This is a genomic window from Vibrio sp. Vb339 (assembly GCF_902751245.1).
Lineage (GTDB): Bacteria > Pseudomonadota > Gammaproteobacteria > Enterobacterales > Vibrionaceae > Vibrio > Vibrio coralliirubri.
This window is the reverse complement of sequence record NZ_CADDIS010000001.1, coordinates 57,672-115,342: the sequence shown is the minus strand read 5'-3', so window position 1 is coordinate 115,342 and position 57,671 is coordinate 57,672. Positions and strand designations below refer to the sequence as shown.

Annotated in this window: 50 protein-coding genes and 1 pseudogene (2 of these 51 cut by a window edge); 27 read left to right on the top strand and 24 right to left on the bottom strand. The window is 45.3% G+C overall.

The genetic code is table 11. The features are described 5' to 3' along the window. Together HRQ85_RS00555 and HRQ85_RS00550 are read left to right on the top strand one after the other, a co-directional pair. A protein-coding gene (locus HRQ85_RS00555; protein WP_172378369.1) for an AAA family ATPase crosses the window boundary here: on the top strand, window positions 1-533 show its 3' end. It extends 844 nt beyond the left edge of the window; 533 of the gene's 1,377 nt are visible here — the last part of the coding sequence; its start codon lies beyond the left edge, outside the window; its stop codon occupies window positions 531-533. Between the two features lie 3 nt (window positions 534-536). After that, window positions 537-1,253 (top strand): hypothetical protein, encoded by a 717-nt coding sequence (locus HRQ85_RS00550; protein WP_172378368.1) that lies wholly within the window; start codon window positions 537-539, stop codon window positions 1,251-1,253. 398 nt (window positions 1,254-1,651) lie between these two features. Here the strand turns inward: HRQ85_RS00550 and mpaA are convergent, their stop codons facing one another. Then, window positions 1,652-2,359 carry a murein tripeptide amidase MpaA gene (gene mpaA / locus HRQ85_RS00545; RefSeq protein ID WP_172378367.1) on the bottom strand — a complete coding sequence of 236 codons (708 nt, stop codon included), beginning with the start codon at window positions 2,357-2,359 and terminating at the stop codon, window positions 1,652-1,654. 173 nt (window positions 2,360-2,532) lie between these two features. Between mpaA and HRQ85_RS00540 the strand changes: the two genes are divergently transcribed. From HRQ85_RS00540 to HRQ85_RS00505, 8 genes are all read left to right on the top strand, one after another. Further along, complete coding sequence (locus HRQ85_RS00540) at window positions 2,533-4,158, top strand: ABC transporter substrate-binding protein (protein WP_172378366.1); 1,626 nt, start codon at window positions 2,533-2,535, stop codon at window positions 4,156-4,158. Window positions 4,159-4,330: 172 nt separating this feature from the next. Beyond that, complete coding sequence (locus HRQ85_RS00535; RefSeq protein WP_046224776.1) at window positions 4,331-5,215, top strand: LysR substrate-binding domain-containing protein; 885 nt, start codon at window positions 4,331-4,333, stop codon at window positions 5,213-5,215. A 102-nt stretch (window positions 5,216-5,317) separates the two neighbouring features. After that, on the top strand, window positions 5,318-6,202 hold the full coding sequence (locus HRQ85_RS00530; protein ID WP_017074494.1) for a carbohydrate ABC transporter permease: 885 nt from the start codon (window positions 5,318-5,320) through the stop codon (window positions 6,200-6,202). Between the two features lie 23 nt (window positions 6,203-6,225). Then, entirely contained in the window at window positions 6,226-7,173 is a 948-nt protein-coding gene (locus HRQ85_RS00525; RefSeq protein ID WP_065605896.1) for a carbohydrate ABC transporter permease, read from the top strand. A 6-nt stretch (window positions 7,174-7,179) separates the two neighbouring features. Next, window positions 7,180-8,460, top strand: a complete 1,281-nt coding sequence (locus HRQ85_RS00520; RefSeq protein WP_172378365.1) for an extracellular solute-binding protein — start codon at window positions 7,180-7,182, stop codon at window positions 8,458-8,460. 103 nt (window positions 8,461-8,563) lie between these two features. Continuing rightward, window positions 8,564-10,033: a CehA/McbA family metallohydrolase gene (locus HRQ85_RS00515; RefSeq protein WP_172378364.1), complete on the top strand. Its 1,470-nt coding sequence runs from the start codon at window positions 8,564-8,566 to the stop codon at window positions 10,031-10,033. Then, on the top strand, window positions 10,023-10,757 hold the full coding sequence (locus HRQ85_RS00510; RefSeq protein WP_172379324.1) for an HAD family hydrolase: 735 nt from the start codon (window positions 10,023-10,025) through the stop codon (window positions 10,755-10,757). The genes HRQ85_RS00515 and HRQ85_RS00510 overlap by 11 nt, the downstream gene beginning before the upstream one ends. A gap of 56 nt (window positions 10,758-10,813) precedes the next feature. Beyond that, window positions 10,814-11,944 (top strand): ABC transporter ATP-binding protein, encoded by a 1,131-nt coding sequence (locus tag HRQ85_RS00505; RefSeq protein WP_172378363.1) that lies wholly within the window; start codon window positions 10,814-10,816, stop codon window positions 11,942-11,944. A 145-nt stretch (window positions 11,945-12,089) separates the two neighbouring features. Here the strand turns inward: HRQ85_RS00505 and HRQ85_RS00500 are convergent, their stop codons facing one another. Further along, window positions 12,090-12,830: an amino acid ABC transporter permease gene (locus HRQ85_RS00500; RefSeq protein WP_048611958.1), complete on the bottom strand. Its 741-nt coding sequence runs from the start codon at window positions 12,828-12,830 to the stop codon at window positions 12,090-12,092. A 124-nt stretch (window positions 12,831-12,954) separates the two neighbouring features. On the opposite strand from HRQ85_RS00500, the gene HRQ85_RS00495 reads away from it, so the two are divergent. Then, entirely contained in the window at window positions 12,955-13,731 is a 777-nt protein-coding gene (locus tag HRQ85_RS00495; RefSeq protein WP_086775207.1) for a transporter substrate-binding domain-containing protein, read from the top strand. 479 nt (window positions 13,732-14,210) lie between these two features. On the opposite strand, the gene HRQ85_RS00490 is transcribed toward HRQ85_RS00495, so the two are convergent. The 4 genes from HRQ85_RS00490 to HRQ85_RS00475 form a co-directional block, all read right to left on the bottom strand. Further along, on the bottom strand, window positions 14,211-15,623 hold the full coding sequence (locus HRQ85_RS00490) for a fructose-specific PTS transporter subunit EIIC (RefSeq protein WP_172378362.1): 1,413 nt from the start codon (window positions 15,621-15,623) through the stop codon (window positions 14,211-14,213). A gap of 13 nt (window positions 15,624-15,636) precedes the next feature. Beyond that, window positions 15,637-16,077, bottom strand: a complete 441-nt coding sequence (locus tag HRQ85_RS00485; protein ID WP_172378361.1) for a PTS sugar transporter subunit IIA — start codon at window positions 16,075-16,077, stop codon at window positions 15,637-15,639. Window positions 16,078-16,335: 258 nt separating this feature from the next. Continuing rightward, on the bottom strand, window positions 16,336-17,553 hold the full coding sequence (manA, locus tag HRQ85_RS00480) for a mannose-6-phosphate isomerase, class I (RefSeq protein WP_172378360.1): 1,218 nt from the start codon (window positions 17,551-17,553) through the stop codon (window positions 16,336-16,338). Window positions 17,554-17,663: 110 nt separating this feature from the next. Next, the gene (locus tag HRQ85_RS00475) at window positions 17,664-19,568 is read right to left on the bottom strand and encodes a PTS fructose transporter subunit IIABC (RefSeq protein WP_172378359.1); all 1,905 of its coding nucleotides are present in this window, start codon (window positions 19,566-19,568) and stop codon (window positions 17,664-17,666) included. A gap of 378 nt (window positions 19,569-19,946) precedes the next feature. Between HRQ85_RS00475 and HRQ85_RS00470 the strand changes: the two genes are divergently transcribed. Together HRQ85_RS00470 and HRQ85_RS00465 are read left to right on the top strand one after the other, a co-directional pair. Further along, complete coding sequence (locus HRQ85_RS00470) at window positions 19,947-20,786, top strand: helix-turn-helix transcriptional regulator (RefSeq protein ID WP_050647271.1); 840 nt, start codon at window positions 19,947-19,949, stop codon at window positions 20,784-20,786. Window positions 20,787-21,350: 564 nt separating this feature from the next. Beyond that, window positions 21,351-23,129: a sodium:solute symporter family transporter gene (locus tag HRQ85_RS00465; protein ID WP_050653235.1), complete on the top strand. Its 1,779-nt coding sequence runs from the start codon at window positions 21,351-21,353 to the stop codon at window positions 23,127-23,129. Window positions 23,130-23,255: 126 nt separating this feature from the next. On the opposite strand, the gene HRQ85_RS00460 is transcribed toward HRQ85_RS00465, so the two are convergent. Beyond that, a complete protein-coding gene (locus tag HRQ85_RS00460; protein ID WP_017061657.1) occupies window positions 23,256-24,029 on the bottom strand; it encodes a PTS sugar transporter subunit IIA in 774 nt (257 codons plus the stop codon). A 7-nt stretch (window positions 24,030-24,036) separates the two neighbouring features. Then, window positions 24,037-24,339 carry a PTS fructose transporter subunit IIB gene (locus tag HRQ85_RS00455; RefSeq protein ID WP_172378358.1) on the bottom strand — a complete coding sequence of 101 codons (303 nt, stop codon included), beginning with the start codon at window positions 24,337-24,339 and terminating at the stop codon, window positions 24,037-24,039. Window positions 24,340-24,653: 314 nt separating this feature from the next. On the opposite strand from HRQ85_RS00455, the gene HRQ85_RS00450 reads away from it, so the two are divergent. Further along, entirely contained in the window at window positions 24,654-26,519 is a 1,866-nt protein-coding gene (locus tag HRQ85_RS00450) for a fructose-specific PTS transporter subunit EIIC (protein WP_172378357.1), read from the top strand. A gap of 124 nt (window positions 26,520-26,643) precedes the next feature. Here HRQ85_RS00450 and HRQ85_RS00445 read toward each other — a convergent pair whose 3' ends face one another. Continuing rightward, complete coding sequence (locus HRQ85_RS00445; protein WP_017087226.1) at window positions 26,644-27,228, bottom strand: TetR/AcrR family transcriptional regulator; 585 nt, start codon at window positions 27,226-27,228, stop codon at window positions 26,644-26,646. Between the two features lie 139 nt (window positions 27,229-27,367). After that, window positions 27,368-27,541, bottom strand: a complete 174-nt coding sequence (locus HRQ85_RS00440; protein WP_017061661.1) for a hypothetical protein — start codon at window positions 27,539-27,541, stop codon at window positions 27,368-27,370. Window positions 27,542-28,025: 484 nt separating this feature from the next. Here HRQ85_RS00440 and HRQ85_RS00435 point away from each other — a divergent pair, with 484 nt between their 5' ends. Continuing rightward, entirely contained in the window at window positions 28,026-30,005 is a 1,980-nt protein-coding gene (locus tag HRQ85_RS00435) for a methyl-accepting chemotaxis protein (RefSeq protein WP_172378356.1), read from the top strand. A gap of 100 nt (window positions 30,006-30,105) precedes the next feature. On the opposite strand, the gene HRQ85_RS00430 is transcribed toward HRQ85_RS00435, so the two are convergent. The 7 genes from HRQ85_RS00430 to HRQ85_RS00400 all read right to left on the bottom strand — a co-directional run bounded on the left by HRQ85_RS00430 (window position 30,106) and on the right by HRQ85_RS00400 (window position 38,500). Then, on the bottom strand, window positions 30,106-30,849 hold the full coding sequence (locus HRQ85_RS00430) for a GntR family transcriptional regulator (RefSeq protein ID WP_048611702.1): 744 nt from the start codon (window positions 30,847-30,849) through the stop codon (window positions 30,106-30,108). 121 nt (window positions 30,850-30,970) lie between these two features. Further along, window positions 30,971-32,257: an L-lactate MFS transporter gene (locus tag HRQ85_RS00425; RefSeq protein ID WP_253918821.1), complete on the bottom strand. Its 1,287-nt coding sequence runs from the start codon at window positions 32,255-32,257 to the stop codon at window positions 30,971-30,973. A gap of 94 nt (window positions 32,258-32,351) precedes the next feature. After that, window positions 32,352-33,305 (bottom strand): PfkB family carbohydrate kinase, encoded by a 954-nt coding sequence (locus HRQ85_RS00420; RefSeq protein WP_172378355.1) that lies wholly within the window; start codon window positions 33,303-33,305, stop codon window positions 32,352-32,354. After that, the gene (locus HRQ85_RS00415) at window positions 33,295-34,317 is read right to left on the bottom strand and encodes an ADP-ribosylglycohydrolase family protein (RefSeq protein WP_172378354.1); all 1,023 of its coding nucleotides are present in this window, start codon (window positions 34,315-34,317) and stop codon (window positions 33,295-33,297) included. The genes HRQ85_RS00420 and HRQ85_RS00415 overlap by 11 nt, the downstream gene beginning before the upstream one ends. 74 nt (window positions 34,318-34,391) lie before the next feature. Next, entirely contained in the window at window positions 34,392-35,690 is a 1,299-nt protein-coding gene (locus HRQ85_RS00410; RefSeq protein WP_048611695.1) for a nucleoside permease, read from the bottom strand. A gap of 341 nt (window positions 35,691-36,031) precedes the next feature. Then, window positions 36,032-37,195, bottom strand: coding sequence for an amino acid permease (locus tag HRQ85_RS00405; RefSeq protein ID WP_172379322.1), 1,164 nt, complete (start codon window positions 37,193-37,195; stop codon window positions 36,032-36,034). A 366-nt stretch (window positions 37,196-37,561) separates the two neighbouring features. Further along, window positions 37,562-38,500 (bottom strand): LysR substrate-binding domain-containing protein, encoded by a 939-nt coding sequence (locus tag HRQ85_RS00400; RefSeq protein ID WP_172378353.1) that lies wholly within the window; start codon window positions 38,498-38,500, stop codon window positions 37,562-37,564. A 153-nt stretch (window positions 38,501-38,653) separates the two neighbouring features. On the opposite strand from HRQ85_RS00400, the gene HRQ85_RS00395 reads away from it, so the two are divergent. The 6 genes from HRQ85_RS00395 to HRQ85_RS00370 all read left to right on the top strand — a co-directional run bounded on the left by HRQ85_RS00395 (window position 38,654) and on the right by HRQ85_RS00370 (window position 45,322). Further along, entirely contained in the window at window positions 38,654-40,090 is a 1,437-nt protein-coding gene (locus HRQ85_RS00395) for a Mur ligase family protein (RefSeq protein ID WP_172378352.1), read from the top strand. Window positions 40,091-40,227: 137 nt separating this feature from the next. Then, window positions 40,228-41,373 (top strand): D-alanyl-D-alanine carboxypeptidase family protein, encoded by a 1,146-nt coding sequence (locus HRQ85_RS00390; protein WP_172379321.1) that lies wholly within the window; start codon window positions 40,228-40,230, stop codon window positions 41,371-41,373. Further along, complete coding sequence (locus HRQ85_RS00385) at window positions 41,370-42,590, top strand: MFS transporter (protein WP_172378351.1); 1,221 nt, start codon at window positions 41,370-41,372, stop codon at window positions 42,588-42,590. Before HRQ85_RS00390 ends, HRQ85_RS00385 begins: the two co-directional genes overlap by 4 nt. Window positions 42,591-42,737: 147 nt before the next feature. Further along, window positions 42,738-43,973 (top strand): MerR family transcriptional regulator, encoded by a 1,236-nt coding sequence (locus tag HRQ85_RS00380; protein WP_172378350.1) that lies wholly within the window; start codon window positions 42,738-42,740, stop codon window positions 43,971-43,973. Beyond that, window positions 43,974-44,537 carry a GNAT family N-acetyltransferase gene (locus HRQ85_RS00375; RefSeq protein ID WP_172378349.1) on the top strand — a complete coding sequence of 188 codons (564 nt, stop codon included), beginning with the start codon at window positions 43,974-43,976 and terminating at the stop codon, window positions 44,535-44,537. It begins immediately after the preceding gene. Window positions 44,538-44,773: 236 nt separating this feature from the next. Continuing rightward, a complete protein-coding gene (locus HRQ85_RS00370) occupies window positions 44,774-45,322 on the top strand; it encodes a carboxymuconolactone decarboxylase family protein (protein WP_017061666.1) in 549 nt (182 codons plus the stop codon). 114 nt (window positions 45,323-45,436) lie between these two features. Here HRQ85_RS00370 and HRQ85_RS00365 read toward each other — a convergent pair whose 3' ends face one another. Then, window positions 45,437-46,864 (bottom strand): aminotransferase-like domain-containing protein, encoded by a 1,428-nt coding sequence (locus HRQ85_RS00365; RefSeq protein WP_172378348.1) that lies wholly within the window; start codon window positions 46,862-46,864, stop codon window positions 45,437-45,439. A gap of 124 nt (window positions 46,865-46,988) precedes the next feature. Between HRQ85_RS00365 and HRQ85_RS00360 the strand changes: the two genes are divergently transcribed. Then, the gene (locus HRQ85_RS00360; RefSeq protein WP_172378347.1) at window positions 46,989-47,888 is read left to right on the top strand and encodes a DMT family transporter; all 900 of its coding nucleotides are present in this window, start codon (window positions 46,989-46,991) and stop codon (window positions 47,886-47,888) included. Between the two features lie 104 nt (window positions 47,889-47,992). Here the strand turns inward: HRQ85_RS00360 and HRQ85_RS00355 are convergent, their stop codons facing one another. After that, window positions 47,993-48,418 carry a DUF3010 family protein gene (locus tag HRQ85_RS00355; protein WP_017069797.1) on the bottom strand — a complete coding sequence of 142 codons (426 nt, stop codon included), beginning with the start codon at window positions 48,416-48,418 and terminating at the stop codon, window positions 47,993-47,995. 259 nt (window positions 48,419-48,677) lie between these two features. On the opposite strand from HRQ85_RS00355, the gene HRQ85_RS00350 reads away from it, so the two are divergent. Then, on the top strand, window positions 48,678-50,315 hold the full coding sequence (locus HRQ85_RS00350; RefSeq protein WP_172378346.1) for a methyl-accepting chemotaxis protein: 1,638 nt from the start codon (window positions 48,678-48,680) through the stop codon (window positions 50,313-50,315). A 154-nt stretch (window positions 50,316-50,469) separates the two neighbouring features. Here the strand turns inward: HRQ85_RS00350 and HRQ85_RS00345 are convergent, their stop codons facing one another. After that, window positions 50,470-50,817, bottom strand: coding sequence for a DUF3316 domain-containing protein (locus tag HRQ85_RS00345; RefSeq protein WP_017076504.1), 348 nt, complete (start codon window positions 50,815-50,817; stop codon window positions 50,470-50,472). A gap of 262 nt (window positions 50,818-51,079) precedes the next feature. On the opposite strand from HRQ85_RS00345, the gene HRQ85_RS00340 reads away from it, so the two are divergent. Together HRQ85_RS00340 and HRQ85_RS00335 are read left to right on the top strand one after the other, a co-directional pair. Next, entirely contained in the window at window positions 51,080-51,949 is an 870-nt protein-coding gene (locus HRQ85_RS00340; RefSeq protein WP_017108426.1) for a LysR family transcriptional regulator, read from the top strand. A 4-nt stretch (window positions 51,950-51,953) separates the two neighbouring features. Further along, on the top strand, window positions 51,954-52,643 hold the full coding sequence (locus tag HRQ85_RS00335; RefSeq protein ID WP_172378344.1) for an endonuclease III domain-containing protein: 690 nt from the start codon (window positions 51,954-51,956) through the stop codon (window positions 52,641-52,643). Window positions 52,644-52,648: 5 nt separating this feature from the next. Here HRQ85_RS00335 and HRQ85_RS26450 read toward each other — a convergent pair. Both HRQ85_RS26450 and HRQ85_RS00325 read right to left on the bottom strand, forming a co-directional pair. Further along, window positions 52,649-52,867 (bottom strand): annotated as a pseudogene (locus HRQ85_RS26450) (hypothetical protein). Between the two features lie 230 nt (window positions 52,868-53,097). After that, on the bottom strand, window positions 53,098-54,759 hold the full coding sequence (locus HRQ85_RS00325; protein ID WP_081228950.1) for a methyl-accepting chemotaxis protein: 1,662 nt from the start codon (window positions 54,757-54,759) through the stop codon (window positions 53,098-53,100). Window positions 54,760-55,034: 275 nt separating this feature from the next. Here HRQ85_RS00325 and HRQ85_RS00320 point away from each other — a divergent pair, with 275 nt between their 5' ends. Both HRQ85_RS00320 and HRQ85_RS00315 read left to right on the top strand, forming a co-directional pair. Beyond that, the gene (locus tag HRQ85_RS00320; protein WP_017111519.1) at window positions 55,035-55,547 is read left to right on the top strand and encodes an RNA methyltransferase; all 513 of its coding nucleotides are present in this window, start codon (window positions 55,035-55,037) and stop codon (window positions 55,545-55,547) included. Window positions 55,548-55,634: 87 nt separating this feature from the next. Then, a complete protein-coding gene (locus HRQ85_RS00315; protein ID WP_172378343.1) occupies window positions 55,635-56,474 on the top strand; it encodes an SGNH/GDSL hydrolase family protein in 840 nt (279 codons plus the stop codon). 80 nt (window positions 56,475-56,554) lie between these two features. Here the strand turns inward: HRQ85_RS00315 and HRQ85_RS00310 are convergent, their stop codons facing one another. After that, the gene (locus HRQ85_RS00310; protein ID WP_172378341.1) at window positions 56,555-57,319 is read right to left on the bottom strand and encodes a DeoR/GlpR family DNA-binding transcription regulator; all 765 of its coding nucleotides are present in this window, start codon (window positions 57,317-57,319) and stop codon (window positions 56,555-56,557) included. Between the two features lie 14 nt (window positions 57,320-57,333). Beyond that, window positions 57,334-57,671, bottom strand: the 3' end of a protein-coding gene (locus HRQ85_RS00305; RefSeq protein WP_086714313.1) for a sugar kinase. Its footprint extends 550 nt past the window's final position; the window shows 338 of its 888 coding nt (coding positions 551-888); its start codon lies off the right edge, out of view; it ends in the stop codon at window positions 57,334-57,336.

Here is a 57,671-nt window from a genome sequence, read left to right as displayed (position 1 = left end):
GTTTAAAAAAAGGTGCAATGAAAGATATCGAAGAAGCTCTATCTTTATTTGGTTGGTACGATTCATTTACTATTCCTGAAAATTTATCTGATGTAGAAGATAAAATATATATTAAAGATAAGTTCATACGATCAAAATTTGATCAGCGCAGTGCTAATGAAGGTTTCCTCTTTATATTATTTTATATGGCATTAATTGTTTCGGAAAATACTCCCAAAATATTTGCAATAGATAATGTAGATACTTCATTGAACCCCAAGTTATGTAGAAAGCTAATTGAAGTAATGAGCAAGCTTGCAGTTAAGTATGATAAGCAAATGTTTTTAACAACTCATAACCCTGCGATACTAGATGGCATTGATTTAAAAGATTCTAAAAATAAACTTTTTGTTGTTTCACGAGATTATGATGGTCAAACAATTTCAAAACCCATTAGTAAAGATAAAGTTTTTAACGAAGCTGATGGAAAGAGATTAAAATTCTCAGAGGCATTCCTGAGAGGATATATTGGTGGTTTACCTAAGGGATTTTAAGCAATGATGTTAGGTATAGCCGCAGAAGGTAAAACAGATCAACATACAATTGAAAACATTCTTGTTGGGTACTTCAATAGTAAGGGCTACAAGCTAAGTACTGATGAAGTATATCAAGCTCAGCCATCAGGTGATGCAACAGATCTTGATAATGTTAATGGTTATGGCAGCTGGACAAATCTTTTAGATTATTTGCAAAACGAAAAAATTAAAGAAGATGTTGCTGCGTATGATTTTTTGATATTACAAGTTGATACGGATGTATGCGATGAAAAAACTTTTAATGTGCCTATTACTGAAGGTGGCGTAGATAAACCGGTTTCTGATTTAGTAGACGATGTAATTGAACGCTTAATTTTGGAGATGAACTCTTCATCCCCTGATTTTTACGAGAATAATAAAGATAAATTGATCTTTGCAATTAGTGTTCACTCTATAGAGTGCTGGATTTACAAACATTTTGAATCAAACACCAAGAAATCAGGAGTTGCAAAAACAAAGAGTTGCGAAGCAGCTTTAAGAACGGTAATTAACCAAAATCATAGAAAAATGGTTAGATATTTAAGTAAGACCAAGAATAATTATTTAGAATTAACCAAAGACTTTAGAAAACATAGAAGTTTGGAAGGTGTCCTTAGAAAGGATATTAGCTTTAAAATATTTTATGAAAATCTTGATGTTATACCAATCCCACAAGTGGAAGAAGACAATGATTGGTAGAAATATTTGATATAACGGTCTATTTTTATAAAGCCTCACCATAATTGATGGGGCTTTATTGATTCTAGGAGTAAATTTACATTCTCAGGTCAATCATTAAAAGCCAGAATTGTTCATAATAGTCATTATATTGAATTTCGGTTAGACTAGAAGGAAGTGATCTTTTTTCTGTTATCCCGTTTGTGAATGTACGAGCTTTATGGAAAACAGGCCCAAATCAATATACTCTTATAATATTTGAGTTTTGGGGTGAGCCCCCTTGGCTCATTTTAAATGAGGCTAATACGACTCTTAACGAAAGTCTATCGAGAGAGGTGGAGTTTTACCCCTCTATTTGTATACCGACGTATACACCGTCTTTAGATACGCTGGCCGTTTATGTCCAAAAATGAGTTGCACTAACCTCCCTTACACCCCAACACAGCCACGAACGCATCCAAATATTGCTCGATAGTCAAATCAGCAGAAACTGGCGGTAGTTCTACGGTAATGCATGGCAGGTTTCTTTCTTGGCACCAAGTGCCGAATGAGCCTGGGGTTTCGTAATCCACGTCTTCGACGAGCGGTAGGTTGAACTGCTTACCTAGCCAAATGGCGAGTTCTGATTGATCGGGATCGTCGACCATGGCGAGTGGCTCGTGGAAAGAGATGACGAATTTAGGTTGGCGTTGTTCAATGAGGTTGATGAGCGATTGCACTTCAGGTTCGAGGGGATCGGCTTGGCCGGTTTTCACTTTTACATCTCTGACTGGAGTGTGAGAACTCCAGCGATAGACGGTGCCGTTTTCTGTCCAATTTTGAGTTGGGAAGGCGCGGTTCAGATCGACTTGGTTGGCGTTGGCGCGAGTGCCTAATTGATTGCCATCTGGGTTCATCGACAGAATCACATCGTGTCGTAAATTGGCGGCTGGCAAGCTTCTCAGGGCGCAAGACAATCCCGCGATTGAAGCAGTTTCATCACCGTGTGTGCCTGCTAAAATCAGCCCACGAGATTCGCTTTCTATTTGCGCGGGGAAATAGAGCAAAGGCGCACCCAACACTGATTTTCCATATGACAGCGGCTTTATTGAAAACGCAGCTCTTTCCGTTCTTGGAATTAAACTCACCTTAATCTCCTGATTGATCAAGTACTATCAAGTATTCACTATTGGCTATATTACTCATTAACTAAGTCCATTAGATGAACCCCTTTAAATAAACCATAGCGTCAAAACTCGTCAACCGTCGCATTGTTAATTTTATTACTTGCTTCAAAGATAGGCTAGGAGAGCAAACAAACATGGATTTTAAAAAACATTCAATGGCTTTACTCATTTCATCTTTCTTGACCCCTTTTATATCAGTGACTGCCGTTGCTGAAACCTTACCTGCTGGTGTTTCGCTGGCAAAAGACCAGCATTTAGTTCGTGCTAACGATGCAGAAGCGGCGACGCTTGATCCTGCGAAAGCAGAAGGCCTGCCGGAAATGCACATTCTACGTGACCTCTTTGAGGGTTTAGTGATTCAAGATCGCGATGGCAATATCACCCCAGGAGTTGCGGAGTCCTGGGAAACCGAAGACAACCAAACGTTTGTATTCCACCTGCGTAAAGACGCGAAATGGTCGAATGGCGATCCGGTGACGGCCGATGACTTCGTGTATGCGTTAAGACGTGCGGTTGACCCGAAACTCGCTTCGCCAAACGTGTGGTATCTCAAGCTCACCAAGATCAACAACATTGCTGATGTAGCAGAAGGTAAGAAGCCCGTTGAAGAGCTCGGTATTTCGGCTGTCGATAAACACACGGTGAAGTTCGAGCTTGATAGCAAAGTGCCATACTTTGTTGCGATGACGGGCCACACATCCATGATGCCCGTTCATAAGGCAACGCTAGAAAACAGCGATAAGCCGTGGAGTGACCCTAAGCAGTTTGTTGGCAATGGTGCGTTTGTTTTAGGCGAGTGGGTGGTGAACGAACGCATTGAACTGAAGAAGAATCCTAACTATTGGGACAGTTCAGATACCAATCTAACCCAAGTGACTTATATTCCGTTCGAAAACCAAAACGCTTCGATTAACCGTTATGCGGTGGGCGAGGTCGATATTACGTCTGATGTGCCGACACACATGGCGCAGCAGCTTAAAACTAAATACCAAGATGCGTTTACCGCGGTGCCTTTGCTGTGTACTTATTACTACGCGTTTAATACCACGCGACCTCCATTCGATGACGCGCGAGTACGTAAAGCGGTGTCTTATTCGATGATGCGTGATGTCATCACTAATGGTGTCACTCAGGTGGGTAACCTACCGGCTTATACCTTTGCTCATGAGTACACGGCTGGTTTTGATGCGACACAACCTGAATACAGTACTTGGACTCAAAAGGAGCGTGACCAAAAAGCAAAAGAGTTACTAAAAGAAGCGGGCTACGATGCAGCTAACCCATTGGATTTCAAACTGCTCTACAACACCAGTGAGTCGAACAAGTCGATTGCAGTGGCTATCGCTTCCATGCTCAAAGGTAACTTAGGCGCGCAAGTTGAGCTGGAAAACCAAGAGTGGAAGTCTTACTTGGTGTCACGTCGCCAAGGTGATTTTGATGTGATGCGCGCTTCTTGGTGTGGTGACTACAATGAAGCGTCGACCTTCTTGAGCTTATTGCGCTCTGAGTCTTCAGGTAACTTTGCGCGTTACAACAACGATAAATACGACTCTGCAATGGACAGCGCACTGTCAGCAACCAACGAGCAAGATCGCCAAGGCTTCTATGATCAAGCGGAGCAGTTACTGGCTGAAGATATGCCTATCGCACCCATCTATTACTACATGCAGGCTCGCCTAGTTCGACCAAGTGTTGGCGGCTTTGCGAAGAACAACGTGGAAGGGCGCATCTATTCTAAAGACCTCTACATCAAAGAATAGATAGGCTGGATGCGAGTTCTAGCATCTCGCATAATAATATGAAATAGAAGAAAAGGGACGTTGATCATAAATATCTGATCAACGTCCCTTCGTCATTAATCTGTAACGGTAACCGCAAAAAACTGAAACCTGATTGAAGTATTTTTCACTTTTATTTCAATCAGGTGAAGCTATGTTACCCCCTCTACGCGCCCTTGTTGCGTTCGAAGCTGTTGCTCGTCTTGGTTCCATTGGCGCGGCTGCCCGAGAGCTTTGTGTCACGCAAGCGGCGGTTAGCCAACAGCTCAAAAGTTTAGAAACCTTCCTCGATACCACCTTGTTTGAACGCAGCTCTAAAGGCGTAAAGCTGACGTCAGCGGCTCAGCATTATCAACCGATTGTGGCAGGTTCACTTGCTCACCTTAAATTGCAGACTCAGATCTTGTTCGGGGAAAAAGAAACCGACGTGCTCAGCTTGCGCGTAAACCACACCTTTTGTCATAACTGGCTGCTACCTCGCCTGCCATCCTTCTATAAAAAATACCCTTTTATCAGGCTTGATATTCAGCTGGTGGACTGGCCGTCAACCAACCCTTGCCAGAATGTCGATATCGAATTGACTAACGGCAAGGTTGAAAGCGAAGACACCCATTGTGAGCGACTGTTTCAAGAACACTGGCAGTTGGTGTGCAGCCCTCAATTCAAATCTGAGCATCAAGAATTACTCAGTAAGCATGACTTTGCTGCTCTGCCGACGGTTCAGGTGAAAGGCTACCGAGAGAACTGGCTGCAATGGCTTGGCCACAACCAATTCGAGATGACATTACCTAAGGTTCTGCTCGAAGTGAGTAACTCTCTACATGCCTTAGAAGCAGTTAAACATGGTATTGGAATGTTGCTGGTGCGTTCGCTCGCGGTGTCTGAACTACTCAAGAAAGAAGACCTGGTATTGGCAAGCGAATCCTCGATGCCAGCTGAATCTGCTCATTATCTGATTACTAAACACAGTCGCAGCGCGAAGGTGAATTTCTTCTGTGATTGGCTTTATCACCAGATGGAAGACGGTGAACTGGAGTAAAGATTTTCTTATGGATAGCCATAAAAAAAATGAAGGGCACTCTTACTAACCTGTCATAAAAAACACTTAGTTTAACCGCATACAAATAAGGACGAGGTCACCATGAGTGCTTTCTCACAACCAATGAAAAACCGCTTAAAGGTACTGTTATTTACCGCACCGCTGTTGGTGCCACTGTTTACTTTTTGGCTCGTACCATTTGGTTATTCAATTTATATCAGCTTCACCGATTGGGATTACATCTCGCCAGATTATTCGTTCATCGGTTTAGAAAATTACGAGTACATGGTTGAGGACTACGAGTTCATTCAAGCGGTGCTCAACACGTTTTGGTTTTCGGTCGGTGTGGTGATTCCAACCATCATTCTTGGGCTTGTGTTTGCGATGTTGCTGCACAAAAACTTCAAGGGCAGCCAGTTCTATCGTGCGGTGATCTTCTCTCCTTGGATTACGCCAACGGTCGCGGTGTCGATTGTTTGGTCTTGGGTGTTCGAGACGAAGTCGGGCTTGGCAAATCACTTATTAGAGTCGGCTGGGTTTAGCGCTATTCCATGGTTAGAGAATGGAAACACAGCCTTGATTGCGGTGATTATCGTGACGGTTTGGCAGGCGATTGGCTGGACGATGCTGTTTTATATCAGCGCGCTCAACAAGATTCCTGAGTCTCTGTACGAAGCGTCTTTGATTGATGGTTGCAGCAGCTTAACGCGTTTTTTGAAGATAACGCTGCCACTAATTTCACCAACCACGTTCTTCTTAGTGGTGGTCAACATTATTACGGCAATGCAGGCGTTCGATCAGTTCCAGATCTTAACGCAGGGCGGCCCGGGCGGAGAGACTCGTACCTTGTTGTACTTGTTCTACCAACAAGCATTTGAGCGTTACGAAATGGGACCGGCAGCCGCGACATCGTTAGTGATATTCCTGATTACTGGATTGTTGGCACTTATTAATACCTACATCGGCAAGCGCTGGGTGTACTACTAGTCGATTTTTGAAAGGACAGAATTATGACCACGCAAGTATTGGATGCCAATCAAGTCTTAACTCAAAGAGCGGCTGAATCTAAAGTCACGGCCCAAACGAAAGCGACCAAATCAGAGGTTGTGTCAAAGAAAAGCTCAGTGGATCGCCGTTCGTTTATCGCACTGGCTAAGCACCTTTTCTTAGCGACCTGCGGAACCATTATGGTGTTCCCGTTCTTATGGATGCTGTCAGGTTCGCTGAAAACCAATGATGAGATTTTTGCTAGCCCGCTGAACTTGATTCCAGAGCAGTTCCGTTGGGAAACCTTTGTCGAAACCTTTCACAGCGCGCCGTTTGGCTTGTACATCTTCAACAGTTTTAGTGTTGCCTTGTTTACTACGCTGTTGGTGATTGTGAATTCGGCAATGTTTGCATACGCATTAACGCAGCTGAAGTTTCGTTCGAAAACCGTGCTCTATTTCATCGTGATGGGCTGTTACATGCTGCCGGGCGCAGTGACGTACATTCCGTCTTACATCACCTTGGCAAGGCTGGGTTTGTTGGATTCACACATGGGCTTAGTGGCGTCGAACGCGGCGTCGGTTTTCGGTGTGTTCTATCTACGCCAAGTGTTTATCAAGGTGCATCCGTCGCTGATTGAAGCGGCACGAATTGATGGTGCAGGTGAACTCAAAATCTTATGGGCAATCATCTTACCGCAATGCCGAGCAGCAGTCGCAACACTGTTCCTCATCACTTTTATTACCAATTACAACAGCTACATGTGGCCAAGCTTGGTTATTACCACTCAGGAACTTAACCTGATTGCGACCGGGATTCGTCACTACTTTATTGCCGAAGGTAACTATGGATTGAACTGGTCGCAAATCATGGCGGCGAGCACCATTGCAGTATTGCCTTTGTTAATTCTATTCGTCATTTGTCAAAAGACGATTCTTTCAGGTATCGCCGATAACGGCGTAAAAGAGTAAACGGAAATGAAATTAAAAACTCTCGCACTAGTGTGTGCTGGCGCAGCAAGCGCGTCTATGTTCTCTAGCAGTGTTCTTGCCGCAACCGAAGTTAACTTCTGGTATTCCGGTGGTACTAAGCCACAGCAAATGATGACTAAGCTCATCGAAGAGTTCAACGCGAGTCAAGATGAGTACGTGGTGAAGCCAGCTTTGCAAGGCAACTACACGGAAACCTACCAGAAGCTGCAAGTCGGTCTAGCGTCTAGAACTGCGCCTGAACTTGTGCTGCTAGATTCGGGTCGTGCGGAAGCGATGCACGGACGTGGTTTGAGCCGTGACCTAACGCCGTTCATGGATGAAGAGTTCAACTTCTCTGATTTCATTGGCGCGTTTAAAGATCAAGTGACGGCAGACGACGGCACCATCATTGGCCTGCCTGCTTACGGCACAACTCAAGTGTTTTACTACAACAAGCAGGTATTGGCAGATAACGGCTTTACTGAGCAAGACCTAAACACATGGCAAGGCGTGGCTAAAGTCGCGGAGAAAGTTACCCAACGTGATGACAAAGGCAACGTGACCTTTTACGGCTGGGAGCCGATGTGGGGCCAAGACAACATGATTGACGCGGCTTTCTCTAACGGCGCGAAGATCATCAGTGATGATGGCAAAACCGTGTTAATCGATTCGGCTGAATGGGTTGAAGTGTGGGACAGCTTCCGTAAGTGGATCCACGATGATCAAATCATGCGTATTCACTACGGCGGTCAAGGTTGGGAATACTGGTACAAAACCATCGATGACGTAATGAAAGACAACGCGTTGGGTTACACCGGTTCATCGGGCGACCAAGGTGATTTGGACTTCACTAAGCTTTCAGCAACCACACAGCCAGGTTGGGGTTCAAACCCTTCTGCACCACAAGCAGGTGCGCTGGTTTACGTGATGCCAAAAGGCACAGACGAAGCTGCTGCAAAAGGCGCGTTCGAATTCGTTGAGTTCTACACCAATGCGAAGAACACGGCGGCATGGTCAATGTTCACGGGGTACATCCCAGTGCGTAACAGCGTTTCTGAAGTACCAGAATACCAAGCGTTCACTAAAGATAACCCGCAAGCTCTGATTCCTTTGAAGCAAGCGAACACGGCGACCAAAGACTTCCTAGACCCTACCAACGGTAAGATCATGGACGCTCTGAAAGTGGCAGCGGATCAGATTCAAATCCAAAACGTGCCTGCTGACCAAGCGCTAAAACAAGCGGCGAAGAAAGCACAACGTGCACTAGACCGAGCGAATCGTTCTTAATCTGTAAAGCGGTTAAAACTCTCTTTGCATGCATAAAGGCCCATCTATTCGGGTGGGCCTCTTTTGACCCAGTCCTTCAACTAGGACGAACTTGGTGAAGACAATGACCCAATTTCAAGGTGAACTGCCGTTTGGCAGAGTACGTATCCCCTTTGATGTGCCAGCAGGTTCTCACTGCGTAACCTTTACTGGTACGACGGTGAAAAAAGGATTCTTGTACGCAGCGGCCTACGATGCCAACCAAGCATTTCGTGGCAAGGTGTTGTTTGAAAAGGCGCACAAGTCACTCACAATTCAACCGCAAAACTCTGGTCTAGGCGCAATTGATGGCGCGATTCCATCGGGCGAATGGTTCTTGGAGCTTTACAATCTCGAAGGTGAGTTTCGAACTGAACGTGCGATGCAGTATCAAGTCGATGTGCTTTGCTCTGAAGAGTTAGTTAATAGCGATGCCGAGTTAGAACTGAACCCAACGGTGACACGTGAGCACGATATCGAGTTTGATTACAGCCACATGTTGAGCTCTGATTCTCGCTGGTATCGTGGTGATTTACACGCCCACACTCAGCTTTCTGATGGTCACAATACCTTAGCTGCAGCGAAAGATATTGTGGAATCACAAGGGCTCGATTTCTTCTTCTTCACTGAGCACAACATCTGCCAGCCGAAGCTACCTATTTCCAAACAGTGCTTGTTCTTACCGGCGTTAGAAGTCACAACCGATCTCGGGCACTTCAATGTGCATGGCCCAGTTAAGTCTTTAGACCTTAGAGACATTGAACACAGCAGCCAAGCGACCATGGAAGCGGGATTGAGTTTAGCGAAAAGTGGACACAGTTCCCTTGGCATTAATCACCCGATGATGAAGCCGTGGCACTGGCATTACGATCAAGTGGATCTCAGCCAAGTGTCTACGTTTGAAGTGTGTTGTGACCCTACTTGGTCAACCTCGCCAAAAGCGACCGAAGAGGCGTTATTAGTTCTCAATGAAATGTGGAATTGTGGCCAGCGCATTACCGCGATTGGCGGCAGTGATTCACACCTTGAGCCACATGAACGTAATCCTAAAGCGGATCAGCCCTCTATCTATGGTGACCCATCCACATTCGTTTACAGCCATGGTTTGAGTGGCGAAGGCATCTTGTCTGGTCTGCGTAATGGACAAGTTTACCTAGAGCGTCGTTGCGGCTTGAAGTTTGATATCAACTTAGGTGATTTACTGCCGGGTAACGACTCCCAAGGCCAACCACTAACATACCGAATTGCGGTATCTGATTCAGAAAACCCTTACTACGCTGAGTGCGTGGTGGATGGTGGGATTGTCGACCGAGTGGCTTTGAGTGATGAGCTGCAAAGTATCCATATTGATGAGGGCTACCGTTGGTGCCGAGTGGATATTCGTCGCGGAGAGCTTTCTTCAGCGTTAATCAACAGCCCTCAATCCTTATCTGAGGAACGTGAGTTTGAAGGCTGCATCAACGCCGTATTCGACGGCAAACAACCAGAATTTAACCAACCCCTAGTGCGTACTTGGGGAGAACTAATGGAGCGAATGAGCCGTGATGAAGTTTAAGGCGATGTTATTTGATAAAGACGGCACATTGTTAGAGTTCCACAAGATGTGGCTTAACGTTTCTCGTGGTGCCTGTGAGCGAGTGAAATCTTACAGTGACCAACATCAGGGTAATCAAACTGTCACACCTGTTGAGTTACTCTTGGCCATCGGCGTGGAAGGTGATGTGGTTGATAACTATGGATTATTAGCCTCAAACCCAGTGGAAGACACCGCAACAGCGTGGTTCAACATGCTGCAACCTAATGTCTCGCTCGCTGAGTTCACTAAGGTGACCAAAGCGGCTTTCAATGACGAAGTGGAAGAGAATCCAAACTGGATTGAAGCCCTGCCGGGAGTGGCTGAAAAGCTGGGTCTGTTTAAGCAGCAAGGCATGATTTTAGGCATCGCGACTGCGGATACCAAAGACTCAACGATCTACACACTAGAGCAATCGGGTTTGAGCGAGATGTTCGATTATGTCGGTTACTCCGATGGTGATATCGAACCTAAACCTGCGCCAGCACTGCTCAATGCATTCTGTGAACAATGCGGTATTGAGCCTCATGAGGTGATCATGTTTGGTGACACGGTTTCGGATATGGAATTTGGCCGCAATGCAGGCGCAAGCAATGTCGGCGTGCTAACTGGTACAGCACAACACAGCGAGTTAGAGCCAGTGGCGGATCTGGTGATCGCATCGGTTGCCCACTTTGAGCTCAATCAACTGCAAGAACGTGGCTAAAACGTCCATGACAGATTGCAAAGATAGTATTTAACGAATTGATTTAAGGACAGATTATGGCTGAAGTCACACTGAGAGGGGTAGAGAAAACCTACCCAAATGGTTTTAAGGCCGTGCACGGTGTCGATCTGAATATTCGCGAAGGTGAGTTCATGGTGTTTGTTGGGCCGTCTGGCTGCGCAAAATCTACGACACTTCGTATGATCGCAGGCCTTGAAGATATCTCAGAAGGCGATGTCTACATTGGTGATAAGCGTGTAAATGAATTGCCACCTAAAGATCGCGGCATCTCTATGGTGTTTCAGAACTACGCGCTTTATCCGCACATGTCGGTGTATGAAAATATGGCTTTTGGCCTTAAGCAACAGAAGCTGCCAAAGCATGAAATCAATGAGCGAATTGAAGATGCAGCCAAGACTCTCGATATCGAACACCTGCTAAATAACAAGCCGGGCGAAATGTCGGGTGGTCAAAGGCAACGTGTGGCTCTAGGCCGTGCGATGGTTCGTAAGCCAGATGTGTTCTTGTTTGACGAGCCTTTGTCTAACTTGGATGCCAAGCTGCGTGTTTCGACTCGTGTCAGCATTGCTCAGTTGCACAATAACCTGAAGCAAGAAGGGCAGAACGCCACCATGATCTACGTGACACACGATCAGGTGGAAGCCATGACTCTTGGCGATCGTATCTGTGTATTAAATCAAGGTGAGATCATGCAGGTCGATACGCCAATGAACCTTTATCAATACCCTGCAAACAAGTTTGTCGCAGGCTTTATTGGTTCGCCAGCAATGAATCTTCTCAAGGTAAGGCTGGATGAGATTGATGGTGTGATGAACGTGGTCTCTGAAAGTGGCACTCGTTGGACTCTCCCACAAGATAAGCAGACAATCGCCCGTGAAAAGATGGGCGAGTGGGTATGGTTTGGTGTTCGTCCCGAGCACATTCAACTGGCCAATCATGACGCACCGCTGTCGGAAGTGAATACCCAAACGCACAAGCTTGATGTGGTTGAGTCGATGGGTAACGAGCTGTATCTCTACTTTAAACTCGGCGCTGATAAGCTGGTGGCTCGCGTGCCTTTCGATGCAGATCGCACGGCAAACAGTGGCGAAGAGACGATGCTTCATTTCAATACCTCACAGTGCCATCTGTTCGACCTAGAGACAGAAGAAGCATTGACTGAATAAGTCGATGTGTCGAAGAGTCAAAATAAAGAAATCCCCGCTCAGGTGAGTGGGGATTTTTCTTAGGGGGAGTATCAACAGGAGCTCGGTTTTGTGCTCGAGGCTTTTTTGTTGGAGATAGCTAAACACTCTTGAGGGTTAGAACCATTTAATGGCTCGGAATCGCAATCCTTTTTTCTAGCCAACGAACCGCTTGCGATACCACCAAAATAAGAACAAGGTACTCCAAAACCAGAAACGTATAGATCTCTAAAGGTAAATATTCGTTCACCACCAGCTCATTTGCTCGCCTTGTTAAATCACTCAAACCGATCACACTCACTAGCGAGCTCATCTTGAGGATATAAATAAACTGATTGCCCAAGGGTGGCAGTATTTGACGGAATGCCTGCGGTAGGATAACCAATCGCATTTTTTGCCAATAGGTCAATCCCAAGGATTCGGCAGCTTCATGTTGCCCACGATTAATCGCTTGAATCCCCCCACGGAACACTTCCGCCATAAAGGCGCTCTCGGCAATGGTCAATGCGATTACCCCTGCCCAGAAGTGGTTCAAAGAGACATCGAGTAATGTCGGCATTCCGTAATACACCCACAATAGCAATACCAGCACAGGGATAGAACGAATCACCTCTACGTAAAGTCGATTAATTCCCTTGAGTACTGGTGAGCTTGAAAGCGCAGGAAAGGCGACCAATAGACCGAGAGCCATGGCAAAAAACATACTCAACAACGAAACCTGAATAGTCTCGCTAAAACCAGCCATCAAAAACTGAATATTAGTTCGTCCCTGCTCCGTCGACGGGTCGAGTACATACCATCCCCATTGATAATCTGAACATCCTGTCAGAAACAGCAGAGAAACTAGCGATAAGTGACGATAGTTCACATTTACTCCCAAAAACTCCATTTGTTATTGCCATGTTAACAACCAAATCTGTTTAATGGTTAATAATTAAAAATAATATCTACATTCATCACTTAGAAATCAGCATTCTTTAAAGGAATAAAAAATGAAAAAAAGCTTAATCGCATTAGGAATGTGCCTGCTTGCTTTTACACAAATCGCACATGCCCAAAGTCGTTTGCAGGAGATACTGGGTGCGGGAGTTCTTCGCGTTGGTACAACGGGGGATTGGAACCCAATGACAATGAAGGATCCTGCAACCAACAGCTACCGCGGCTTTGATATCGATGTCACGACTGAGTTGGCTAAAGACCTAGGCGTAAAAGTGGAATACGTCGCAACAGACTGGAAAACCTTGGTGAATGGCATCACGGCCAACAAATACGACGTGACTGGCAGCGCATCGCTCAACATGTCTCGAGCAAAAGTCGCTGGGTACAGCCAACCTTACTTCTATCTGGCTTTTGTCCCTGTCGTGCAAAAGAAAGACATAGAGAAGTTCTCCGATTGGAGTGACTTTGACAAAGCAGAAATCAAAGTTGCCGCCACGCTCGGCACAGTACAAGAAAAAATGGTGAAGGACTTCTTCCCATCGGCACAACACATCGTGATTGAAGCGCCGGCACGGGATTTCCAAGAGCTTTTAGCTCGCCGCGCTGATGTCTCCGTGACTTCAAACGTAGAGGCTGCAACCTTAGTAGAGAAGTTTAAACAACTCGCGATTGTTCCGGTGAAAGATCCACGTAAACCAACTCCAATTGCGATGCTACTACCACAAGATGATCAAGTTTGGATTAACTACATTAATCACTGGGTTGAACTAAAAAAGACGCAAGGTTTCTTTAAGCAAACCGCTGAGAAGTGGGGACTGAAGAGCATGTAGCACCACGATTCACTCATCAACCAGAGCCGCGATTAGCGGCTCTTTTTCATCAACAAGCACTTAAGATATTTCAGCCCACACGCGCCGAAACGTAACCTCATCTATAAAACCCTAAACAAATTATTCAGGCTCTCCGATTTATTCTGAAAAAGATAAAAAATCGGAGAATAACGATGAATGAAATAACACGATTATCAGCAGTTGTTGCGCTTGCCCTAAGCAGTGGGTATGCGATATCTCGTATGACATGAGTTAAAAGGTAAATCTGTGATATTACGAAGTAACATAACGTTTTGACATCTCAGTCACGGAATTATTTTTATGGTGAAGATCGAGAGAAAATTCAGTTTGAACAGAAACTATACTGACTGATTAAATTGATTCTAGATTGATGAAAAGAACATCAAAGCGATATTTGAGAAGAAAATAGAGCCCTTAGGGGGAAGGGCTCTTGAGTTAGGAGCTTGCTTTAATTTGGGTTACGCGACCACTAACGTCGCTGCTTTTTTCATTGCCTCTTTGGTTGAACACTCAATCACGTTCGCATTGGCAAAGCGGTGAGCGTCTTTCACTTGAATATCGTGAGCCAAGATAACCAGCTTCGCGTTCGCCACATCTAGGTCGGTGATGCGGTTTTGAATGCCGTTTTGACCTTGAGTTTCTACCTTAATCTTAAGGCCTGCGGCTAAGCCTGCTTTCTCTAGTGCTTTCGCTGCCATGAAGGTGTGTGCAACACCAGAAGGGCAACATGTAACTGCTACGATGTCATACTCGCCTTCGCCTGCTACAGGCGCTGCTTGAGCTTGTACTGGTGCTTCAGCCATGTCTTCTTCGGTTTCTACCGCTACAGGTTTCCAGAAGCCAACGATAACGGCTGTGGTTAGTGAGCCAAGTGCAATACCGACGACGTACATTGGAATGTTACTTGATACTGGCGCAGTGATTAGACCGCCCCACGGTGCGTGCAGTAGAACGTCTGTCATGAAGCCAAACACACAACCAACGATACCACCGGCTACGATTGAAGGAAGAACGCGCATTGGGTCATTCGCTGCGAACGGGATAGCACCTTCAGAGATACCGATAGAACCCATGATTGCTGCCGCTTTACCTGCTTCTTGCTCTTGTTTAGAGAACTTGTTTTTGAATAGGAAAGTCGCCAGAGCCATGCCTAGAGGTGGTGTACAAATCGCGATGCCTACGCCGCCCATTAGCCAAGGTTGCGTGTCTACTTGAGTTTGAGCAAATAGGGTCGCGACTTTGTTGATAGGGCCGCCCATATCAAACGCCGTCATACCACCAAGGATTGTGCCTAGAACCATCTTAGATGCGCCAGCCATTGAAGCTAGGAACTCGTTCATTGAAGACATGAACAGTTTGATTGGCTCACCGATGCCCCACAGTACGATACCTGCAGAGATTAACGTGCCTAGAAGCGGGTAGATGAAGTACGCACCTAGCGCCGTCATGTTCGCAGAAAGTGGGATCTTCTTAAGTTGGAACACCACGCCACCGGCGATAAAGCCTGCCACGATACAGCCAAGGAAACCGCCGCCCATGTCAGCCATGATGCCAGAAGAGATCATCGCAGGTGCTAGTGCTGGTTTATCTGCAATGGAGTAACCAATAAAGCCGCCAAGAATGATTGGGAAAAGAACAAGGCCTTTGATACCGATATTAGAGATGTCTGCCAGCAAGCCGTCTGCTGGAACAGCACCTTTACCTGATGCCATGACCGCTAACGCCAACAGAACGCCACCGGCTACGATGAAAGGTAGCATGTGTGAGGTTCCGAAAAGCAGGTGGCCTTTCATGGTACTAAGGATTTTTTTAAAGTCGCTACTACTGTTTTTATTATTGGTATTCGTAGCTTGAGTTGTTAGGGTGCTCATAATTTTCTACGCCTTATGAATTAATTAAAATATTAAGGATTTGATGTTCGTCTTTTGCGTTATGGATATCTTGAATAAATTCATCGCTGAATTTTCCAAATAGTTCTTGTAGTACATAAATATGATGGTCAGCACCGTTGTCCGGAGAGGCAATCATAAAAAATACGGTTGGATTGATGCCGTCTTCATCGTCATACTCGATACCTTCACGCTTAATACCAACAGCGATTGCCGGCTCAGTGACAGCCTTGCTTTTTGAGTGTGGGTAAGCGATGCCGTCCATTGAGGTAATGCTTTGAGATTCACGAATTTCGATGTCTGCCAAGAAGGCTTCTTTATTACTGATTCGGTTGTTCTCAAATAACATGCTTGCCAATTCTTCAAACAGTTCTTTTTTATTATTCGCTTGAAGGTTGTTATTAATTAAGTCGACGTTAGTTAGCTGTGTGATCATTTATTAACTCATTCACTATTGAAGTTCTTGAATTAAAATTAATGGATTAACCCGATTCGCGAAATAGCAAATAAAAGCCCTTCACTGTACATTTGTACCAAGCAAAATTAAGTGTGATTTGCATCATTAATGCTGTGTGATATGGGTCATACTTGATGGTGTCTTGATTATGTTTTTGACACGCTAATAGGCTTCGTCAGAAACAAAAATGCCCCGCATGAGCAGGACATTAAGACTTTGTACTGATTTGTGAGGGAACTAGCTGTAAGCACGCGCCACGCGTCCAACGCAATCGAGTTTGTAACTCTCAGCGTAAGCAGGAATGAATACCGATTGGCCTTTCTCTATCTCGCAGGTTTCGCCGCATTGATGAGTGAGCACCATGGACTCGTCGAGTGGTAGTAGGATCTCGGCGCCTTCGGTGGTGATCTGTCGTTGATGTGAGTTCTGCACGATAGAGAACTTAAAATCTTCGACTGGAATTTGGTATTCCATCACATCACCTTGCTCTATCGGGCTGAGCAGCAATCTATCCGCAGGCTTTTCATTGAATTGAGTACAAGAGACTAATTCATTGATATCCATGTACTTAGGCGTCAACCCTGCGCGAAGTACATTGTCTGAATTCGCCATCACTTCTAAGCCCGTACCTTTAATGTAAGCGTGCGGTGTCTCGGCATCAAGATACATGGCTTGCCCTGGTTTTAGGGTAATCACGTTCAACAGTAGCGGAGCAAACAGGCCTACATCACCCGGATATTGTTGTTCCAACTCTGAAATCAATTGGAACACAGGGGTATCTGAAAGCTTGGCTTTCATCAGTAACATGGTCAGCGCCATGCCTTTTTGTTCACCTTGCAACGACAATAAGCTCGCGAAGAAGCTGGCTAATCCATTAGGCGTTTGGTCGCCCGCGAGGTCATTAACCATAGAGTTTAGCTCTGGAATATCAAGGTAATGGAAGTGCTCAAGGATCTCGCTGATCGATCTAAAACCATTCATCGCGGTGTAGTCGGTTAGGGCATACACCAATTCTGGCTTGTGGTTGGGATCCTTGTAGTTGCGGTTGCTAGCTGTCATCGGAATGCCTTGCTGCTCTTCTAGAGCATAGCCAGATTCGGCTTGCTGTTTGTTCGGGTGAACTTGAACAGAGAGCGCTTTCTCGGCAGCTAACACCTTAAACAGATACGGAAGTTCACCAAAACGGTTCGCAACTTTTTCGCTTAGAAACAGGTTTAGGTTCTTGGAAATAAGGTTCGACAACGTGGTTTGCTGACCGTTGTCAGTGACCATCGAACAACCATTTGGGTGAGCGCCCATCCAGATCTCCGCTTGCGGCTCACCAGACTGGTTATCAATACCAAACAGTTGGCTGAACGAAGAAGGGCTACCCCATGCGTAGTTTTGAATCACGTTAGTCATAGGGTAGAAAAAGCGTTGTACGAACGAGTCGTTCGTTAAAGAAAAATCAGACATCGAAATCACCATGAGGGGAAACATGGCTTGAGCTCTATTCGTTCCTAAAAAACTATTAGCTACTAAAAACAGTAGGGTAGAGGGGCTCAAGCCATTGGAGTTGAAATGGCTTAAGCCGCTGCTGTCGTTAGCTTGGCTTTGCGTAGATTTTTAAGCGCGATACAAGTAACCGCAGTCACGCCCGCACCTGATGCCATGCACAGCAGTGCCAGCATTGGGTAATTCATTGCGCCTAGTAGAGCCACAACAGGGCCACCGTGAGCAACGCTGTTGGTGATACCAAATGAGAACGCCATAACCGCTGCCGTCATTGAACCAAGTACGTTGGCAGGGATAACCGACATTGGATCTTGAGCCGCGAAAGGAATCGCACCTTCAGAGATACCCACTAAGCCCATCGCGCCTGCTGCTTTGCCTGCTTCGATTTCAGAAGATTCGAATAGGTCGAACTTACGGCCAAGTCTGGTCGCGATAGCCATGCCTAATGGAGCGACAGGAATTGCACACGCCATCGCACCCATGAACTGAGTTTGACCGCTGGCGATCATCCCGACCGAGAATAGGAATGCCACCTTGTTGAACGGGCCGCCCATATCAAAGCCAGCCATGCCACCCAATACGATGCCAAGCAGAACCACGTTACCTGTACTCATGCTAGTAAGTAGGGCTGTAAGAGCATCCATTAGTCCCGCGATAGGCGCGCCAATAACAAAGATGAACAGACCTGCGATGAACAAAGAGCCAGTGATCGGAGCGATCATGATAGGCACTAGTGGTTGAACGAATTTGTGGTAGTTAAACGAAGTAATCCATTTAACGAAGTAGCCCACTAATAGACCAGCGATGATTGCGCCAATGAAGCCTGTACCTGCGTCAGCGCCGTAGAAAGAGCCGTTGTTGGCAATCCAACCGCCAATCAAGCCAGGGGTTAGAGCAGGGCGGTCAGCAATCGCGTAAGCAATGTAGCCAGCCAAGATTGGGATCATCAGGGTGAAGGCAACCACACCCACTTCTAAGATTTGGTTCCACATGCTGCCAGCAGGAATCGCCATGCCAGACTCACTTGGTTCGCCACCAATAGCTAAGGCTAGGGCAATCAAAAGACCGCCTGTCACCACGAATGGGATCATGTGAGATACGCCATTCATTAAGTAACGGTAAAGGTCTGAACGTGCTTGCGAGGCTTTCTCTGCAACAGATTGGTTGATCGGCGCTTGTTCAGCTTGGTAGCTAGGTGCATTGAGCGCTTGCTTAATCAAGCCTTGCGCGTCTTTGATTGGCGCTTTTACGTTGGTGCTGATAACGCGTTTTCCGGCAAAGCGAGCCATGTCGACCTGTTTGTCACAAGCCACGACAATCGCATCTGCGCGTTCGATCTCTTCTTGAGTTGGGCTGTTCTTTACACCAATAGAACCGTTGGTTTCGACCTTGATATTGTAGCCAAGAGCCGCCGCGCCTTTCTCTAGTGCTTCGGCTGCTAAATACGTGTGAGCAACACCAGCTGGGCAGCCTGTTACACCAATGATGAAGCCTTGTTTCTCAACGTTGGTTTCCGTTTCTGACAGCTCAGGTTTGGCAAGCAGTAGTTCTAATGCTTGTTGTTCAGATTGAGCATTCATGAAGCTTTCGATAAAGCCTTCTTCAATCAGTTTTGAAGAAAGTTCTGCCAGTACTTCGATGTGGTGATTATCGCCGCCATCAGGAGAGGCAATCATGAAGAATAGTTTTGATGGCTGGCCGTCATCGGCGCCGTACTCGATACCCTGTTGATGGACACCGATAACAACCGCGGGTTTGATCACCGCAGCGCTTTTCGCGTGTGGCAGAGCAATGCCTTCTTCAAACCCGGTATTACCTTGTTCTTCACGAGCCTTAATGTCGGCAAGAAACTGTGCTTTGTCTGAGATTCTGCCTTGTGCGTAAAGCACGTCTATCAGCTCTTTGAATACGTCTTCTTTTGAATTAGCGCTAAGCGAAAGCTTAATCAAATCTTGATTGATCAATGTCGTGATCATAATGAACCCCTAATCTGTTTTTATTTTGTTAGGGGTATTCTGGAATCTACGGCTTACCTTCTGTAGTGAAGAAAAAATGCATTTACTGGATGATTGTTGCGTTATAAATGGAGTGTGATTTTGATCGGTCGAACGGGCGTTTTTAGGTCTGTGTTGACAAGGTTTGTGGTGCTTTGAAGCTTTTATTTATAAGGGCTTCAGCGTTTTTTGTTATTTGGGAAATTACGTGCCTCATTGGTTTCTGCACTGGAGATTTATTACTAAGACTGGATTTTTGTAACCTAGATCTCAAATTGTGACTTTGCTCAATAGCGCTATGTTTCAGTTACAGGTATATCTATTTCCGTAGCCTTATTGCTGCCCATAAGAGTTCGAATAATGATATTTCATGACTTAATCTCGTCGGTGTTAAATGAGCGAGAACCGTTTCATAACATCTGGTTTGCTGGAGATTTTCACACGCCATCCGCTTGCAGCTATCAGGTGAACTTTCCACGTTTAGAGCTGGTGCTAGATGGAGAGTATGTCAATGAAATGGAGAGTCATGATCGCAAGATCACCAACGTTATTGCCAAAGCCGGAGACGCGATTTTCATCCCACCCAACTGCTGGAATAAACCTAACTGGGATACTGACTGTTCGGTGCTGAGCATGTTGTTTGGTCGTCGCCAGCTTGGTTTAAGTTTAGTGAGTAAGCGCAAAGGGGAAGAGAGCTTTTACGATATCCAAAAGCACAGTATTCAGACTCGCTCTGGGTTTGCGATTGATAACATTTTGGAGGCGCTCAGCTCGTTAGCGAGAGAGAGTAACAAGCAGCCGATGGATGAGTTATTGCTGCAAGCTCTGCTCCAATACAGCAAGACGATGTTAGATGCGCCTGTCGAGAAATCTCACAGCCGCGTGCAGGATGTGTATCAAGGGATCTGTATCTACATTCAAGAGAATTTCCACCGTCAAATCACCCGAGACAGCATTGCCTCACGCTTTAGCATTTCATCCAATCACTTGTCGCGAATGTTCCGTCAGCAAGGCCACATGACGCTGGCAGAATACATTACCCGTGTTCGAGTCGACCGCGCTAAGTTCATGCTCAAAAAGTACAACTTCAAGCTCAATGAAGTAGCATTGCGTTGCGGCTTTAAAGATGTGAACTACTTCTGTCGAGTGTTTAAGAATCGCACCGGTAGAACGCCGACCGAATATCGTGGTTCAATCTAATATCCCTTCAAATTGCCATTTTTGACCAGAGCTTATACGACCGAAATTTGTATGACTAGATCACCACAGTGAGCTCTGTGTTGTGGTGATCAATTTGCTTTGTGTTTTCCTCTGCTGTTTATTTCTACACCTTATTTCCAAACCTATCTTTAGGCACGTTCTCTATTTATCCCGTTTCACTAAATAAACCCAATTAATAACATTAAGGGTTCGCTTTGCGAGTTGCTTATTATTTTTCGTTGCCTATTTATTGAATTAAACGTGTGAGATTTGATGTATTAACGCGATGCATTTAATGAATGCTAAGTAAATTAAAAACAACTTATCTAGACGACAAAATCTTGTTATTGTTGTCCAGCTTACTGATTGAAATGTTTGTAAGTTATTGATTTTAAATGTTTACTTCGATTCGTCTTATTCTTTATTTACTAACGTGTAATTCATGCCTCGAAATCAAATATTCAGGTTTATACGCCCCATCACAACCTTGACTTATAATACTACAAATTAAAAATTCTATAGATAATATGCTCTTCAGATATTCATCATAAAGAAGACTTATACATGGAACTCAATACTCTGATCGTAGGAATTTATTTCCTTTTCCTTATAGCAATAGGTTGGATGTTTAGAACGTTCACCAGTACAACCAGTGACTATTTCCGCGGGGGCGGTAACATGCTTTGGTGGATGGTTGGCGCGACTGCGTTTATGACTCAGTTCAGTGCTTGGACCTTCACTGGCGCAGCGGGTAAAGCGTATGCCGATGGTATGGCTGTCGCGGTTATCTTCTTAGCGAACGCATTTGGTTACCTGATGAACTACCTGTACTTCGCTCCGAAATTCCGTCAACTACGTGTGGTAACGCCAATTGACGCGATTCGTATGCGTTTTGGTAGCTTCAACGAACAAGTATTTACTTGGTCTGGCATGCCGAACAGTATTGTTTCTGCAGGTATCTGGCTGAACGGTTTGGCGATCATCGCATCGGGCATCTTTGGCTTCGACATGACGACAACCATCGTTCTGACTGGTCTTGTTGTACTTGTTATGTCGGTGACAGGCGGCTCTTGGGCGGTTATCGCGTCTGACTTCATGCAGATGGTTATTATCATGGCGGTAACCGTAACGTGTGCTGCAGTGGCTATCGTACAAGGTGGTGGCGTTACTGAAATCATCAACGATTTCCCTGTAGCAGAAGGCGCATCATTCGTTTCTGGTAACAATCTGAACTACGTAAGCATCTTCGGAATCTGGGCATTCTTCATCTTCTTCAAGCAGTTCAGTATCACCAACAACATGTTGAACTCTTACCGTTACCTAGCGGCAAAAGACTCAAAGAACGCGAAAAAAGCAGCACTGTTAGCATGTATTCTGATGACCATCGGTCCAATCATTTGGTTTATGCCACCTTGGTTCGTAGCAGGACAAGGCGTTGACCTTGCAGCACATTACCCAGACGCAGGTTCTAAAGCAGGCGACTTCGCTTACCTTTACTTCGTAGAGCAATACATGCCAGCAGGTATGGTAGGTCTTCTAATCGCAGCGATGTTTGCGGCAACTATGTCTTCTATGGACTCAGGCTTAAACCGTAACTCTGGTATCTTTGTAATCAATTTCTACCAACCGATTCTTCGTCCAAACGCGACAGAGAAAGAGCTGATGATTGTGTCTAAGTTGATGTCTACCTTCTTTGGTCTTGCCATCATCCTTATCGCGCTGTTTATCAACTCGCTAAAAGGCTTGAGCCTGTTCGACACCATGATGTACGTGGGCGCATTAATCGGCTTCCCAATGACCATCCCTGCATTCTGTGGTTTCTTCCTTAAGAAGACTCCGGACTGGGCAGGTTGGGGTACGCTAGTGGTCGGTGCGATTGTGTCTTACATCGTTGGTTTCGTGATTACCGCTGAGATGCTACAAAACTTGTTCAACCTAGAGCCGCTAACGAGCCGTGAATGGTCTGACCTAAAAGTAGCAGTAGGCCTGATTGCACACTTAACATTTACTGCTGGCTTCTTCATTCTTTCGACTCTGTTCTATAAACCACTGGAAGCGTCTCGTCAGAAAGATGTTGATACCTTCTTCAACAACCTAGCGACACCATTGGTTTCTGAATCAACAGCACAGAAGAAACTGGATAACAAACAACGTCACATGCTGGGCTCTCTGATCGCAGTGTCTGGTGTGGCAGTGATGGCGATGTTTGCTCTACCGAACCCATTCTGGGGAAGAATGATGTTCGTACTGTGTGGCGGTATCGTGTTCGTAGTTGGTCTGCTGTTGGTGAAAGCTGTAGACGACTCGGTTGAGGATGCGAAACAAGCGAAAAAAACAGCTTAAGTTAGCTAACCAGTTAAACAAGTAATTAAACATAAAACGGCTGAGCTCTAATGCTCAGCCGTTTTTTATTGTGTGAGAAAACGAGCTTAAAGGGTTGGTTAGACAGTCTGTTTGAGCTAGAGGAATTTAGATAAGACGAGATGATATGTACATCAACAAGGCTTGTAGGTCGACACTGCTTCGAGTCTTTTGCAGACGTTCATTGACCTGATCGTGAAGCAGGTTTCGAGTTAGGTTGGTCGCCGCGACAATGTGCTCACGCTGTGGCTTGGTTGGCAGAACAAGAGCGATAGCTACATGCACTTCTCCGATACGTGATGCCCAGTCAATCGGGTCGTCACTGACGATAACCGCAATCGAGAGATCTTGAGTCGATTCAAACATCACATGCGGCAGTGCGATGCCCGGTGACACGCAGGTTGAAGAGCGTTCTTCTCGTTTAATAAATGCCAGAATCAGTTCATCTGGGTCTTCTGGATAAACAAGGTGAGCGAGCCCTTTTAAGCACTCAAATTTGGTCAGTTGGGTTTGCGCCTTAGCGTGGTGCCATTTGATATCACAAGGTGGGCATATCTGTGGCATTCGCTGGATTAAATCGCTAGAGAATTCATGGTTCACCTGTGAGCCAACCATGTCGTAATGCTCTGCAATGACGTCTTTGAGAACGAAACAGGCCAGCTCCGCGTCAATACCAACCGCGGTTATCTGACATAAATCACCGCGAAGTAAACCTACTTGCAGCATCGCGACGGATTTGGAGAGATCAGCGGTTCGATTTTGAGTGATGTTGATAATGCGGATGTTGCTTTTGAACTTCTTCGCTAAGCGAGTCAGCGGCTGCGCGACATGTGAGTTCGCGGCAGGATCGTTAACGAAGAAGGTGATCTGGTATTCGTTCATCAAAAGTTTAAGTTCGACAATGCTTAATAAAGACTTTATCGACACTCAACAATACCTCTTCCATTGGAACAAATACGGTTTTAGCTGGGTCAAATCGGCTTGGTTGTTCGATGTCGATATCAGAGACGATCAACACTTTGTTTGCGAGGGTAATATCTTGGGCGGTCAGTAAGTTTTCAATACCCATAGCGCCTTGCGTCTCAACCTTGATTGAAACGTTGAACTTAGGGGCTGTTTTATTTAGAGCATCAGCTGCCATATAAGTATGCGCAATGCCTGTAGGGCACGCAGTTACCGCTACAATTCTCATTATTATTCTCGGCTTAATCTCGTCCCTGTTACGTTACATAAGCTACCCGGCAAAAGCTATCTTGCATGGGAAACCCAGTAGGGAAAGCTCGCATGGCGGAGGGACGATATTGTTATGGGTTCTGTGGATTTTATGGATTGGCGTTTTTTATTCCAAGGTGAAAGTCACACTCTGAGTTCTTGGTTACAATAATCCAGTTAATGCACCTTTCGTCCTATATATTGAGTGCCTTCACACCGTTAATCTTTTCATCTTATTAACCTTATCACTTACGTAATTACTTCAGTCTGAAATCAGGCGAGGCAGAGCAGCATATGGATATCACCAACATTATCGAGCCCGAGATCATCTGCTTAGATTTACAAGCCGACTCAAAACAGGCGGTATTTGAAGAGCTTGTTGAACTGCTCGACCGTACCGGTAAGCTCTCCAATAAACGTGAATTCCTTGATGACATCTGGAAGCGTGAAGCCATCGGTAATACAGGCTTTGACGATGGTATTGCGATTCCACACGCGAAAAGTACTGCTGTAGCTAAACCAGCTGTGGCGGTAGGTATCAGCCGCTCTGGCATCGATTATGGCGCAGACGGCGGCGAACTGTCGGATGTGTTCTTTATGCTCGCTTCCCCAGACAACAACGACGACCACCATATCGAGGTGCTAGCTCAGATTTCGACCAGACTTATCGAAGATGGCTTTGTTACAAAATTAAAGGCGGTGGAGTCTGTCGAGGAAGCTCAAGAGCTGTTTCTTGAAGCCAATTCAGAATCGTTCGATAGCTACGCCTCTAGCCATCATGAAGTGTATATCGAACCACTAAGCCCTTGGGCACAATCTCTTAATCGCCTCAAAGAACACTTGTTATACGGCACCTCACACATGATTCCTTTCGTGGTTGCAGGTGGTGTGCTTTTGTCTTTGTCGGTGATGATGTCTGGTCATGGCGCAGTTCCTGAAAGTGGCGTGCTAGCAGACATCGCACAAATGGGCATCGCGGGGCTAACCCTGTTTACTGCGGTGCTCGGTGGTTACATCGCGTATTCAATGGCTGACAAACCGGGTTTAGCGCCCGGCATGATTGGTTCTTGGGTCGCGGTCAATCAATACAATACCGGATTCCTCGGTGCGATTGTGGTCGGCTTCTTCGCGGGCTTTGTGGTTAATCTACTCAAGAAGATCAAACTGCCAGACAGCATGATCTCGCTGAGCTCGATCTTCATCTATCCACTAGTGGGCACCTTCGTAACTTGTGGTGCGGTGATGTGGGTGATTGGCTCACCGATAGCTCAAGTGATGCTAGAGATGAACCAAATGCTGACTGGCATGGCAGGCTCAGGAAAAGTGGTGTTGGGCAGTATTTTAGGTGCAATGACGGCCTTTGATATGGGCGGCCCAATCAATAAAGTAGCAACGCTGTTTGCCCAAACTCAGGTGAATACTCAGCCATGGTTGATGGGCGGTGTCGGAATTGCGATTTGTACGCCACCTCTAGGTATGGCATTGGCGACTTTCTTATCGCCGAAGAAATTCAAAAGAGACGAGCGTGAAGCGGGTAAAGCTGCAGGCATTATGGGAATGATCGGCATCAGTGAAGGCGCGATTCCTTTTGCTGCCGCCGATCCTGCGCGCGTTCTGCCTGCGGTTGTTGCTGGTGGCATTGTCGGTAACGTGGTTGGCTTTATGTTCCATGTAGTGAACCATGCTCCATGGGGCGGCTGGATAGTATTGCCAGTGGTTGATGGCAAGATTGGCTATATCGTTGGCACACTCGCGGGGGCTCTAACGACAGCTTTTATCGTGATTCTTCTGAAGAAGAACGTGGTCGAAGGCGAAGTGAATTCTAATCAGTTTACCGGTGGTTCGGTAACGGAAGAGGGGCAAGCGGATGTATTGGCGATCACTTCTTGTCCGTCTGGTGTTGCCCATACTTTCTTGGCTGCGAAATCGTTAGAAAAGGCGGCGCATCATCTCGGGGTTCGGATTAAAGTCGAGACACAAGGTGCCAACGGGATAGGTAATCGCATTACCCAGAAAGACATTGAAAGGGCGAGGTTGGTGATCTTTGCTCACGATGTGGCGATTAAAGAAGTAGAGCGCTTTGCGAACGTGAAAACGTTAGATGTTAGTACCAAAGAGGCGATGCTTAATGCTCAGGCGTTGATCATGAGAAAGGTGTAACCCTTAAACCGCAAAATTTATCATCTATAAAGTTAACTAGATCAAAGCTAAAAAGACTCCGCTCAGGCCGGTTAAGGTGAAAGTGTAGTCTTTTTGTATTGTGCCCAATCAGTCAGGTCAGACGCTAAAAAGGGTGGTACTTAAATACGTCTTCAACCATTGAGTTGAGTAAATCAATATCGTCACAGGTTTTGGCGTAGGTACGCAGGCCTGCGATTTGGACCTGAACATGACGAGCAAGTTGAGTCGGCTCGCGCTCTTTGCTGATCTCACCCAATTCTTGTGATTCTGCAATCAGCTTGGCGAACTCGCCTTCCATTATCTTAAGTGACTTCTTCGCTTCTGCTAACAATTCTGCGTGTTCATCAGTCAGTTCAGCGACCGTTTTAGCCAGCATACACATGCCATTTGGCGCGCTCTGTTTCGATTCGACAACGGCGCGTTTTACGAAGTTTTCCAGCGCTTTGATAGGCGATTCGGTTTCACTGCGGAAGCGGTTCAGGTTGAGGATGCCAAGTTCGGTATAGCGAGCAAGCGTCTCTTTAAACAAACCTTCTTTGCTGCCGAACGTCGCGTAGATGCTGCCCGGACGCATATCAATCACGTCTTGAAGGTTACGCATAGAAGTCGCATGAAAGCCCTTTTCCCAATACAGGTTCGTTGCTTTATCTACTACGTCTTGTCTATCGAACTTAGCGGTCTTAGCCATAACATCTACTTCATTAATCTGAACATGTGTTCAATATTTTATGCTGAACGCCCGTTCTAGTAAAGGTGTGTTTAGCTGCTTTGCGCAGGCTTAGAATATCAAAGAGTTAATAAAACACCCCGATCATCAGGAAATAATCTTAATCATCAATAACTTCTACGGTCTTGTGCTGAGCGCCGTAGTAGGTGCCTTCATCGATGGTGTACATCAATGTTGCTTCGCACTCTGGGCAATCGAATTCCTCATTGGGTTCAATGGCCGCTTCTTCTACCCATTCCCAACCGATATGTTCTTCGCAAGCGGGACAATCCATACAATACCTCTCAGTTGTTGTCGCATATTTATTGCGAATCTCTACTTTAATAATTCGGCATTATACATATTTAGTTAACGAGGAATAGACAGTTAATCAGCGCAGAATAGGGATGTGAATCAATCTCTGGTGAGCGTTGAATCTATAGATGGTTCTGAATATATCGTTTTCTCTGAGCACATAATTGGTGCAGGCCTACCCCTTTTGGGTAGTTAAAATGTGTCATATTTCAGTCGCTTACGTCAATAAAATGTTGTTGCACGTGTTTTTGGTATCGTTAGGTCGCTTAGCTAACAGTTTTATCGGTAAATCAATGAATTTTGTAAGGTTAAATGTTACCTTCATCGCATCGCGATCTGTGTGGCACGGTAATTGATGCACATTGATCAAGTTGAATAATTATACAGTCACAATTGAGGCGCATCTTATTAAGGATGTGCGTGTTAGATGACTGAAAAGATTTGTTAGCTGCTAGGAAATAAAAATGAAATTAACCGATATGTCTTTTAAGCAAAAAATCATCGCCTTGCTTATTTTACCGATCTTAGGATTTCTCTGGCTCAGTGTTTCTGCGATATCCAAGGGCGTGGAAACCAAGACTGAAATGTCTTCATTAAACCAACTGACACGTCTTTCGGTTGTGTACAGTGAGTTAGTGCATGAGTTACAAAAAGAGCGAGGCATGACCGCCGGCTTTATTGGTTCTCAAGGAACCAAGTTTGTCAGTGAATTAGCCGCGCAGAGAACCAGTGCTGACAACCGACGCAACCAAAGAAACGATTACTGGCAGTCTGCCGATATCGAACTGCCACAGATCAACCGTTTGAATACAGAGATCAGCCAAAGCCTTAATCAACTTTCTTCTATTCGAAATCGAGTCGATTCTCAATCAATTCCGCTATCTGAGGCTTTGGGTTATTACACCCAACTGAATGCAAAGCTGTTGAGCGTATCGGCGTTAATTGCTGAGCTTAGCTCTGATGCTGCCATCACCACAGAAACCATCGCTTACTACAACTTTTTACAAGGTAAAGAGCGTGCCGGTATTGAGCGTGCGGTTCTCAACAACACCTTCTCTAAAAATGAATTTGGCCCAGGCATGTTGGTTAAATTCATCTCTTTGGTGACTGAGCAAAATACCTACTTCTCAAACTTTGAGGTATTGAGCAACCCAGCTAATGTTCGTTTTTTTGAACAGCAATTGAATGATCGTTCGGTGGCAGAAGTAGAAAAGCTTCGTGGTTTGGCTGAATCTAAGATGAGCGGTTTTGATGTTGATCCTGTGTACTGGTTCTCGCAATCTACCGCTCGTATTGTTCAGCTAAAGAAAACAGAAAACCACCTAGCAGAGTCACTTATCGCACTGACAGAGAAAAAAATGTCAGAGGCGCAGTCTGCGATGATGATGAGTATAGGTCTGTTTGCTTTGATAACCTTGTTCGCGACCTTCGTGAGCTATAAGGCGATCAGCGACCTGACGATGAGAGTAAAAGATCTTACAGTGATGTTGTCTAAGGTTCGTAATGACAACGACTTAACAGTTCGCGCTCAGTTCGTTGGCAACAGCGAGCTTGGGCTGATCTCTTCGGCACTCAACGAAACGCTAGAGAAGTTTTCGAATGTCATCGACAACTTGTCTCAATCGAGTTTGACCCTGGCTTCTGCCGCTGAAGAAACCTCACAAACTTGTCACTACAACTCGAATACGTTGGTTCAACAACAAGACCAAATTGGCTTAGTTGCGACGGCGACAGAAGAGTTATCAGCAACGGTAAATGAAGTGGCAGCGAAAACTCAGCAGACGGCAAGCTCCGCTAAAATGGTCGATGAGCAGTCACAAGAAGGTTTGAGTACAGTTCAGGATTCTTATCACTCGATTGAAAAACTGGCATCTGAAATTAATGACCTCGCTGAAAAGATCACGCATCTACACGAGAGCAGTAATAACATTAACAGTGTAATTGATGTGATTAAGTCAGTAGCGGAGCAAACCAACCTATTGGCGTTGAACGCGGCAATTGAAGCAGCACGAGCGGGCGAGCAAGGCCGCGGATTCGCGGTAGTGGCCGATGAAGTTCGCACGTTAGCACAGCGTACTCAACAGTCGACAGCTGAAATCGAAGGTTTCATCAGCTCGCTACAGTCTGATGTGCAAACCGCGTTTAATGTGATTGATAACAGCCAGAAGATGTCGTCTAAAGCGGTTGAGGATTCAAAAGAGGTGGAACACACCTTACAAGGAATCTCAGCATCGGTAAGCGAGATCTTTAGCATGACTGAGCAGATCGCAACCGCTACCGAAGAGCAAGCCGTAGTGACTCAAGACATCGCTCAGAACGTGATGGCAGTAGAGCAGAAGTCGACAGAATCTACGACAGGCGCAACGCAAATAGCTGCAACAGCCAAAGAACAAGCTGAACTGGCGGCTTCACTGAAAGATATTGCGAGTACGTTTAAGAGCTAACTAGCAAGCACTCCAATAAGAAGTAAAAAGCCCGTTAGTCTCTACTTTTAATAGCAGGACTAACGGGCTTTTTGTATCTGCTGTATTTTGGATGCGAGGTTTAATCTTCACTCACAAACACATACATATCGCCACGACAGCGGTTGATGCTGTATTCAATCGGAACGCCTTTTTTATCGTAAGCGGTTTGTTCGATAAGCAGTACAGGCACGGTTTCGTCGATATTGAGTTTTTCTAGGAACTCTTCAGTTGGCATTTTTGCAGACACACGACTTTGCGTTTTGGTTGGTGATATGTCTTGGCTGCGGAAGTAGTCGTAAAGCGACAATTGAATTTCGTCTGGGTCATGGATCAAATGAGCAGGGACGTAAGACTCTTCAATAGAGACAGCTTGTTCGTCGATGTAACGAACGCGCTTCAATAGAAAGACTTGATCGTTCTCTGCAATTTTAAGCATCTTGGCAATTTCTGAAGAGCAAGGAACCACATCTTTCTTTATCCACAATGTGTCGGGTTTTTTGCCTTTTAGAACCACTTGTTGAGAGAAGCCTGTCGCTTCTTTACTTGAGTATTCAACAGTCTCGCTGATCATAGTGCCCAAACCACGAGAGCGAACTATCACCCCTTCCTTATCTAGAATATCCAATGCTTTGCGGACCGTAATTCGAGAGACACCAAGCTTGTCGCTGAATTCACGTTCCGTTGGGATAAAGTCACCGCCCTTCAACATTTGTTGCTCAGTCGCGAGCTTTACTGAATCGGCAATCTTCAGATACAGAGGTGATTTATCTTTCTGGTCGATTCGTTCCTGAATCAAGGTAAGCAGTGGTTGATAAGCGCTCATAAAGGTCTGTTTTAGCTTTTATATTTAACCGAAGTATACCCGAAGTTCTCAGCCCACACTTAATAGAAATGTGAAATCTGAGGGCGAAACAAAGATTCCACCACTCAGAAGTTTTATCCAGTTAGTTTGAACGTTCTGGTTGGTAATGTGGGGCTAACTCTTTGTCGCTACTAGGCTCTGTTGAAATGGGTTTTACTTTGAAGGTTAGGACTGTGGCGATACTTACCAACACAGCACAGATCAAATAGGCTATTGAGTAACTGCCGTACCAATCGACGGAGATTGCTGCAAGGATAGGGCCGATAAAGCCACCAATGCCCCAAGCGGTATAAAGCACTCCGTAGTTGGCGCCAAAGTTTTTCAGGCCGTATAAGTCCGCCATGATTGAAGGAAACACTGCTAACAAGGTGCCATATCCAATGCCTGCCAATGCCGCGCCAACCATTAGGGTCGGGCTAGAAACAAACTGGCTGAACAGCAGCATATTGATGGTTTGTAGCCCAAGCGCGATCGCCAACGTTTTTAATGCGCCAATCTTATCGCTCAATAACCCAGAGACTAATCGACCTGCTGAGTTGAATATCGATAAGGTCACAATCAAATAAGCGCCTTCTAAGATATTGGCTTGCTCAGCAGCAATCGAGGTGATGTTGGCGATGATCATCAAGCCAGCGGCAGCACCGAAGGCATAAGTGAACCACAACAGGTAGAACTGCTTGGTGGCGAGCATCTCTTTCCATATGTAATTTCGAGCGGAAGGCGGTGTAGGCTTTGAGGAATCAGGTTTTTCTGAATTGGCTTTCGGCTCATACCCTGCTGGTGGGTTTTTGATAGAACAAGCCAATGGGAAAGCGATCAGTACTAGACCTATACCTAACGCTCGTAGGCTTTGCTCTAACCCAATAACAGATATTAAGTAGCTAGTAAGTGGGGCTAAATAGATAGCAGCAAGACCGAATGCTGTGGCGAGTAACCCGTTGACCATGCCTTTTTGTGAAGAGTGAAACCACTTCATCGCGGTTGGATTCAAGCACGCATAAGCGAATCCGATACCGGCGCCGGTGACCAAACCAAAGCTGACATTTAAGTTCCAAGGCGTTAACGAGAGGCTCGCCAAGATCATTCCCGCGCCAGCCATCAAAGAACCCACCATTAATACTTTTTGTGGGCCGATTTTATCTTGAATACGACCAGCAATGAGTAGCGCCAATGATAGGGTGATTATAGTGATGGTGTAGGGCATCGAGGCTTGAGTGTTGTTCCAACCGAGTTCTAGTAGCGAGTTCTTAAAAACGCTCCAGGTATAGAGCACGCCGATACAAAGGTTGATCCCACAGCTCGCAAGCAGAATCCTCGTCGCTTTGTTATTTGCATTGGAAGAACGGTTCATAACAGAAGAATGATTCATATTAGAAAGGCCAAAAAAGCTAGGTAAAAGAAAGACAGGCATAACAAAAAGGCCCAGTAATACTGAGCCTTGTGTCTACATGACTTAACAGGAATTAGTATTGGTTAAGGTAGTGAGTTATCTCGTCAACGCTTGGCGCGCAGTCGCCACCCACATGACTCACCACATAAGACGCAACCGCATTGCCAAGTAAGATCGCGTCAGGCAGTTCCCAGCCGGAAGCCAAGCCCGCTAACACGCCACCCGCATGGGTATCACCTGCGCCAATAGTATCAACCACGGTCGCTTTAAATGGCGCAACGTTCCCGTAGCCATTTTGAGTAGCGAACAGAGCACCATCACTGTCGATACGCAGAATCAGTGGGCAGCCATACTGGTTATGCCATTGTTCTACAAACGCGTTTATCTCTTGCATGCCGAGCACTTCGGCTTCTTGGCGATTTAAAGATATGGTCGGTTTCAGCTTGATTAGGCGCTCAAATAATGGCTTTGGAATGTCTCCAATACGAGGACCGAAATCGATGAATAGCTCAATACCGCTTGGCAGTGATTCAAGCCAGCTAACGATCTGCTCTCCACAAGCTGAAGACAATTGATATCCAGAGAGGTAGATGATCGCATCGTCTTGCAGCTTGAGTTGTTCAAGCGCTTGTTGATTCCAGTTGTTCTCGACACCACTGACGGACAGGAAAGTACGTTCACCATCGGGTTCAACTAACGCTAAGCACCAACCATTGTCGCCACTTGGATCTTGCAGGCTACTTGTTAGGCCTTTCTCAGCCATCGCGGCAGTGATGATGTCCGCCCATTTACCTTGGCCAATCGGTAGAGCATTAATAGATTCAACGCCGAGCTTCTTCAAAGCAATGGCGATGTTGAGAGCGCAACCGCCGACATGAATGCCTTTCTCTGTGAGCTCGACATCAGTGCCACGTTTCGGTAGCGCAGGTGTCTCTGTCACGATATCGACCACGGCAGCGCCGATTAGGCACAACTGTCGCTTGTTTTGTAGAGTTGGAATCAGTGTGATCAAAGCACTATGAGGCATACCCTTGCTCCTTAATCTCTCTTAAGCGTAGGAAGGTTTCAGCGTAACCGGTAAAGTCGAGTTGGTTTTCGTCATCGAGCTGTTTTTTCAGTTCGACATCGATAGCTTGAATACCATTCAATGCGCCACAAATTGCAGTAGCCATTGCGCCTATCGTATCGGTATCACCACCTAAGTTGGCACATAGAATGGCACAGCGATTTGGATCGGTTTCAGCCAGTTCAACCATTGCGATAGCAGCCGGAACCGACTCAATCGTACTTACACCTGCACCGACTAAGTTGTAGATCTTTTCCATGCGCTCTTCAATGCCGCTGTTTTCTGACGCCACCATAAGTGCAAGCTCAATACGTGCGCCCATTGAAGCACTGAAAGTGGTGATGTTCTTAGTTTGTGCTGAGTTAGCAATCGCAGGTAGCTGGTCTTTAATTGTGTTCCAGCTGTGACCTTCAATCGCTTTCGATACAGACCAAGCAATGGCAACCGCGCCCGCAATCGCAACGTCTGATTTATGTGTTGGGCTTGAAGCCAGAGCGACTTGGCCGATAAAAGTATCTAGGCTGGTGGTTGGTACAAGGCAGCCCATTGGCGATACACGCATTGCTGCGCCATTAGTTACGCCGTTGTTTTCAAGCTCGTCAATTGAAGTGCCTTCTTTAATCGCGCGCATCGCGGCTTTCGAGCTTGGGCCGAAAATGTTTTTATTGAATGCATCGAAGCCTTCAGCCCAACTTAATACGTTACGAGCAATGATCTCTGGTGAGATTTCGCCATCGCATTCAATGATAGCGTCTGCAAGAGCCAACGCCATTGAGGTGTCATCCGTGAACTGGCAAGCATCGAAGTAACAAGCGGCGTTGTTTTCAGCTGGCCCCGGCAGGAAAGAGTCAATCCAACCAAAGTGTGCTTTTACTCGGCTTCTTGGCCAAAGCTCTGATGGCATTCCCATTGAATCACCCAGTGCTTGACCATAAAAAGTGCCTAAAATTCTGTCTTGTTTTGAAATGTTCATCTTACTTCACCAAAAATAGGTTATCTAAAAGCTGCTCAGTCAGAAACTAGGAGAGAGACTGAGCAGGTATAAAATTACGCTTGAGCTTTTTCTACTTGAGTCTGCTCTGATGGGTTTCCATCTGATTTGTTGTCGATTTTGATCTCTTTGATCTCGCCGTTTGGCTCACGGAAGAAGTACATAAAGATAACGAGGATGATGGCTATCATGATGGCGCCGAAGCCCCACATACCACCCCAGTCAAACGTTAGTCCGTTTTGTGGTTCGTCATAAGCGAACATCTTCTCCATCAACACGCCACCTAAGCGGTAACCCAGCAAGCTACCAATACCTTGGCAACCGAGTGTGATAAGGCCTTGCGCAGCGGTACGCATGTGAGCCGGTGCTTTTTTGTCGACATAGATGTAGGCCGTTACGAAGTAGAAGTCGTAGCTCACACCATGTAATAGGATGCCTGCGAATAGCAGTGAGTAGAGGTACCAAGTGTCTGCGCTACCATAAACGAAGAATCCGTAACGAACCGCGGCAGTAAATAGACCAAGAAGTAATACCTTCTTAATACCAAATCGTTTTGTGAAGAATGGTAGTGCCAGCATAAAGAAGATTTCAGAGAACTGACCCAGCGTCATCCAACCTGTCGCATTACTCATTCCGACTTCAGTTAGGTAGCCATTAGCGAAGATGTAGTAGAACGCTAGAGGCATGCTGAACATGAAAGAACAAACGAAGAATGCTAGGAAGTTTTTGTCTTTTAGCAGCACGATAGCGTCTAGGCCAAGCATCACTTTAAGGCTGAGTTTTCCGGTACTTTTCGGTGGTGTATCTGGCAATGTTAGCGCGAAGATACCCAGAGCCAAAGATGCTAAAGCGGTAAGAATAAGTGGGATATTGCTTGATGAAATATCACCATAGCCTAACCAACCTGGTAGGAAGCCGATAGCGATACCTGATGCAATCCAACCGATCGTACCCATAACACGAATGCGCGGGAAGTCACGCTCTACGTCTTCTACGTTAGAGAAAGCAATGCTGTTGGTCAGTGCAATCGTCGGCATGTAAGTTAACGAGTAAAGCAAAAGTAGTGGGAAGAAGGTGGCGAACTCGGTTTGCTGAGCCGCTAAGTACATCAAACCTGCACCTGCTATCAACATTACAGAAAGTACTTTCTGTGCAGCGAAGAATCGGTCGGTGATTGATCCAACTAAGATCGGTGAAATGATCGCGGCGATCGCGGTACATGCGTAAGACCATGCGATCTCAGTTGGTGTGAATCCATTGGTATTGAGTATTTGCCATAGGGGAACAAACCATGCTCCCCAGATAAACCATTCAATGAACATCATTGAAGACAGTTTGAAGTTATTCGATTTCATTATTATGTCCTTTAGTACTGTAGGGTACGCAAATGATGGTATTTCAAATGATAATACCAATACAATACCATTGAGGTTGTTTTGTGATCTAATTATCAGATGTATCAGCAATCGATCTACTTTATATGATCATAGATCATGCTGTTTTGAGCAGGGCTGGAGTTTGAAATACTGAGAGAGGGTTTATCTAAATGATTGTTTCTAATTACTTTATCTGAAGGCTTAGTTAATTGGATTTGGCGATGAAGGCAGAGTTTGTAGGTAAGAATATTAGGCATAAAAAAAGAGCAGCCAAAGCTGCTCTTCTTGGTATCTTTTTAGGTCTATGACCGAGTGATGAGCTACCCCATAAACCAAGACACGAAAATCAACGCGCCAAAACCAAATGTCGCCATTAGTGCCGTGTCGCCACCGGCTGCTGTATAGCTGCCCTCGGTTTGTAGGTGAGGGAAGTCTGGTCTACGAACCTTAACTACCATTGCGAGTGGTCCCCAGATAGCAAGGAACACCAGCACCATGCCTGCGTAGTCCAACATGCTTACAAACTGGCTAGCGAACAGCTCTGCTAATACCAAAGGTAAGATGAAGGTTAGCGTATAAGCCAACGCTTTGTTGTTGGTGACCGCGTCTTTGTTTTGGTCGTAAAGCGCCATCGACACGCCGAGGAAAGAAGTCACCAAGGCTAAAGCAGAGAACAGAGCGATCACCACTTTCAACCAAGCAGATTGGCCGCTGAACGCAGAGATCAACTCAGAGATATTGTGGAACTGGCTGATCGCGTCTGTGCCGAGGTTGCCGATAATCGCGAACAACCAAGTTAGGTAGCAAATTAATGGAATCACTGAGCCTAGCAGAATCATATTGCGGATCTGCTTTTGAGTCGCTTCACGGTTGTAGATAACCAGTGACGGGATCACCACCATAGAGGCAAAGCTAGTAAAGATAACTGCGCTGTATTGCACCACATCGTTGGCCGTGTATTGGCTGGTTTGAGTTAGGTAATCAAGGCGAATGTTGCTAAATAAGGATGCAATAACGATAAACAACATCACGACCATCAAGATGAATAGCCCGCGATTCAGTTTGTCGATATAAGACTTGCCTGAGACGACGATAGCGCCCATCAATAGGCTGAAAATGGTATACGCAACGGATGCCGATACATCGATACCAACGTCTAGCAGTAGCTTATGAATGATGTCACCGACACCCAAGATATAAGCGATCAACATGCATACTAGCAGCAGGTAAAAGAGTGCATTGATAAAGTGTTTACCTTTGCTGCCCAGAGTGAGGTAAGCAACACTGCTCATGCCACTGTTGTCTTTGGTTTTAGTACACGCTTCTGCCAGTAGGAGTGCAGAGTATGTGGTGCCAATAAAGATAAGTAGCATCAGCACTGAGCTGATCATGAAGCCAAATTGAGCCAACACCATTGGGATAGCTAACATGCCAGCCCCTAATGCCGTTCCCGAAAGGATTAGGGAACTGCCGAATAATTTCATATTCAAGAAAAACAACCTCAAGCGATCCAATTAATTTTTGTTTGGATTGTAAATAATTGTTTCCAAGACTAACAAAATACTCAGTAAAGTTAGGGGTTAAATTCTAATTATTTTTGAATTTTTCTAAAAAAGTTAAGAAGTGATTTGTGATGGGTATGCTTGGTTGGTTTAATTATTCACCTGCTGATTTGTTTTATCGTTTTGATAACTTTTGTAAATTGATGGGCACTCAATAATTTTGGGATCTGCGGTCGATTAAGTGGTGATTTAACTTGAGTGAAGTAGGGGCAAACCTTGTTTGTTTCATGAATATTTGCTCGCCCCTAGCTAGATACTCTCGCAGCCCCTAACTAGTAAACCCCAGCTCTATTTGATGAGTCGAAGCTCTTTTACTTTTTCTTGAATCAGGTTTTGAACCAGCTGGGTAAGAAACTGGATACGTGGATGACTGGCGTCGCGTTTTAATGTCACCATATCGACGTTAAAATCGGGGATTTCAATGGGTGGATCGCATAGTACTAAATCATCATCTATCAATTCAGAACGGCCTACCATCTCTGCCATCACGGCTAATACATTTCTTCCCGAAAGCATTCTTCGAATGGTCAAGAAACGTGTTGTACCAAGCACCACATTACGTTTTACACCGATATTTTCTAGCGTGATATCGACTTGGCTCGTCAGTTCTTGGTTAGCCGTAATTATCATTTGCGGTGTCTTTAAATAGGTATCGAGCGGTATCGGGAGTGTGGTCTTCAACACCTTGTTATCAAAGGTACAAAGGTGCTTTTCTCGGTAAAGAAAGGTGGTATCCAAATGGTTTGGTAACTCCTGAAAAACACCAATACAGAGGTCCGTGTTTTGGTCTTCGAGTAACGTCACGCAGTTCGCACTATCGACCGGCTTGAGCAGGACTTTACTGAGTGGGGCAAGTTGCTGAAGAGTGTCGAAAATCTCAGGACCAAAAATCTGTTCTGCGTAATCACTGACACCAATGGTGAACTGTCCTGAGTAGTTCTCTGGCTCAAATTGTTCCGCCGGTAAAATATCTTGCGTGAAAATCGATAAAATCGTCTGAACCTTAGGGGCTATCTCATGTGCTCTCACCGTCGGTTGCATCTTGTTGCCTTGCCTTTCAAAGAGAGGATCCCCCAATAATTCCCGAAGTCGTTTTAGGTTGTAACTGGTGGCTGGCTGTCCCAAATGCAGCTCTTTTGAAGCTGCCGATACACTTTTTAAGCGAAAAAGCGCGTCAAAAGTGAGCAGTAGGTTGAGGTCGATTCCACGCCAATTAAGATCTTTCACAGCAATATTCTCATTTGGTAGAGATAACACTAAAGAATATAGGTTATCAAAATAGCTGATGACTTGAATTGATTTGTTCAATTTCATCGATGGCATACAGGAAAATATACTCGACTCAATTAGTAATTCCTAGCTAACAGAAAGGATAAATGAATGTTGAGCGAGACATTGAAAAGCTTCATAAAACAACTGGGCGCATTGTCAATTAGGCGCTTCTCAACAAACAGTGAACACGTTCAGTGTCAGGATGTATTCGTTTGTCGTGAAGGGACGAGTCATGATAGTCATCGTTATATTGAAAGTGCGATTACGAATGGTGCGGTTGCCATCATTGCAACAAAACCCATATCGGCATCGGTACCAGTATTCGTAACGGGAAGCTATTACCAAAGCTTGCTGGTCATCAAGGCTTTTTATCAGTATCCGCATAAGAAAATTCGCCATATTGGTATTACGGGCACAAACGGAAAAACGACCGTTGCACATGGTTTGAATCAGGTTCTAAAGACCAATCGACAGAGCGCTTATATTGGAACACTCGGCGTTGAATATGCGGGTAACAAGCAAGAATTGAGTAATACCACGCCAGACAGCGTGACATTGTTGAACTTATTCAAAGATATGGCGGATGCGCAGGTCACTGATAATGTTATGGAGCTAAGCAGCCATGCGTTGGTGCAAGATAGAGCAGGGTTTGTGCCGCTGTCTGTTGGAGTGATCACCAATATTGGCCGCGACCACCTTGATTATCACAAAACACTGGATGGCTATGTTCAGGCTAAGCTGCAGATCCTAGATCGCATTCAACCCAATGGCACCGCTGTGATTAACCTTGATGATCCCCACGCCAATGTCGCGATAGAGCGAGCAAGCAGCCGAGTGAATGTCCTAACTTTCTCAATGGATAATTCAGATGCGGATCTTTATGTCGAAGATTTGAACGTTGAGCCATTTGGCGCCACCTTCAGCCTCAATAATCAAGGCAACAAAGAGCGCGTTTTCAGCCAACTGCCTTTTCTGTTTAACGTTGAAAATACCTTAGCAATGGCAGCAACATTGTTGGCACTGAATTGGTCGCTAGCTGATATCGCGAATGCCTTGAATAGCGTTGTTGCGCCGGATGGACGTTCAAAATATCTGTCGCTTGATAATGGCGCATTGGCTTTAGTTGATTACGCACATAACTTTGATGGTCTATCGGCTCTCTATCAAGGCATCCAATCCCAGTCGGCTAAGCGAGTGATTACTGTCGTTGGTGTGACTGGCGACCGGATACGAGATGCTGCTGATATTGGCAAACTATGCGCTACCCATTCTGATGTTGTTATTTTTACTTCCGATAATCCGTTGGGTGAGATGCAAGAGGATATTTTTCGTGCGTTAACTTCGCAAGTTAGCCCCACGCTTTGCTATGAGATTAGCGACCGCTATGAAGCCATTCAATTAGCCAAACAACTGAGTCGCTGCGGTGACCTTATCTTAGTGTGTGGTAAAGGCTCAGAAACGCACCAGTACATCACGACGAATCAAGTTGGTCGCAAACGCTATATTGGCGATGTTGCCGCACTGACTTTGGAGGAAGTGTTATGAGTCAGATTTCGATATTGAAGCTAAGTCTCTCTTTGTCATCAGCTGCGGTAGCAAAGGTTAAAAAGAAACTAAAAGAAAGGCTTCTGAAAGAAAAGCTTCGCCGGGCGAGAGCGTTGACTTACTTATTGTTAGTGGGAATGAGTGCTCCAAGCTTCGCTGTGGTAACCCCGAACCCGCCTGAGTTGGCAGCCAAAGGTTATGTTTTGATGGATTTCCAATCGGGGAGCATCATTGCAGAGCAAAACTCACGTGCCATTTTAGCCCCTGCCAGTTTGACCAAATTAATGACGGCTTACGTCGTTGGCCAAGAGATTAAAGCCGGTCGATTGACATGGCAGGATAAAGTCTCGGTCAGTGAAAACGCGTGGTCGGCAAAGTTCTCAGAGTCATCCAAGATGTTTATTCAGCCTGGAGATGAGATTTCAGTTTCAAATCTTATGAAAGGGGTGATCGTTCAATCGGGTAACGATGCTTCTGTCGCACTGGCGGAGCACATCGCGGGGAGTGAACAAGCCTTTGTTAGCCTAATGAATGGTTGGGCGAAGTCGCTTGGGCTGCAAGATACTAACTTTGTGAATGCGCATGGTTTAGATGGCGAAGGAATCCAAACCTCTCCGTTGGATATGGCGATTTTGATGAAGTCGATTATTCGAGATGTACCTGACGTTTATGCTTTATATCAAGAGCGTCGGTTTACTTGGAATAAGATCACTCAATACAACCGAAACAAGCTGCTTTGGGACAAGTCAATTAATGTCGATGGCGGAAAAACGGGCTATACCGAGAATGCGGGTTACAGCTTAGTCAGCTCGGCGACGGAAGGGAGGATGCGCTTGATATCGGTCGTTATGGGCACCACTAGCCCACAAGCGCGAACCTCTGCCTCAAAGAATCTATTGAGTTATGGGTTTCGTTTTTACGACACCAAACAAGTGATGAAAGAGGATCGAATAGAGTCTCAGGTGCGAGTTTGGAAGGGGAATACAGAACAAGTCGGTGCCAAGGTCGCCGAAGATGCGTACCTCACCATGCCAAGAGGGTTAGTCGATTCGCTGCAAAAATCGGTGGTCATGGCTGAACCGCTGCTCGCACCTATTAAGCAAGGGGATGAAGTGGGACAAGTTGTTTGGAAGAGTAACGGTAATACGGTGGCAAGTTTCGCTTTAGTGGCAGAGCAATCTGTAGAACAAGGATCTTGGATGGTACGACTTTGGGACAGCATTCAACTTTGGTTACGTGGTCTATTCTCTGACTTAGTAGGTCGGATTGAGGTAAGCGAATGAGCACTAGAACGGACATTACTCCAATGTGGCGCAATAGAGATTATATTCGCCTGCTGTCTGCTCAAATCATATCGTTAGTCGGCACTGGTATGAGCTCCATCTGCTTAGCTTTGCTCGCTTATGAACTGTCAGGCGATGAAGCTGGGATGGTGCTAAGTATTGCATTTGCTTTGAAGATGTTGGCGTACATAGGACTCGCGCCAGTATTTGGTGCAATCGCACATAAGTTACCGAAACGAAGGACTTTGTTCGCGCTGGATTTGATTAGGGCGCTGTTGTTTGTCTGTTTACCGTTTGTCACCGAAGTGTGGGAAGTCTATGTATTGATGTTTCTCATCAATGCGTGTTCTGCGGGTTTTACTCCCCTGTTTCAATCAACGCTACCTTTGGTCTTAGTGGATAAAACGCAGTACGCGAAAGCATTGTCGTTCAGCCGAATGGCTTATGATCTTGAACAGATCTTTAGCCCAATGTTAACGGCTCTATTGCTGAGCTTAATTGGTTTTAGACAGTTATTCATGCTCGATGCGGCAACTTTTCTGCTGTCTGGTGTGTTGATCTTACTGTGTACATTACCAAATTTGAAACGAGTGACAGAATCAGCGCATAAAACGAAAAAGACCAGCGCGGTGCAAGCACTGCGTAATTACTTGAATAAACCTAAGTTGAGAGCTCTGTGGTTTGCGTATCTTGCCGCGGCCAGTGCTTCTGCGATGGTGCTAGTGAATACGGTTATCTACGTACACGAAGTGCTGCATGGTGACGAAACGCAAACCGCATTAGCAATGATGGTCGTTGGTTTGGGTTCCATGCTTATGGCACTGCGGTTACCCAAGTGGTTAGAGAGTCACTCGCCGCAACATTTTCATTGGATAGGATTGCTGACGATTTGCGCCTCTTTTGCCGTTGGCAGTTTCACACCCGGTTGGGTTGGCTTTGGCGTCATGTGTTTAGCCATGGGCGTTGGAATGTCTTGTATTCAAACTTCCGCAGGCCTTTTGATCACCCAAGCGTGCGAGGGAGAGGACACCGCCCCGTATTTTGCTGCTCACTTCTCTTTAACGCATTTCTGGTGGTTCTTTACTTATTTGATCGCGGGGATAAGCGTGAAGCTGTTTGGTATGAGTGCCGGCTATTTAATTATGGGAGCTCTTTGTGTCATTAGCGGCTTAATGTACGCCTCAATCAAAGAGACGTTCAGCGAGAATGGTGGCTAGTCATGAAAGGAAAAGCTTATCGCTAAAAGACATGCCAAAGAGCGTTATCAGTTTGAAGCTAAACAAGATGAGAAAAATGCTTGATTGAGTGTTGACCTGACTACAACTTCATAGTTTATCTTATAGATAGAAATGAGGGAGAAGTGCATGTATCGCATATCTGAATTAGCGGAGCTCGTTGGCCTGAGCCGTTCAACGCTTTTGTACTATGGAAAGTTGGGTTTGATTGAAGCTCAACGCACCAGTAATGGTTATCGAAGTTATTCCGAACGCGACTTGCAGCGTGTGAAATTGTTGCAGCAGTTACAAGCGGGTGGCCTGACGTTGAAAGAATGTCAGGCGTGTTTAGATGCAAAGGTTGACCGCTCCTTGTTACAAAACCGACTCGAACAATTGGACGAAGAGATCGCTCAGAAACAGCGTTCGAGAGATCTTTTATCGGCTCTGTTAGGCGAGAGTGGGTTGCAAGGTTGGCATGAATCGATGGACAAAGTGGCGCCTGATGCACATCTCGATTGGTTAATTAAGCAAGGCTTTGATGAGAAGCAAGCACTGCGACTGAAATGGCTTTCAAAAGACATGAACGATCATGACCGGTACATGGCGGATTTTGACGTGATCTTTGCGGGTTTACAGCGTTTAGGGCCAGGAACTGCGGAAGATACTTTAGCAGCGTTGGCTCGAGTTCCAGTTTCTCCCAAACGTGTGCTTGAGATCGGTTGTGGTAAAGGTATTGCCACCTCTGTGTTAGCGAAAGCCATAGTAGAATATCAAGCGGATGTGCAAATAACGGCGGTAGATAATGATCAGCCGAGTTTAGATATTCTGACTCAGCAAGCACAGGCTCTTAGCTTAGAAAGCAACGTCCAAACCGTATGCGCGAGCATGATGGATCTGCCGTTTGAAGCTAAGTCGTTTGACCTAATTTGGTCGGAAGGCAGCGCTTACATCATGGGTATTGAAAAAGCGCTAAAGCAGTGGCGAAATCTACTCAGTGATGACGGCATATTGGTCGTCAATGACTTGGTGTGGAATACCGAACAACCTAACGAATCGAGCAAAGCGTTCTGGCAAAAAGAGTACCCAGACATGACGACGGTTTCAGAACGAATTAAACAGGCACAAGCTGCGGGTTATGAAGTTTTGGAGCACTTTGCAATGAGCGACGCTGGTTGGCTTGCGTATTACCAGCCCTTTCAAAAGCGAGTAGAAGCGCTTAAAGCGTCGATGCCTAACTCAAAAGCGCTCGTAGATTGCGACAATGAAGTTAAACAATTTTTCGATAGCAGCACATCAAAGAACGGCTTGGTTCGACAGCCTTCTAAAGGTTCTGAACAACGTGATTTTGATTATCAGTTCTTTGTGCTCAAGAAATTAAAGTAAGTGAGTAACACCATGAAATTTAGACAATATAACTCAAAAGAAATCGAAACAATCACTCAAGTTTTTACTCAAACCTTTACGGATTCAGAAGGCGAGAACGAAGGTAAAACCGTGGGTAAGCTTGCCTACGATCTTTTAACGACCACAGCTCCTACAGAGCTACTTTGCTTTGTTGCTGAAGACGATTCTAGTGAGTCGGATAGCACGATTGTTGGCGCGATTATCTTTACGCCGCTTTCATTTGACGATGAAACCAAGGCATATTTGCTTTCACCAGTGGCGGTGAGCACTCAGGTGCAAAAGCGTGGTATTGGCCAGCAACTGATTAATTTTGGTTTGCAGACTCTAAAACAACAGGGCGTTGAGCTTGCAGTGACGTACGGTGATCCTGACTACTATTCAAAAGTGGGTTTTGGGCAAATTACCGTTGAGCAGGTCCCTGCGCCCTTTGAATTGAGTTTCCCTCACGGTTGGTTGGCTCAATCGTTGACTGGTGGTGAAATCAAAGTAACAAGTGGAAAGTCGAGCTGCGTTAAAGGCTTGGCTCACGCAGAATATTGGTAACCGCTTGCAAACAAATTGAGAGAAAGAGAAAGCCCATCAGGTGTGCCTGTTGGGCTTTTTTGTTATGCGCACAAGGTATTCGAAAGGTTCTAACTTAAATTTTGAACGAGTGTTCAAAATAATACTTGAACGATCGTTCTTGTTTGTTCTATATTGTTTTCACACCAACGGAGAACATTCATTAATTGCTCCGTGATTGAATAACTTTAGAACCGTAAATTGATAGGGATAGAGCAATGAGCAACTTTAAAATTCACTCAGTAGAATCCGCGCCTGAACAAAGCCAACCTATTCTTGAAGGCGCTAAAAAGCAGATGGGTAGAGTGCCGGGCTTGTTTGGTGTGTTAGCTGAATCTCCAAACACACTTAAAGCTTACACCCAGCTTCATCAGGCGTTTAGTGACTCATCTTTCGATGCGGAAGAGCTAACGGTTGTTTGGCAAACCATCAACGTTGAACACGAGTGTCACTACTGCGTTCCAGCGCACACTGGCATTGCACATTCAATGAAGGTTGATCCTGCAATCACCGAAGCACTGCGTAATCGCACGGCTCTACCCACTGAAAAGCTGCAAGCACTGCATGATTTTACGCTGAGCATGGTACGTAACCGCGGCAATGTGCCTGAAAGTGAAATGGCAGCATTTTTCGAAGCGGGCTACGGTCAGCAACAAGTGCTAGAAGTGATTCTTGGTCTGTCTCAGAAAGTGATCAGTAACTACGTAAACCACGTTGCTAAAACGCCCGTAGACAAAGTATTTGAACAGTTCGCTTGGCAAGGGTAATCGCATTTAACTAACCATCGTATTTAAGCAACTCAAGATATGAGAATTATGAAAGCCCCGCTCAGTTGAGTGGGGCTTTGTTGTTTTGATTGAATTTGGAATTAACAAGGTTACCTAACGTACGTGTTTAGCGATTATCTTCGCTAGTGTTACAACCCCTTCTTTCCACTCTTTGGTCTCTTCAATATTGGCGACAGTGAAGCGCAAGCAGTGTTTATATTGGTCGTTGGTGCCAAATACTGTTCCGGGTAAGATCCCGAGTTTATGCTTCAAACAATCTTGATAGACCGCGTAGCTATCGACCGACTCTGGCAGTGTTATCCAGTTTAAAAAAGAGCCTTCCGGTTTTGATAGGTGGTATTGCCCGACAAGGTGAGGATAGCTATCTAGTGCTTGTATTAACAGGCTTTGGAATTGCTTTTGATTGGTTTGGTAGAGCCGTTTCATTTTGGATAAATGACTGCGGTATTTTCCAGTAGTGAGAAATTGACCCACCGCGGATTGCATCAGGTTTGAGCTGCCCATGTTGTCGCATAAAAGGTACTTTTCGACTAAAGGTTGGTAGCGACCCGATAGTAACCAACCGATTCGCAAACGTGAGTCTAAGGTTTTAGACAAAGAGTTGACGTAGATGACTCTATCTTGATCATCGAGCTCTTTGAGGCTCGCGATTGGTGTGTCGAATGCCAAACTACCGAACACATCGTCTTCGATAATTGGTAAAGATCCGGTGATCTCCAGTAATGCTTTTCGATTCGCCAATGGCATTCTTGAGCCGGTTGGGTTAGTAAAGTTTGGCGTTAGCAGTAAGGTTTTCACTTCCCATTTGTCCAACGCACTCTGTAGTGATGGGATATCAATACCGTGGCTAACGCTGCTTGGGATTTCAAGGGCTTTCAAGCCAAGTGATTCAAGTAAAAGTAGATTACCGAAATAACAGGGCGACTCGACCGCCACAATGTCACCGGGCTTGGTGAGCGCACGTAATGCCAAACTGATTGCCTGTTGAGCACCATGAGTAATCGCAATCTCTTTCGATCCCGCAGGCACACCAAGATCATGGGTGATCTTTAACAATTGCTTTACTAATTGCTCGTCTCCAGGAGGCAGTTGGTAATAACCGGGAAGCTGAGTTTGTAATCGACTGTGGCGACCGATTTCGGCATACAAGCTTCGAATCGCAGGGTTGTTGATATTCGGGTGGGCCGAGCCTGCCAATAGTTTCAGACGACCTTTTGGACGAGAGAGTACCGATTTAGTGACAGACAACAGATCGACTTTTTGAGGTTGGCTTGATGCATCCCAGCTGGTGGTGTTCGGCGCTTTCACGCGATAGCCAGATTTAGGTACAGAATAAACCCAGCCTGTCGCTTCCAGTTCTTGGTAGGCGCGAATCACGGTATTTTTACTCACGCCAAGCTGTTCACTCAATTGACGAATTGAGGGAAGGCGATCTTCTGGATGAAAGAGTCCCTTATCAATTTGAGCCTTAATATGTTGTTCGGTAGCAAGGTATTTATTGCCGCTGAGTTCTGCTTCCACGTTTTTCTCCCTCATTGCTCACTCTCAATCTGTAACCATTTAAAGTGTTATATCTGTATCTTTATTAGTTATCTGTACCCAACTAAGGTAACAGCATTGATGAAGAGTTGACCAGAGGTTTGTAATGCTGATTAAAATGATTCCGTTTGTGTTTGTAATATTGTGGTCGTCAGGCTTTGTTGGCGCACGTCTTGGTGTGGAATACGCGGAACCCGCAACATTACTTTCATTGAGGATGGTAGCTAACGTGGCGCTGTTCTTGGTTTTGATTGCAATCCTTAAGCGTCGTATTCCTCGTGGTCGAGCATTCTTCCACGCAAGTGTGGTCGGCATCTTGATTCATGGTTTCTACCTTGGTGGCACCTATCTGGCGATTGATATGGGTATGCCTGCTGGGTTGAGTTCTCTACTTGTTGGCTTACAACCGATTCTTACCGCATTGATTATGATCAGCTGTACTTCGCAGCGTTTTAATTTTGCACAGTGGTTGGGATTAGCGCTTGGTTTTGCGGGTATCAGTTTGGTGCTGATGGGCAATATTGAATGGCAGTCAGACGACCAAAAAGGCTTGGCAACGTTATTGTGTTTGGTTTCTTTGGTGGGTATTACCTGCGGCACTCTGTATCAGAAGCGCTTCTGTCAGGGAACCGATATGGTCGGCGGTGCGATGGTGCAATACTTGGCTTCGGCGGCGTTGTTTCTGCCGTTCGCAATGCGCTACGAAACCATGCAAGTGAACTGGACTGTAGAATTCACGCTGACTCTAATCTGGCTGGTGGTTGTTCTGTCTTGTGTTGCCATCCTCTTGCTGCTTTACATGGTCGAACACGGTGCATCTTCAAGTGTGGCCTCAGTGTTTTACTTAGTTCCACCGACGACAGCAATTCAAGCTTGGCTTATTTTCGGTGAGTCGTTCGACACCTATGGTGCAATGGGCTTCGCCTTGTCTGCCGCCGCGGTTTATTTGGTGGTGAGGAAGCCTGAATGGATTAAGGCTCGCAGACGAACAGTGTTAGAGCGGTAGTTTGTATACCAAGACTCATTCTATTTAAAGCTGATGACTAGAAACAAAAAAGAGCCTGAATATTCAGGCTCTTTCTGTATCAAATATTGGCTAGCGACTTTTGATTAGCGCTTCATCAAGCAAGCGTATGCCGTTGTAAACGGTGCTTCTTGGTATTGCTTAAGGCCAGTTTCTTTGAACTTCATCATTAGAGGGTTACGCTTAAGGCTCTCTTTGATGTCAGCAGGTGATACAACGGTTACGTCTAGGCCGTCGATCAGTTGAATCGCTGCTTCTAGTTTGAAACCAAAGCCACCGCCAGCAAATTTGCCTTTAGTTTGGCGCTGACGAATCACAACTTTGTCTACTTGGTAATCTTCCATTAACTTTGCAAAAGAGAATTGAAAGTCTTTCATATTCTGTGTGTCGTTTGCGTCGCTAATTGAAACTTTAGAAACTCGGCAATCAGGAATGTTAAATACACCATCTGATAGAGAAAGAAGACAGATGACTGCATCGTTACCTTTGATTTCAACACCACAAATTTTCATGTTCTTACCTACTTATTTTAGAGCCCTACATTATGGTGTTATTTCTAACACTTCTCCAGTATTTGCGCGTATCAGCGGCAAATAAGTCTAAATCAGAGAGTATTTTAGTCGCCGAAAGTTAACCTTTGATTAAAAAAACATCACACGAATTTACGGTATCGTTTGCTATGAGATGAAGCTCACAAAAGCTTAGCGGGATTTCATATGTGTGCTGTATATTGCGCGCGCATCCCTATTTGAAGTGTGGTTATTAATCCCAATGAATATCAATAATCTTTCGATTAAGAGTAAAATCGCGATCCCGCTGTTGGTGATTGTGATTGTTTTTTCTACCGTTACTGTGCTCAACGTTATCAGATCAAATGCTCAAGCTGCGATTAATAACGAGCTCAATAATGTGGTTCAGCCAGTGCTAGATAACCTAGAAGATGGCTACCGAGATATCTACCAGATTATCGCTTCGGCACAAGGTCTCTTGCTTGCTAAAGACCAAGCGGCGATCGAGTACCAAAAGTTTGAATTTAAAGACAACGCTTACAAAGCGGTTCCTCGTTTTCAAAGTGTCGAAACCTTGTATCAAGCGGGCGTGTTGGATCCATCTTCACGTGGCGAGTTATCAAAGCTTGTTAACGCGATGAGTAAGTGGGTGGCGCTACACGAACCTATGTTTGCTGACCCTGCGAATGCACATCAATACAACATTGATTACTCGCCAGCGTTAGATGCTGAGTTTGCGATTATCCGTAAACAACTGCGTGATATCCGTACCCTGATTGAGTTGAAGCAGAAAGAGCTGCGTCAGCAAGCGGACGACTCAATTGAATCAAGCAAGTTGATCATTGAGGTTGGAATGGCAGTCGCTGTTTTTGCCGCATTGTTTGCGATGTGGTTATCGAACCGTTTCATTGTTCAACCAATCCAGAACGTTGAGAAAGCAATGAATGAGATCGCATCAGGTGATGGTGACTTATCTCAGCGCATGAAGGTGGAAGGGAACGACGAGATTGCTCGTTTAAGCTCTGCTTTCAATAAGTTTGTTGGTAAAATCCACGTTACGGTTGAGCAAGTAATTTTCACGTCAAACGCTGTTCGTGCTGAGATGGAAAATATTAAGTCACTCACTCAAAGCGTTGCTGAATTCTCTTCAAACCAACAGCGAGAGAGTGAAGTCGTTGCGGCTGCAGTTCATGAAATGCAGGCGACTAGCGAAGTGGTGAGTGGTAATGCCCTAGATGCGGCTACCGCAAGTAACGTTGCGAATCACGAAGTGGAGTCGGCAGACACTACGCTTGGTCTAACCGTGACATCAATTGAACGTCTAGCTCAAGATATTGAGAACGCGGGTGGTGTGGTTCAGGAGTTGGATACTGATGTGAAAAACATCGCCTCTATTCTTGGCGTGATCAAAGGTATTGCTGAACAAACTAACCTCTTGGCATTGAATGCGGCGATTGAAGCAGCACGAGCGGGTGAACAAGGCCGTGGCTTTGCGGTTGTAGCTGATGAAGTTCGAGCGCTTGCGAGCAAAACTCAAGACAGTACAGGCGAAATCCAATCAATGATTGAACGCTTAGAAGTGGGTGCTAAACACGCGGTTGGCGTGATGACTGAAAGCAAAGTGAGTGGCGAGAAAACCATAGTTCAGGCAGGAACAGCAGCATCTTCATTGAGTGAGATTCGCAACTCAATTGGCAAGATGAATGACATGAACACACAAATCGCTACGGCGGCTTCTCAACAGTCCCAAGTGTCTGAAGAAGTGAATAAGAATGTTCAACGCATAGCTGAAAGCACGATGCAAATGGTTGAAATGGCGAGCAGCGCTGAGAATGCTTGCATGGCACTGGCGGAGCAATGTGAAGCGCTTGATAGCCTTGTTTCTCAATTTGAAGTTTGATTTTTAAAATAAGCAGATAAATATGATCTGCTAATGGTTGCTCGTTCTGGATTCTATTAACTAGCACTGAACGACAAAAAAGCCCGTACTCAATGAGTACGGGCTTTCTTTTTGGATGCGTGATCGGTTTCTAGAACTGATCAATCATTCGGTGTTAGCTGCTTCGACCGTCTTTGTATGTGTAACGGTAGTCAACTTTTACGTTCGCTTGGTAATGGATGTCGCCGCTCATGTTAGTGATTTTTTTCACTTCCATATTCGCGTCATCAATCTTGAACGAATCGTATTTTGTTGTTTGTTGGAACTGTGGCAGTTCTCTAGAAAGCTCAAAAGGTGTCTTTGCGCTTAGCTCATCCATAAGGTTTGTTCCTGCATCGTATGCTTCCGCTTCAGTAACAAATGTATCAGATTTTAGCGTTGTTTCTTGAATCGTTGTTTTGGTTGCTGCAAACGCCGTGGTGCTGAGTACAAGAGTTGATGCAAGTATGATTAATTTTTTCATAGGAGTACCTTACTTTGTTGAAGTACCTGTGTTCCGGTACAGAACCAACATATCAATGAAGTGGTAGGAGGAGTGTCAGGGGAAACGACAATTTTGTTAGTGTTCGGTAAGGAATAATGAGAAATGTCAGCAGTTGGTTGGAATGATTTTGACCGATTGTAGGTGGCGAATATTTATGCGCAGCGCATATCAAGCAAGGTGACACTGATATCTATCTTCAATACACTGTATGGGTAACCAAAGTTCAGCATAAGGTAAAGGCATGGCCAATTGGGAAGGGGTAAGTGAGTTTGTTGCAGTGGCAGAGCGTGAAAGCTTTACTGGTGCGGCGCAGAAGCTCGCTACGTCGGTGGCTCAAATCAGTCGCAGAGTCGCAAACCTCGAAGAGCGTCTCGCAGTGAAACTACTCAATCGAACGACTCGTAAGGTTTCTCTAACAGAGGCGGGGCAACTCTATTATCAACAGTGTAAGTTGCTGGTTGAGGGCTTAGAAATTGCTGAGCTTGCGGTCACGCAGATGCAATCCACACCGAAAGGCTTGTTGAAAGTGACGGCACCCGTGACTTATGGCGAGCGTCAACTCGCCCCAATACTTCATCAATTCTTAAAGCTTCATCCGCAAGTAGAGTTAGAGCTGATGCTGACTAACCAAAAGCTCGACCTTATTGATTCCGGTGTTGATGTGGCGATTCGCCTTGGTCGTCTAGAAGACTCAAGCCTTGTGGCAAAAAAGCTCTCTCAACGCCAACTCTATGTATGTGCCAGCCCTGAATACATTGAACGTTATGGTGAGCCGCATACGCTGTCTGAGCTGACTAATCACCAATGTTTAGTGGGTGGTTTTGAGCATTGGCGTTTTAAAGAAAATGGTCGCCCTCGCTCGGTTCGTGTTAATGGTCGAATCAAGTGTAATAGTGGTCTAGCTTTATTGGATGCGGCTAAGCAGAGCATAGGCTTGGTTCAATTACCTGAATACTACGTAAGCGAAGATCTTGATTCGGGAGAGTTGGTTGAGGTGTTGTCTGATTACCGAGATGATAAAGAAGGGATCTGGGCACTTTATCCGCAGAACCGTAACTTGTCTTCAAAGGTTCGTTTGTTAGTCGATTTTCTATCTGAGCAATTGGATTAGTTCTATGACGCCAAGCCATCATAATTTAGTCAGCCAAAATGAACTGATACTCAGTGTGTTCGATACACTTGAGCAGCACTATGGCTATTTTGAATGGTGGCAAAGGAACGATCCTTACGAGATCGTTTTAGGCGCTATTTTGGTTCAAAACACTAATTGGAAGAATGCAGAGAAAGCACTGACTAATTTAGGCGACAAGTGTAATCCAATGTCAGTTGCAGATATGGAGAACGATGAGCTTGCTCAAAAGATTCGTTCTAGTGGTTACTACAATCAGAAAGCCATTAAGCTTAAGGCCGTGACTGAGTGGTTTGCGAAATACCAATACGATATTTCTGCCGTTCGCGCTCAGGATAAGGATCAACTGCGTAAAGAGCTACTGGAAGTCAAAGGAATTGGTGGCGAAACCGCCGACGCGATTCTGGTGTATGCGATAGGTAAGCCATCTTTTGTGATTGATGCGTACGCAAGAAGGATATTCACTCGTAATGGACTCGATGTACCTAAATCGTATGAAAAATTTCGAGCCTTGATGGAAAGCGTAATCCCTCTGGATACCAAAAGGTACGGCTACTATCATGGTTTGTTAGTCGAACATGGTCAGCAGTTTTGTAATCCTAAACCCAAGTGTCAAGATTGCCCGCTTAACGACTCCTGTCTAGAAGCTAAAACTCAAACTCAGACTAAAATTTAGCGAGCTTATGGTTCAATTTCTCCTATGGAATATAAAACCAACTCATCTGGGTTGGTGCCTTCGCCAAGAGTTCGAATGTCTTCACCTTCTTATTTGAGCTGAACAATACACTTCATCGCTTTGTTCTGCTCTATACCAATAATGGTTTTCATCTCCGAAGCCGATACGCCAAAGCGAGTGGCTATCAATAAATCGCGAACCTTCTTCTTATCTGAATTAAACATGCAACGTCCCTCTACTCGAATCGATGATTTAGACCAACTCAATAAGCTTAACCAACTTCTGAAAATAGGTACTTAAAACTTATGATGAATAGTGAGGGAGAGGGGGACTTTTCTGTTGGTCTTAAAATTGAATAACTCAAAAAGTTCGGGCTTCAGAATAGAGATTCTGAAGCCCGACGTGTTTTAGGATTAATTAGCGTTTGATTACGGCTTACTAGACCGAAAATGTATTAGACGGTGAAACGATCTACTAAGTGGTACAGCTCATTTGCACGACTGTTGAGGTTTTGGCTACCTGTACGGTTTTGATTCGCGAGTTCGGCCGATTGTGAGCTTTGATCAGAAATCACCACGATGCGTTGAGATATCTCTTGGCCGACAATGTTTTGCTGTTCAGTTGCTGTCGCAATAAGCGAGTTCATGTCCATGATGGTATCGATCGACGCTTGGATCTTCGCCAGTGCTTCGGCTGCGGCATTCGCTTCTTCCACGGTTTGCGCACTTCGGTTTTGACTTGAGTCCATCGCTTTCACAGCAGCATCTGAGGCTGCTTTAAGTTGCTCAATCATCTTGTGAATGTCGCCAGTGCTCTCTTGAGTTCGGCTTGCCAGTTTACGAACCTCATCGGCAACCACAGCAAACCCACGCCCTTGTTCGCCTGCACGTGCAGCTTCAATCGCGGCATTCAACGCGAGTAGGTTAGTTTGCTCAGCAATGTCTTGGATGACAGCCAACGAAGAGGAAATATTCTGCACATCACCTTCTAAACGAGACACTACAGTGTTCGCTTCTGATACTTCGCTCGCTAGGCCTGCCACCGAGTCTGCAGCTGCGTTTACGATCTGTTGCGCTTCTTTGGCATTGCCCTCTGCAAGCTTCGCTGAATCCGCCGCTTGGCTAGCGTTGCTAGAGATCTCTTGCGCCGTTGTGGTCATCTCAGTCATCGCTGTTGCAACTTGTTCTGTCTCTTCACGTTGCCCTGTAGCAATCTCGTCGACCTGCGCAGCACGAGAAGACATGCTAGATGTCTCGGCTACGACTTGTTGCCCCACATCGCTTACGCTGCGAATGATGGTTTGCAGGCTTGCCACGAAGGCGTTGAAGTTCTCGCTGAGCTTAGTGAACTCGGGTGCTTTGAAGGTTTCCATTCGAGCGGTTAAATCAGCTTCGCCACTCGCGAATGCGCTGATTGAACGATCAAACTGCTCGAGTGGTTGCATTATGGTGCGGTTGACGGCAACTGCAAACACAGCGACCACTAGGGCAATCAAACCACAGAAAATCGCGATGGCTGTTAATGAGCTTTGTAACGCGGCATTTGAGCTCTCTTTCATCTCTGCGATGACCGCATCGATGTCGTCAGTATAGAAACCTGTGCCTAGCATCAAGTCCCACTGGGGAACGAATATCGAGTAGCTCAGTTTCGGTAGAGCTTCGGACTGACCAAGTTTTGGAAAGTAGTAGGTGGTGAACTCACCAAGCTTTGAGTTCTTGATCAAGTCACGAATCAGGTAGTTGCCTTTTTTGTCTTGCAGGTCGTAGTAGTTTTTACCAATACCATCGTTATTTTGCCCAACAACGACTCGAACACCTTTCGAGTCATAACCAAAAATATAGCCAGACTCGCCATATTCTAATGTTCTTAATGTTGGTAAGGCTTCTTCTAGTGTTGCACCTCTATCCAAAAATGGGCTGATCGAAGAGTAGGCCATTTGTAGATACGCTTTGAGTTCCTTTTCCTTCATCGCCATCATATTGCTACGCGTCGATTCAACTTGCTGTGCGGTTAGCTCGGTGCTCTTCATATACGTCACGCTCATCATGCCAATTGCCATTAGTAGCAACGGAATGAAAGAGAGAATATAAAGGCGGTTTTTGATGGTTAGGGTCATGTCACGCTTCCTGTGTGATTATCTCATGCAATTTTCAACACATTATTAATGTGGTTTTAAAATGTAAATGGACTTGTTGTTGAATTGTTATCCAGAAATGTTTTTGTTTTATAAACATGATGGCGGTTAGATTTTTGATGTTAGAAGCCTTGCAACTAGGGGCTTAATGACGAAAAGAGTGGTTTGTTACGATGCTTTTGAATTTGCCGCTGCTTTGGTAGAATGCGACGCTTTGTAGCACCCTGCTATGTCTATTCGTTAAGTGAGAAAGATTCATGAACAAAAGCCATGTGACTATTGGTTTAACTAACCCAAAGAGCCCGACAAACGTTGGTGCTGTTATGCGCGCGGCTGGTTGTTACCAAGTCGACGAAGTTAAATACACAGGGCAACGCTACGAAAAAGCAGCTAAATTTCACACCGATACCAAGAGTGCTGCGCGTACTATCCCACTAACGGGTGTCGAGTCGTTTTTGGATAACCTTGATTCAGAAACGAAAATTGTTTGTGTAGAACTCGCTGAAGGTGCAACACCACTGCCGCGTTTTAAACACCCAGAAAATGCCATCTATATCTTTGGCCCTGAAGACGGTTCTATTTCTCAAGATGTCGCCGATAGGGCAGATCACGTCGTGTACGTACCAACAGTTGGTTGTATGAACTTGGCTGCGACAGTTAACGTGCTGCTTTATGATCGCCTTGCGAAATCCGATGAAATGGACGAGAGCAACGAGCTGATTAAGAAAAGCCGCGATAACCGTAATCACCTGCTAATCAAAGAAAAGTAATTCTCTGCTTCTAGTGTTATCTATCCCGTACGCAATCGGATATTATCTTGAGGTCATTACTAGATAATTGAAGGGTTAGATAACACCATGGAAGACAAGCAATTACTTGCCGCGCTGCAGCAACACCCTGTCCTCGATCTCTATCAGTTATTCCAAGAAGTTGGTCAAAACCGCTCTCTGTATGCATTATTAGAGAGGTTATCTTTCCTTAAAGAACATCATCAATTGAGCACTCGTCTTAGCCCTTTAAAGCCTCATATCGAAGGATTGCTGGCTCAATTTGATAGCGCTACGCCAGATAGCGAGATCCTCAAAGCGGTCGCTCTTCAGTCTGAGATTCAGCAGCGAGGTCACAGCATGAGTCGTTACATCATGACATCAGATAATCATCGCCATTTTTCTCCAAATGCAGACTTAGTGATGTTCGGTGACTCGATCACCGAGTGGGCGCCGTGGGCTGATATTTTTCGTGATATTTCTATGGTTAACCGCGGCTTGGCTGGTGATACTACATCAGGCATGTTGCGACGTATTGACACCATATTAAACGTGAATCCCCAGTTAGTCTGTTTCATGTCGGGAATCAACGACTTGGCTCAAGGCTACGGCGTTGAACATGTATATGACAACTACGTAAAAATGGTCAACATATGGCGAGATAATGGTATCCAAGTATTGGTGCAGTCGACACTTTATGTTGGTACTAAGCTGCAAAGCTTAAACCCAAGTGTTGAGTCTTTAAATAGAAAGCTAAAAGATTACTGTGCGCAGCATGGCATCGAGTTTTTAGATGTGAATGCGGTATTAGCGCCCAATCAACACTTGTCGAATGAATACACGTGTGATGATTTACATTTGAATGGCAGGGCTTATCAGGCGTGGGCTGAGATTCTGATACCGATGCTAGATAAGTGCCTTCATGAATAGCAAGATAGTAGTGCGAACATATCGTTAATACTAAAAAGCTCCCTTAATTTGGGAGCTTTTTGCTAGATAGGATAACCAAGCTATTCTGGCTTACACACTTCAATGAGAATGTTTTCGTGTTGAAGGTTTTTGGCTAGAGTGTTTGGTAATGCTTTGTCGGTAAATAACGTTGTTGCTTCACGAATATGGCAAAGCGCTATTGAACCTTTAGGTACAAACTTGGTTGAGTCGAGTCCAACGTACATGTGTCTTGCTGACTTCATGACAGTTTGTACTAACTCGGTTTCGTTGAGATCATATTCAAGGAGAGTGCCGTCGGTATCAAGAGAGCCAGCACTCGTTAATAGGTAATCAAAACGGAACTTTGAGATAAAATCGATAGCTTCTGTGCCGACAATACCCCCATTTGATGCTTTTACTTTACCGCTAGGTATCAACACATCAAATGATGGATTTGAGTGTAGGATGTTTGCAACGCGTAAACTGTTAGTAATCACCTGTAAGTTGCTCTTTTTTAATAGGTGACTAGCGATAGTTTCAGCCGTTGTACCAATAGTGATGAAGATAGTCGAATTATCAGGGACTAACTCAGCAATACATTTCGCAATTGCATTTTTCTCGTCAGTTTCAGCGCTTCGGCGTAGCTCGTAATCCAAGTTCGTTTTACTTGCTGGCGAACTTGCGCCACCGTGATGACGAATCAACAGCTTATCATCACTGAGCTTTTTGATGTCTCGGCGAATGGTTTGGGTAGAGACATTTAGGCTTTCCGCTAAATCTTCAACGGTATAGTAGCCTTCATCAATAACTAACTTTAGTAATTTATCTTGTCTAGGATTAGTCATACTAAACCTTCTTATTATTCATTTATGTGTTTATTCACTGCTGAGCGAGTTGGTATACCTTCTCGGCCACCCAATTTAGTACATTTGATTGCAGCGACAATATTTGAGAATTTGACTGCAGCACGGGTATCCATCCCTTCAGCTACAGCCACAACCAAAGCTCCGTGGAATGTATCGCCCGCTCCGGTTGTGTCGACAACATCAATCACTGGGGCTGCTTCATGTTGCAGCTCGTTGTTTTCTAACCAATAACAGCCGTGTTTTCCTACAGTGACGTATACTTTGCCAGAAGTTTCTTGTTTTGCTAAGCGTAATCCTGCTTCAACCTCTGAATTTTGTACAAAAGTTGACA

What these genes read in the sequence shown, in the direction of transcription:
- HRQ85_RS00450 (WP_172378357.1), top strand. Translation starts at nt 24,654, where the DNA reads ATGGATATCACCAACATTATCGAGCCCGAGATCATCTGCTTAGATTTA.
- HRQ85_RS00425 (WP_253918821.1), bottom strand. Translation starts at nt 32,257, where the DNA reads ATGAATCATTCTTCTGTTATGAACCGTTCTTCCAATGCAAATAACAAA.
- HRQ85_RS00470 (WP_050647271.1), top strand. Translation starts at nt 19,947, where the DNA reads ATGATATTTCATGACTTAATCTCGTCGGTGTTAAATGAGCGAGAACCG.
- HRQ85_RS00510 (WP_172379324.1), top strand. Translation starts at nt 10,023, where the DNA reads ATGAAGTTTAAGGCGATGTTATTTGATAAAGACGGCACATTGTTAGAG.
- HRQ85_RS00385 (WP_172378351.1), top strand. Translation starts at nt 41,370, where the DNA reads ATGAGCACTAGAACGGACATTACTCCAATGTGGCGCAATAGAGATTAT.
- HRQ85_RS00420 (WP_172378355.1), bottom strand. Translation starts at nt 33,305, where the DNA reads ATGCCTCATAGTGCTTTGATCACACTGATTCCAACTCTACAAAACAAG.
- HRQ85_RS00460 (WP_017061657.1), bottom strand. Translation starts at nt 24,029, where the DNA reads ATGAACGAATACCAGATCACCTTCTTCGTTAACGATCCTGCCGCGAAC.
- HRQ85_RS00505 (WP_172378363.1), top strand. Translation starts at nt 10,814, where the DNA reads ATGGCTGAAGTCACACTGAGAGGGGTAGAGAAAACCTACCCAAATGGT.
- HRQ85_RS00370 (WP_017061666.1), top strand. Translation starts at nt 44,774, where the DNA reads ATGAGCAACTTTAAAATTCACTCAGTAGAATCCGCGCCTGAACAAAGC.
- HRQ85_RS00415 (WP_172378354.1), bottom strand. Translation starts at nt 34,317, where the DNA reads ATGAACATTTCAAAACAAGACAGAATTTTAGGCACTTTTTATGGTCAA.
- HRQ85_RS00430 (WP_048611702.1), bottom strand. Translation starts at nt 30,849, where the DNA reads ATGAGCGCTTATCAACCACTGCTTACCTTGATTCAGGAACGAATCGAC.
- HRQ85_RS00445 (WP_017087226.1), bottom strand. Translation starts at nt 27,228, where the DNA reads ATGGCTAAGACCGCTAAGTTCGATAGACAAGACGTAGTAGATAAAGCA.
- HRQ85_RS00490 (WP_172378362.1), bottom strand. Translation starts at nt 15,623, where the DNA reads ATGAGCACCCTAACAACTCAAGCTACGAATACCAATAATAAAAACAGT.
- HRQ85_RS00320 (WP_017111519.1), top strand. Translation starts at nt 55,035, where the DNA reads ATGAACAAAAGCCATGTGACTATTGGTTTAACTAACCCAAAGAGCCCG.
- HRQ85_RS00465 (WP_050653235.1), top strand. Translation starts at nt 21,351, where the DNA reads ATGGAACTCAATACTCTGATCGTAGGAATTTATTTCCTTTTCCTTATA.
- HRQ85_RS00485 (WP_172378361.1), bottom strand. Translation starts at nt 16,077, where the DNA reads ATGATCACACAGCTAACTAACGTCGACTTAATTAATAACAACCTTCAA.
- HRQ85_RS00360 (WP_172378347.1), top strand. Translation starts at nt 46,989, where the DNA reads ATGCTGATTAAAATGATTCCGTTTGTGTTTGTAATATTGTGGTCGTCA.
- HRQ85_RS00315 (WP_172378343.1), top strand. Translation starts at nt 55,635, where the DNA reads ATGGAAGACAAGCAATTACTTGCCGCGCTGCAGCAACACCCTGTCCTC.
- HRQ85_RS00355 (WP_017069797.1), bottom strand. Translation starts at nt 48,418, where the DNA reads ATGAAAATTTGTGGTGTTGAAATCAAAGGTAACGATGCAGTCATCTGT.
- HRQ85_RS00380 (WP_172378350.1), top strand. Translation starts at nt 42,738, where the DNA reads ATGTATCGCATATCTGAATTAGCGGAGCTCGTTGGCCTGAGCCGTTCA.
- HRQ85_RS00515 (WP_172378364.1), top strand. Translation starts at nt 8,564, where the DNA reads ATGACCCAATTTCAAGGTGAACTGCCGTTTGGCAGAGTACGTATCCCC.
- HRQ85_RS00525 (WP_065605896.1), top strand. Translation starts at nt 6,226, where the DNA reads ATGACCACGCAAGTATTGGATGCCAATCAAGTCTTAACTCAAAGAGCG.
- HRQ85_RS00530 (WP_017074494.1), top strand. Translation starts at nt 5,318, where the DNA reads ATGAGTGCTTTCTCACAACCAATGAAAAACCGCTTAAAGGTACTGTTA.
- HRQ85_RS00550 (WP_172378368.1), top strand. Translation starts at nt 537, where the DNA reads ATGATGTTAGGTATAGCCGCAGAAGGTAAAACAGATCAACATACAATT.
- HRQ85_RS00340 (WP_017108426.1), top strand. Translation starts at nt 51,080, where the DNA reads ATGGCCAATTGGGAAGGGGTAAGTGAGTTTGTTGCAGTGGCAGAGCGT.
- HRQ85_RS00455 (WP_172378358.1), bottom strand. Translation starts at nt 24,339, where the DNA reads ATGAGAATTGTAGCGGTAACTGCGTGCCCTACAGGCATTGCGCATACT.
- HRQ85_RS00345 (WP_017076504.1), bottom strand. Translation starts at nt 50,817, where the DNA reads ATGAAAAAATTAATCATACTTGCATCAACTCTTGTACTCAGCACCACG.
- HRQ85_RS00410 (WP_048611695.1), bottom strand. Translation starts at nt 35,690, where the DNA reads ATGAAATCGAATAACTTCAAACTGTCTTCAATGATGTTCATTGAATGG.
- HRQ85_RS00440 (WP_017061661.1), bottom strand. Translation starts at nt 27,541, where the DNA reads ATGGATTGTCCCGCTTGCGAAGAACATATCGGTTGGGAATGGGTAGAA.
- HRQ85_RS00475 (WP_172378359.1), bottom strand. Translation starts at nt 19,568, where the DNA reads ATGATCACGACATTGATCAATCAAGATTTGATTAAGCTTTCGCTTAGC.
- HRQ85_RS00495 (WP_086775207.1), top strand. Translation starts at nt 12,955, where the DNA reads ATGAAAAAAAGCTTAATCGCATTAGGAATGTGCCTGCTTGCTTTTACA.
- HRQ85_RS00325 (WP_081228950.1), bottom strand. Translation starts at nt 54,759, where the DNA reads ATGACCCTAACCATCAAAAACCGCCTTTATATTCTCTCTTTCATTCCG.
- HRQ85_RS00335 (WP_172378344.1), top strand. Translation starts at nt 51,954, where the DNA reads ATGACGCCAAGCCATCATAATTTAGTCAGCCAAAATGAACTGATACTC.
- HRQ85_RS00350 (WP_172378346.1), top strand. Translation starts at nt 48,678, where the DNA reads ATGAATATCAATAATCTTTCGATTAAGAGTAAAATCGCGATCCCGCTG.
- HRQ85_RS00390 (WP_172379321.1), top strand. Translation starts at nt 40,228, where the DNA reads ATGAGTGCTCCAAGCTTCGCTGTGGTAACCCCGAACCCGCCTGAGTTG.
- HRQ85_RS00535 (WP_046224776.1), top strand. Translation starts at nt 4,331, where the DNA reads ATGTTACCCCCTCTACGCGCCCTTGTTGCGTTCGAAGCTGTTGCTCGT.
- HRQ85_RS00395 (WP_172378352.1), top strand. Translation starts at nt 38,654, where the DNA reads ATGTTGAGCGAGACATTGAAAAGCTTCATAAAACAACTGGGCGCATTG.
- HRQ85_RS00520 (WP_172378365.1), top strand. Translation starts at nt 7,180, where the DNA reads ATGAAATTAAAAACTCTCGCACTAGTGTGTGCTGGCGCAGCAAGCGCG.
- HRQ85_RS00540 (WP_172378366.1), top strand. Translation starts at nt 2,533, where the DNA reads ATGGATTTTAAAAAACATTCAATGGCTTTACTCATTTCATCTTTCTTG.
- HRQ85_RS00405 (WP_172379322.1), bottom strand. Translation starts at nt 37,195, where the DNA reads ATGAAATTATTCGGCAGTTCCCTAATCCTTTCGGGAACGGCATTAGGG.
- manA (WP_172378360.1), bottom strand. Translation starts at nt 17,553, where the DNA reads ATGTCTGATTTTTCTTTAACGAACGACTCGTTCGTACAACGCTTTTTC.
- HRQ85_RS00310 (WP_172378341.1), bottom strand. Translation starts at nt 57,319, where the DNA reads ATGACTAATCCTAGACAAGATAAATTACTAAAGTTAGTTATTGATGAA.
- HRQ85_RS00435 (WP_172378356.1), top strand. Translation starts at nt 28,026, where the DNA reads ATGAAATTAACCGATATGTCTTTTAAGCAAAAAATCATCGCCTTGCTT.